Origin of the sequence: Paraburkholderia sp. J7, assembly GCF_905220155.1 — a bacterium.
In the GTDB taxonomy this organism is placed as follows: domain Bacteria; phylum Pseudomonadota; class Gammaproteobacteria; order Burkholderiales; family Burkholderiaceae; genus Paraburkholderia.
The window spans coordinates 228,234-285,290 of the sequence record NZ_CAJMYZ010000002.1 but is presented as its reverse complement, the minus strand read 5'-3'; the positions used below and the strand labels follow the sequence as shown (position 1 = coordinate 285,290).

The 57,057-nt window shown below is 63.5% G+C and carries 49 protein-coding genes and 2 tRNA genes (2 of these 51 running past the window's edge); 24 read left to right on the top strand and 27 right to left on the bottom strand.

What is annotated here, in order from left to right:
• Nucleotides 1–765, top strand: the 3' portion of a protein-coding gene (locus U5A58_RS04385) for an MFS transporter (protein WP_321960443.1). The gene continues 633 nt to the left of window position 1, outside the view; 765 of the gene's 1,398 nt are visible here — the last part of the coding sequence; the start codon falls outside the window, past its left edge; it ends in the stop codon at nt 763–765.
• 6 nt (nt 766–771) lie between these two features.
• Here U5A58_RS04385 and U5A58_RS04380 read toward each other — a convergent pair whose 3' ends face one another.
• Nucleotides 772–1,608: an AraC family transcriptional regulator gene (locus tag U5A58_RS04380; protein WP_321960442.1), complete on the bottom strand. Its 837-nt coding sequence runs from the start codon at nt 1,606–1,608 to the stop codon at nt 772–774.
• A gap of 239 nt (nt 1,609–1,847) precedes the next feature.
• Between U5A58_RS04380 and U5A58_RS04375 the strand changes: the two genes are divergently transcribed.
• Genes U5A58_RS04375 through U5A58_RS04355 form a run of 5 tightly spaced genes read left to right on the top strand, consistent with a single transcriptional unit; the run spans nt 1,848 to nt 8,155 of the window.
• Nucleotides 1,848–3,092 carry a sugar ABC transporter substrate-binding protein gene (locus U5A58_RS04375; RefSeq protein WP_321960441.1) on the top strand — a complete coding sequence of 415 codons (1,245 nt, stop codon included), beginning with the start codon at nt 1,848–1,850 and terminating at the stop codon, nt 3,090–3,092.
• Between the two features lie 55 nt (nt 3,093–3,147).
• Nucleotides 3,148–4,089 carry a sugar ABC transporter permease gene (locus tag U5A58_RS04370; protein WP_321945428.1) on the top strand — a complete coding sequence of 314 codons (942 nt, stop codon included), beginning with the start codon at nt 3,148–3,150 and terminating at the stop codon, nt 4,087–4,089.
• Complete coding sequence (locus U5A58_RS04365; protein WP_321960440.1) at nt 4,082–5,023, top strand: carbohydrate ABC transporter permease; 942 nt, start codon at nt 4,082–4,084, stop codon at nt 5,021–5,023. The genes U5A58_RS04370 and U5A58_RS04365 overlap by 8 nt, the downstream gene beginning before the upstream one ends.
• A gap of 15 nt (nt 5,024–5,038) precedes the next feature.
• The gene (locus tag U5A58_RS04360; RefSeq protein WP_321960439.1) at nt 5,039–7,039 is read left to right on the top strand and encodes a glycoside hydrolase family 127 protein; all 2,001 of its coding nucleotides are present in this window, start codon (nt 5,039–5,041) and stop codon (nt 7,037–7,039) included.
• Nucleotides 7,040–7,045: 6 nt separating this feature from the next.
• Nucleotides 7,046–8,155, top strand: coding sequence for a sn-glycerol-3-phosphate ABC transporter ATP-binding protein UgpC (locus U5A58_RS04355; protein WP_321960438.1), 1,110 nt, complete (start codon nt 7,046–7,048; stop codon nt 8,153–8,155).
• Between the two features lie 98 nt (nt 8,156–8,253).
• On the opposite strand, the gene U5A58_RS04350 is transcribed toward U5A58_RS04355, so the two are convergent.
• Nucleotides 8,254–9,075: a helix-turn-helix transcriptional regulator gene (locus U5A58_RS04350; protein ID WP_321960437.1), complete on the bottom strand. Its 822-nt coding sequence runs from the start codon at nt 9,073–9,075 to the stop codon at nt 8,254–8,256.
• Between the two features lie 184 nt (nt 9,076–9,259).
• Between U5A58_RS04350 and U5A58_RS04345 the strand changes: the two genes are divergently transcribed.
• The 5 genes from U5A58_RS04345 to U5A58_RS04325 are packed head-to-tail and all read left to right on the top strand — an operon-like array spanning nt 9,260 to nt 17,073.
• Nucleotides 9,260–11,485, top strand: coding sequence for a TonB-dependent siderophore receptor (locus tag U5A58_RS04345; protein ID WP_321960436.1), 2,226 nt, complete (start codon nt 9,260–9,262; stop codon nt 11,483–11,485).
• Nucleotides 11,486–11,516: 31 nt separating this feature from the next.
• The gene (locus U5A58_RS04340) at nt 11,517–12,419 is read left to right on the top strand and encodes an iron-siderophore ABC transporter substrate-binding protein (protein ID WP_321960435.1); all 903 of its coding nucleotides are present in this window, start codon (nt 11,517–11,519) and stop codon (nt 12,417–12,419) included.
• Nucleotides 12,420–12,427: 8 nt separating this feature from the next.
• The gene (gene fhuB, locus U5A58_RS04335) at nt 12,428–14,446 is read left to right on the top strand and encodes a Fe(3+)-hydroxamate ABC transporter permease FhuB (protein WP_321960434.1); all 2,019 of its coding nucleotides are present in this window, start codon (nt 12,428–12,430) and stop codon (nt 14,444–14,446) included.
• Nucleotides 14,447–14,467: 21 nt separating this feature from the next.
• A complete protein-coding gene (locus U5A58_RS04330) occupies nt 14,468–16,189 on the top strand; it encodes a cyclic peptide export ABC transporter (RefSeq protein WP_321960433.1) in 1,722 nt (573 codons plus the stop codon).
• Nucleotides 16,190–16,221: 32 nt separating this feature from the next.
• A complete protein-coding gene (locus U5A58_RS04325) occupies nt 16,222–17,073 on the top strand; it encodes an ATP-binding cassette domain-containing protein (protein ID WP_321960432.1) in 852 nt (283 codons plus the stop codon).
• 178 nt (nt 17,074–17,251) lie between these two features.
• Here U5A58_RS04325 and U5A58_RS04320 read toward each other — a convergent pair whose 3' ends face one another.
• Complete coding sequence (locus U5A58_RS04320; RefSeq protein ID WP_321960431.1) at nt 17,252–18,268, bottom strand: 1-aminocyclopropane-1-carboxylate deaminase; 1,017 nt, start codon at nt 18,266–18,268, stop codon at nt 17,252–17,254.
• Between the two features lie 249 nt (nt 18,269–18,517).
• Between U5A58_RS04320 and U5A58_RS04315 the strand changes: the two genes are divergently transcribed.
• Nucleotides 18,518–18,961, top strand: a complete 444-nt coding sequence (locus U5A58_RS04315; RefSeq protein ID WP_321960624.1) for an Lrp/AsnC family transcriptional regulator — start codon at nt 18,518–18,520, stop codon at nt 18,959–18,961.
• Nucleotides 18,962–19,084: 123 nt separating this feature from the next.
• Here the strand turns inward: U5A58_RS04315 and U5A58_RS04310 are convergent.
• The 4 genes from U5A58_RS04310 to U5A58_RS04295 all read right to left on the bottom strand — a co-directional run bounded on the left by U5A58_RS04310 (nt 19,085) and on the right by U5A58_RS04295 (nt 22,957).
• Nucleotides 19,085–19,160 (bottom strand) — tRNA-Ala (locus U5A58_RS04310).
• Nucleotides 19,161–19,437: 277 nt separating this feature from the next.
• Nucleotides 19,438–19,522 (bottom strand) — tRNA-Leu (locus U5A58_RS04305).
• Between the two features lie 132 nt (nt 19,523–19,654).
• Nucleotides 19,655–21,847 carry a TonB-dependent siderophore receptor gene (locus tag U5A58_RS04300; protein WP_321960430.1) on the bottom strand — a complete coding sequence of 731 codons (2,193 nt, stop codon included), beginning with the start codon at nt 21,845–21,847 and terminating at the stop codon, nt 19,655–19,657.
• Nucleotides 21,848–22,015: 168 nt separating this feature from the next.
• Nucleotides 22,016–22,957: a LysR family transcriptional regulator gene (locus tag U5A58_RS04295; protein ID WP_321960429.1), complete on the bottom strand. Its 942-nt coding sequence runs from the start codon at nt 22,955–22,957 to the stop codon at nt 22,016–22,018.
• A gap of 101 nt (nt 22,958–23,058) precedes the next feature.
• Here U5A58_RS04295 and U5A58_RS04290 point away from each other — a divergent pair, with 101 nt between their 5' ends.
• Nucleotides 23,059–24,480, top strand: coding sequence for an aldehyde dehydrogenase family protein (locus U5A58_RS04290; protein WP_321960428.1), 1,422 nt, complete (start codon nt 23,059–23,061; stop codon nt 24,478–24,480).
• Between the two features lie 82 nt (nt 24,481–24,562).
• Here U5A58_RS04290 and U5A58_RS04285 read toward each other — a convergent pair whose 3' ends face one another.
• Together U5A58_RS04285 and bla are read right to left on the bottom strand one after the other, a co-directional pair.
• Nucleotides 24,563–26,296: a methyl-accepting chemotaxis protein gene (locus U5A58_RS04285; protein WP_321960427.1), complete on the bottom strand. Its 1,734-nt coding sequence runs from the start codon at nt 26,294–26,296 to the stop codon at nt 24,563–24,565.
• Between the two features lie 150 nt (nt 26,297–26,446).
• The gene (bla, locus tag U5A58_RS04280; protein ID WP_415774170.1) at nt 26,447–27,322 is read right to left on the bottom strand and encodes a class A beta-lactamase; all 876 of its coding nucleotides are present in this window, start codon (nt 27,320–27,322) and stop codon (nt 26,447–26,449) included.
• Between the two features lie 121 nt (nt 27,323–27,443).
• Between bla and U5A58_RS04275 the strand changes: the two genes are divergently transcribed.
• A complete protein-coding gene (locus tag U5A58_RS04275; RefSeq protein WP_321908338.1) occupies nt 27,444–28,322 on the top strand; it encodes a LysR family transcriptional regulator in 879 nt (292 codons plus the stop codon).
• Nucleotides 28,323–28,330: 8 nt separating this feature from the next.
• On the opposite strand, the gene U5A58_RS04270 is transcribed toward U5A58_RS04275, so the two are convergent.
• Nucleotides 28,331–28,828 carry a DUF523 domain-containing protein gene (locus U5A58_RS04270; protein ID WP_321960425.1) on the bottom strand — a complete coding sequence of 166 codons (498 nt, stop codon included), beginning with the start codon at nt 28,826–28,828 and terminating at the stop codon, nt 28,331–28,333.
• Nucleotides 28,829–28,887: 59 nt separating this feature from the next.
• On the bottom strand, nt 28,888–30,909 hold the full coding sequence (locus U5A58_RS04265; protein ID WP_321960424.1) for an NADPH-dependent 2,4-dienoyl-CoA reductase: 2,022 nt from the start codon (nt 30,907–30,909) through the stop codon (nt 28,888–28,890).
• 199 nt (nt 30,910–31,108) lie between these two features.
• Between U5A58_RS04265 and U5A58_RS04260 the strand changes: the two genes are divergently transcribed.
• The 3 genes from U5A58_RS04260 to U5A58_RS04250 all read left to right on the top strand — a co-directional run bounded on the left by U5A58_RS04260 (nt 31,109) and on the right by U5A58_RS04250 (nt 32,823).
• Nucleotides 31,109–31,603 (top strand): MarR family transcriptional regulator, encoded by a 495-nt coding sequence (locus tag U5A58_RS04260; RefSeq protein WP_321908332.1) that lies wholly within the window; start codon nt 31,109–31,111, stop codon nt 31,601–31,603.
• Nucleotides 31,604–31,845: 242 nt separating this feature from the next.
• Entirely contained in the window at nt 31,846–32,070 is a 225-nt protein-coding gene (locus U5A58_RS04255) for a hypothetical protein (protein WP_321908330.1), read from the top strand.
• Nucleotides 32,071–32,286: 216 nt separating this feature from the next.
• Complete coding sequence (locus tag U5A58_RS04250) at nt 32,287–32,823, top strand: cysteine hydrolase family protein (protein ID WP_321960423.1); 537 nt, start codon at nt 32,287–32,289, stop codon at nt 32,821–32,823.
• 95 nt (nt 32,824–32,918) lie between these two features.
• Here the strand turns inward: U5A58_RS04250 and U5A58_RS04245 are convergent, their stop codons facing one another.
• The 3 genes from U5A58_RS04245 to U5A58_RS04235 form a co-directional block, all read right to left on the bottom strand.
• Nucleotides 32,919–33,932: a zinc-binding alcohol dehydrogenase family protein gene (locus U5A58_RS04245; RefSeq protein WP_321960422.1), complete on the bottom strand. Its 1,014-nt coding sequence runs from the start codon at nt 33,930–33,932 to the stop codon at nt 32,919–32,921.
• Nucleotides 33,933–33,951: 19 nt separating this feature from the next.
• Nucleotides 33,952–34,263: an antibiotic biosynthesis monooxygenase gene (locus U5A58_RS04240; RefSeq protein ID WP_321908324.1), complete on the bottom strand. Its 312-nt coding sequence runs from the start codon at nt 34,261–34,263 to the stop codon at nt 33,952–33,954.
• Nucleotides 34,264–34,456: 193 nt separating this feature from the next.
• Nucleotides 34,457–35,356, bottom strand: coding sequence for a LysR family transcriptional regulator (locus tag U5A58_RS04235; protein ID WP_321960421.1), 900 nt, complete (start codon nt 35,354–35,356; stop codon nt 34,457–34,459).
• 177 nt (nt 35,357–35,533) lie between these two features.
• Between U5A58_RS04235 and U5A58_RS04230 the strand changes: the two genes are divergently transcribed.
• Entirely contained in the window at nt 35,534–36,388 is an 855-nt protein-coding gene (locus U5A58_RS04230; RefSeq protein WP_321960420.1) for an urea carboxylase-associated family protein, read from the top strand.
• Between the two features lie 124 nt (nt 36,389–36,512).
• Here U5A58_RS04230 and U5A58_RS04225 read toward each other — a convergent pair whose 3' ends face one another.
• The 3 genes from U5A58_RS04225 to U5A58_RS04215 form a co-directional block, all read right to left on the bottom strand.
• Nucleotides 36,513–36,950, bottom strand: coding sequence for a PRC-barrel domain-containing protein (locus U5A58_RS04225; protein ID WP_321960419.1), 438 nt, complete (start codon nt 36,948–36,950; stop codon nt 36,513–36,515).
• Nucleotides 36,951–37,079: 129 nt separating this feature from the next.
• Nucleotides 37,080–38,015: a LysR family transcriptional regulator gene (locus tag U5A58_RS04220; RefSeq protein ID WP_321960418.1), complete on the bottom strand. Its 936-nt coding sequence runs from the start codon at nt 38,013–38,015 to the stop codon at nt 37,080–37,082.
• A gap of 97 nt (nt 38,016–38,112) precedes the next feature.
• Entirely contained in the window at nt 38,113–38,685 is a 573-nt protein-coding gene (locus U5A58_RS04215) for an ester cyclase (RefSeq protein WP_321908316.1), read from the bottom strand.
• Between the two features lie 317 nt (nt 38,686–39,002).
• Here U5A58_RS04215 and U5A58_RS04210 point away from each other — a divergent pair, with 317 nt between their 5' ends.
• The 3 genes from U5A58_RS04210 to U5A58_RS04200 all read left to right on the top strand — a co-directional run bounded on the left by U5A58_RS04210 (nt 39,003) and on the right by U5A58_RS04200 (nt 41,624).
• Entirely contained in the window at nt 39,003–39,140 is a 138-nt protein-coding gene (locus tag U5A58_RS04210) for a hypothetical protein (RefSeq protein ID WP_321960417.1), read from the top strand.
• Between the two features lie 21 nt (nt 39,141–39,161).
• On the top strand, nt 39,162–40,514 hold the full coding sequence (locus tag U5A58_RS04205; protein WP_321960416.1) for an alpha/beta fold hydrolase: 1,353 nt from the start codon (nt 39,162–39,164) through the stop codon (nt 40,512–40,514).
• A gap of 330 nt (nt 40,515–40,844) precedes the next feature.
• Nucleotides 40,845–41,624, top strand: a complete 780-nt coding sequence (locus U5A58_RS04200) for a class I SAM-dependent methyltransferase (protein ID WP_321934601.1) — start codon at nt 40,845–40,847, stop codon at nt 41,622–41,624.
• Here U5A58_RS04200 and U5A58_RS04195 read toward each other — a convergent pair.
• On the bottom strand, nt 41,568–41,867 hold the full coding sequence (locus tag U5A58_RS04195; RefSeq protein WP_321960415.1) for a hypothetical protein: 300 nt from the start codon (nt 41,865–41,867) through the stop codon (nt 41,568–41,570). The two genes, U5A58_RS04200 and U5A58_RS04195, sit on opposite strands and share 57 nt — an antisense overlap.
• 26 nt (nt 41,868–41,893) lie before the next feature.
• Between U5A58_RS04195 and U5A58_RS04190 the strand changes: the two genes are divergently transcribed.
• The 3 genes from U5A58_RS04190 to U5A58_RS04180 all read left to right on the top strand — a co-directional run bounded on the left by U5A58_RS04190 (nt 41,894) and on the right by U5A58_RS04180 (nt 45,459).
• Nucleotides 41,894–43,402, top strand: a complete 1,509-nt coding sequence (locus U5A58_RS04190) for an AlkA N-terminal domain-containing protein (RefSeq protein ID WP_321960414.1) — start codon at nt 41,894–41,896, stop codon at nt 43,400–43,402.
• Nucleotides 43,403–43,472: 70 nt separating this feature from the next.
• Nucleotides 43,473–44,129 (top strand): alpha-ketoglutarate-dependent dioxygenase AlkB, encoded by a 657-nt coding sequence (locus U5A58_RS04185; RefSeq protein ID WP_321960413.1) that lies wholly within the window; start codon nt 43,473–43,475, stop codon nt 44,127–44,129.
• 346 nt (nt 44,130–44,475) lie between these two features.
• Nucleotides 44,476–45,459, top strand: coding sequence for a D-alanyl-D-alanine carboxypeptidase family protein (locus tag U5A58_RS04180; RefSeq protein ID WP_321960412.1), 984 nt, complete (start codon nt 44,476–44,478; stop codon nt 45,457–45,459).
• A gap of 267 nt (nt 45,460–45,726) precedes the next feature.
• Here U5A58_RS04180 and U5A58_RS04175 read toward each other — a convergent pair whose 3' ends face one another.
• The 9 genes from U5A58_RS04175 to U5A58_RS04135 all read right to left on the bottom strand — a co-directional run.
• The gene (locus U5A58_RS04175) at nt 45,727–47,220 is read right to left on the bottom strand and encodes an efflux transporter outer membrane subunit (RefSeq protein WP_321960411.1); all 1,494 of its coding nucleotides are present in this window, start codon (nt 47,218–47,220) and stop codon (nt 45,727–45,729) included.
• Between the two features lies 1 nt (nt 47,221).
• Entirely contained in the window at nt 47,222–50,440 is a 3,219-nt protein-coding gene (locus tag U5A58_RS04170) for a multidrug efflux RND transporter permease subunit (RefSeq protein ID WP_321960410.1), read from the bottom strand.
• 11 nt (nt 50,441–50,451) lie between these two features.
• The gene (locus U5A58_RS04165) at nt 50,452–51,738 is read right to left on the bottom strand and encodes an efflux RND transporter periplasmic adaptor subunit (protein WP_321960409.1); all 1,287 of its coding nucleotides are present in this window, start codon (nt 51,736–51,738) and stop codon (nt 50,452–50,454) included.
• 569 nt (nt 51,739–52,307) lie between these two features.
• The gene (locus U5A58_RS04160; protein WP_321908219.1) at nt 52,308–52,544 is read right to left on the bottom strand and encodes a hypothetical protein; all 237 of its coding nucleotides are present in this window, start codon (nt 52,542–52,544) and stop codon (nt 52,308–52,310) included.
• 158 nt (nt 52,545–52,702) lie between these two features.
• The gene (locus U5A58_RS04155; RefSeq protein WP_321960408.1) at nt 52,703–52,987 is read right to left on the bottom strand and encodes a hypothetical protein; all 285 of its coding nucleotides are present in this window, start codon (nt 52,985–52,987) and stop codon (nt 52,703–52,705) included.
• 422 nt (nt 52,988–53,409) lie between these two features.
• A complete protein-coding gene (locus tag U5A58_RS04150) occupies nt 53,410–54,126 on the bottom strand; it encodes a hypothetical protein (protein WP_321960407.1) in 717 nt (238 codons plus the stop codon).
• A gap of 92 nt (nt 54,127–54,218) precedes the next feature.
• Complete coding sequence (locus U5A58_RS04145; RefSeq protein WP_321960406.1) at nt 54,219–54,830, bottom strand: PqiC family protein; 612 nt, start codon at nt 54,828–54,830, stop codon at nt 54,219–54,221.
• Complete coding sequence (locus tag U5A58_RS04140; RefSeq protein WP_321960405.1) at nt 54,827–56,437, bottom strand: intermembrane transport protein PqiB; 1,611 nt, start codon at nt 56,435–56,437, stop codon at nt 54,827–54,829. The genes U5A58_RS04145 and U5A58_RS04140 overlap by 4 nt, the downstream gene beginning before the upstream one ends.
• A 4-nt stretch (nt 56,438–56,441) precedes the next feature.
• A protein-coding gene (locus U5A58_RS04135) for a paraquat-inducible protein A (RefSeq protein WP_321960404.1) crosses the window boundary here: on the bottom strand, nt 56,442–57,057 show its end. Its footprint extends 644 nt past the window's final position; only the last 616 of its 1,260 coding nucleotides appear in the window; the start codon falls outside the window, past its right edge; its stop codon occupies nt 56,442–56,444.

The following is a 57,057-nucleotide window of genomic DNA, read 5'->3' as shown; positions in this document are numbered from 1 at the left end:
GGGCACACCGCGGCCAAGGGGGCGCTCAGGCGCTGTCTGCGGCGGTGGCGCTTCTGGATCTTCGGTGTCCAGTACTTCCTGCTGGTGCTGATCCAGAGTTTCTATACGACGTGGCTGCCGACGTATCTCATGCGAGCGCGCGGGCTTTCGCTCAAGGCGATGGGTCTGTACGCATCGTTGCCTTGGGTGGCGGTGTTCGTGGCCGTGTTCGCCGCGGGGGCGTTCAGCGACTGGCTGCTCAGAAAGACCGGCTCGATCCATCGGGCGCGCACGCCCGTTGCGATGAGCGGATTTGTCGTGAGCGCACTTGCGTTGGCCGCAGCCTCGCGAGCGAGTTCGATTGCCGTGGTGATCGGCTTGCTGTGCCTGTCCTTTGCGGCGGTGGGATTCGTGCAGGTGGTCGTGTGGTCTGCCACGCAGGATCTCGGGCGCGAGTTTGCCGGCGTCATGTCGGGCTGGACGAACGTGTGGGGGGCGCTGTCGAACGTCGCCGGCCCCATGACGCTGGCGCTCATCGTCAAGGTCACGCATAGCTGGGGAAGCGGCATGATCGTGATCGGCGCGGCGGCGGCTTGCGGTGCCCTGCTATGGCTGTTCGTGCACCCCGAGCGCCCCTTGCTCGGCGACGACATGGACGGGCCGCCAGCCTCCGCTGAAACGAGCGCGGCAACAGAGCCAGCCATGGACGCGGCCGCTTCGCGCAACGATGCGCGCGAAACCGATGCCAATGCCAACGCCGGACAGGTGTCCGAGCAGAACGGCTGAAACGTATCAGGCTGTGTTGACATGAACCCGCAAATGCAGCCGCCGGAATGCGTTCGGCGTCATGCCTTTGCTCTTCTTGAAGAGCCTGCGGAAATATCCGCTGTCTTCGAATCCGCATTCGTAGGCGACCTGCGCGATCGTCAAGCGGTCCTCGGCAAGCACAATGGCGGCGTGCAGCATACGGCGTTCGTGGATGGCGTCGGTCAGCGTACGGCCATACACGGCGCGGTACACCCGACCTAGATAGTCCGCATTGCAGCCCAGGTGCGCCGCAATCGACGATGCGCTGATCGCCTCATGAAAGTGCGTGCGAATCCACCGGTCGGCGCTTGCCGCCAACTGCTGCGGCGCCCCGTCGACAGCCGTGGCCGCGACGCGCGAGCGCTTCAGTTCCCAGAGCATCTGCAGGATCGCGAGGCTGTCCGGCACCGGTTGGACGCCATAGATTTGCTGGTCGTTCAAGAGACGCTGGAACATGCCCGATAAATGATCGGGCCGCTCGACGCGCGCGTGCTGGGGAATCTCCAGCCACTCGCGCGACGCCGAGCCGGAAAGCGGCGTTTCAGGCAGCGTGAAATGCACCCAGTAAAACTTGAGGTCGGGGGCAAACGGCGACGTGCCGCCGTGCAACCGGCCAGGCCAGAGCAACAAGGTTTCGCCCGCATTCACTTCGAATTGCCTGCCGTCCTCGTGAAGTTGCAGACAGCCCTGCCGCACATAAATCAGTTCGTGAGACTGGATTCTTCGCGACGGATGCACGCCCACGCCGCGCGAGACGAACAGACCGCCATTACTCGCTTCGAGAGGCGGCAACCAGGCCAGGCGGAGTGCGGAATCGGTCATGGGCAGAAAAGTCGGAATTGTCCTGTTTTACTGCGGATTCTTCATCTTGCGAGTCCAAACGGAGCGTGTCAATCTTTGCGCACCGGGCGTTCGCGGAGAGCCGGAAAAGGCCGCTGCAACGCACAAAGGTAGAAAAAAGCACATTTCCCAAAGTTTGGCGACACGTACCAAGCGGCGATGCCAGCATGACGGTCGGCAAAACGTCGCAAAGCGCGTGTCGATGACAAGAGGAGACATCCATGATTCGATACAAGCGGTGGCTTGGACGGTTGGCATGCGTGGCATGGTTCGCCGCGACCCACGCACAGGCCGATGACGGCATTTCCTTCTGGGTGCGCGCGTCGGATGCGGCGTTCGTCACACCGCTGGTCGCCACCTGGAATCAAGGTCATCCGACCAAGGTCAATCTGACCGTCATTCCGAACGACGACTTCGTCACCAAGTTCGGCACCGCTTCGGCCGGGGGCGCCGCGCCGGATGTGATCGCCATCGACCTGATTTTCGTGCCCGAGTTTGCGCGCGCAGGTCAGCTGACCGATATCGGCGACCAGGCTAAAAAGCTGCCCTTCTACCAGAGCCTCAGTCCCTCTCATCTGCGGCTCGGTAATTACCAGGGCAAACAATACGCACTGCCTTTCAGCGCGGAAAGTTCGATGCTGCTGTACAACAAGAGCCTCTTCAAGCGCGCGGGTTTGAATCCCGATCAGCCGCCGAAGACGTGGGCCGAACTCGAAGCCGACGCCAAAAAGATCACCGCGCTCGGCAACGGCATCAAGGGGTTCTATTTTTCCGGCGCGTGCGGCGGCTGCAACATCTTCACAATGACGCCCTACGTGTGGGCTTCAGGCGGTGACCTGCTCTCGGCAGACGGCAAGACCGCCACGTTGACTAACCCCGCGCTCGAAGGCACGCTCGCCATGTATCGGCGCATGTGGGAAGCGGGCGATATTCCGGCGAGCGCGAAAACCGACAGCGGCGCGAACTTCATCAATGCATTCCTCACCGGCAAGATCGGCATGGTCGGCTCCGGTGCCTTTTCAATCGGTATCCTGAAGAAAACGCATCCTGAGATCGACTTTGGGCTTGCCTATCTGCCTGGACAGAATGGCGGCTGGGCGAGCTTCGCCGGCGGCGATTCGATCGCGATTCCGGTGGGCTCGCAGCACAAGCAGGACGCGCTCGAGTTCATCAAGTGGAGCCTTGGCGAGCAGGTCCAGGTCGATCAGTTCGCGAAGAACGGCAGCATTCCCGTGCGCGTCGACCTCGCCGACAACGCCTATAGCAAGCTCGACAGCCGCTATCTGCTGGCGGCCACGGCGATGAGCCAAGGCCGCACGCCGTACAGCACGAAGTTCAATCAGTTGATCAACGATCCCAACGGCCCCTGGCTCGCGATGATTCAGGAGGCGGTCTTCGGCAAGGGCGTCAACGCAGCCGTCACGACTGCGCAGGCACGCTTCACCGAAATCCTGAACGCCCAATAGCGCGTGATCACGCCTGATCACTGAGCAATCACGCCCAACAGGAGGCGCGAAGACGATGGACGTCCTCAACGATGCACCGCCCGGCGGCAGCCGTTTCGCGCTGCCGGCCAACGCTCGCAAGCAACGTGGAGGCGTCGGCCGGCGCGGCGCGGGGTACTGGTTCGTGCTGCCGTGCCTCGCCTTCACGGTGGTGTTTTTCCTGCTGCCGCTGGCGATGACGATCGGCATGTCGTTTTACCGCTGGCCGCTGATGGGCGTCCCCTCGTTCGCGGGACTGCGCAACTATCTGGAACTGCTGCACGACGCGTCGTTCTGGGGCGCGCTGTGGTTTACGACCGAGTACACGCTGCTCGTGACGCCTGCCATCTTCGTGGTGGCGTTCCTGCTGGCGTTGCTCGTGAATCAGGCAAGCCGCTTCGTCGGCATCTTCAGGACTGCGTTCTTTCTGCCGGTCGTCATCGGCATGACGACGGCGAGCCTGCTTTGGGTCTGGCTGTTCAACGATCAGGTCGGCATCTTCAGCGCGATCCTCATGCAACTGGGTATTGTCAGCGAGCCGGTCCAGTGGCTCGGCGACACCCACTCCGCGCTCGCCTCGCTGATCGTCATGGTGGTGTGGAAAGCGTGCGGCTTCACCATGGTGATCCTGCTGGTCGGCATGCAGGCCATTCCGCGCGATCTGTACGAGGCGGCGCGCATCGACGGCGCGCGCTGGTGGGCGCAACAACGCTATATCACGCTGCCAATGATGCGGCGCACCTTCGCGCTCGCGCTGATCATGGCCGTGATCGGTTCCTACCTCGCGTTCGAGCAGTTCTACGTGATGACGCGAGGCGGGCCAATGAACAGCACGATCACCGTGGTCCACTGGATCTATCGCGCGTCGTTCACGTATTTCAAGCTCGGCTACGGCGCGGCAATGTCGGTGGTGCTGCTGATCGTGTTGCTCGCGCTCAGCGTGATCCAGATGATTCTTCTGCGAGACGACGATGAGTAACAAGCTACGTTCCGCCGAAACCGGCTTCGTTTCCATGCCGCCGACTCCACTGACGTCCAGCGTGCCCGCCGTGGACTATGCGGGCCACGCGAGCCGGCTGAAGGCGCGGCTTTCGGTAGCGCTTTACTACCTGATTTGCGGCGTGCTCACCCTGCTCTTTCTGTTTCCGATCGCCTGGTCCGCGCTGACTTCGTTCTATTCGCCCGCCGATGCGAGCGCATCGCCGCCGCGCTGGATTCCGTCGCGTCTGTCGTTCGAGAACTACCAGAACCTCGCGGGCTACGGTGAAGGGATCTGGCGTTATCTCGGCAACAGCGCGTCTGTGGCGCTGATGACGGTTGCCATGACGCTCGTGCTCTCGACGCTCGGCGGCTATGGGTTTTCGCGATTCCGCTTCCGGGGGCGCAACGTCATCTTCGTCGTGATCCTGGCGACGCTGATGATTCCGTTCCAGTCGATCCTCAACCCGCTCTTCGTGCTGCTGCGCTGGATGCATCTGCAAGGCACGCTGTTCGGGCTCGCGCTCGTCTACACGACGTTCCAGTTGCCGTTCGCCGTGTTCATGATGCGCAACTCGTTCGACTCGGTTCCGCTGGAAATCGAGGACGCTTCGCTAATCGACGGATGCAGCTCGCTCCAGTCGCTGCGCATGATCATGTTGCCGCTGGTGCTGCCGGGGCTCGTGACGGCCGGGCTGTTCGCTTTCTTCGGTTCATGGAACGAACTGCTGGCCGCGCTGATCCTGCTCGGCGACGCCAGACACTACACCCTCCCCGTCATGCTCCTGAACGCGCAAAGCGGACAGCTCGGGGCGATCGACTGGGGGCTCATGCAGGCCGGCATCACGATCTCGATCCTGCCGTGCGCGCTTCTCTTTCTGCTGCTGCAGCGCTTTTACATCAACGGTCTGATTGCTGGCGCGGTCAAGGCATAACCCTCCCCATACATCATGAACGACACCAGAACCTTGCGACAGCCTGTAGTAGTCGATTCCGCTTCCACGCGCTACGCGCGCATCAAACCGGTTGCCGTCACGGCGGTCGAGCTGCTCGGCGACTTCTGGGGGCGACGCTTTGCGACGAACATCGACAAGACGTTGCCAAGCCAGTGGGATCTCCTTGAAAGCACGGGGCGGCTGAACAATTTCCGCCGCGTGTCCGGCGACTACGATGGCCCCTTCGAAGGCATATTCTTCAACGACTCCGACCTGTACAAGTGGCTCGAGGCGGCGTCGTGGGTCGTGGCGCGCGGACCGAACGCGCTGCTTGAAAAACGCATCGACGAGGGCATCGCCCTGATCGAACGCGCGCAGGACGACGACGGCTATATCGACAGCTATTTCAGCGTGGAGCGCAAGGCCGAACGCTGGAGCAACCTGCGCGACCTGCACGAGATGTATTGCGCGGGCCATCTGATTCAGGCCGCGGTGGCGCACCACCGGGCAACCGGAAAGCGCCGCTTGCTGAACGTGGCGATCCGCTTCGCCAACCTGCTGTGCGATCGCTTCGGGCCGGAAACAGAAGGCAAGATCGAGGCGATCGACGGGCACGAAGAGATCGAAATGGCGCTCATCGAACTCGCGCGCGAAACGGGCAATGACCAGTATCTCGCGCTGGCGCGTTTCTTCATCAAGGCGCGCGGTCACGGCCTGCTCGCGGGCGGCCGGTTCGGCGACGCCTATTTCCAGGACGATGTGCCGTTCGACCAAATGGAGACCCTCGCCGGGCATGCGGTGCGCGCCTTGTACATGGCCTGCGGCTTAACCGATCTCTACCTGGAGACCGGCGAAGCCGGCCTGCTGCCAAGGCTCGAAACGCTGTGGGACCGGCTCGTCGCGCATCGCATGTATATCACTGGCGGCGTTGGCGCGCGGCATGACGGCGAGTCGATCGGTGCGGACTTCGAGTTGCCGAACAGCCAGGCCTATACCGAAACCTGCGCGGCGATCGGCAGCATGATGTGGTGCCACCGCATGCTCGCCGCAACGGGCGAAGCGCGCTATGCCGACCTGTTCGAGTGGACGCTGTACAACGGCATGCTGCCGGGCTGGTCGCTCGCTGGAGACGCGTATTACTACGTGAATCCGCTGGAGGACGACGGCGGGCATCGCCGGCAACCCTGGTACTACTGCGCATGCTGTCCGCCAAACGTCGCGCGCACGATTGCTTCGCTGCCAGGTTATGTCTATGGGACCGATGCCGACTCCATTTACGTGCACCTGTATATGGAAAGCGACGCGCGAATCGACTTCAACGGGCGCACGGTGGAACTGCGTCAGCGCACGCGGTATCCGTGGGACGGCGCCGTTGAAATCGCCGTCGATGGTCAAGGCGAGTTCGCGCTGAAGTTGCGTGTTCCGGGTTGGCTCAACGGCGTGTCCGGTTTCGTGACCACTCGCGAAGGCGCTGCAGCCGCCACGCAGCCGAATCCGTCGATCGGGTTGAGCGTGAACGGCGTTGCGATCGAAGCCACTGCGCACGCGCACGGCTACATCGTGATCCAGCACCTGTGGCAACCCGGCGATGTGGTCCGCCTGACGCTGCCCATGGCCCTGCGCGCCTGGCAAAGTCACCCGAAGGTGCCCGACAATCGCGGCCGGATCGCGCTGAGTCGCGGGCCGGTGCTGTATTGCGTCGAACGCGCCGACATGCCGGGCGTCGATCTCGACGAGCTATACGTCGACCCGCACTTACTCGAAGCGCAATGGCGGGAAGCGCAACTCGGGGGCGTGGTCGTGCTCGAGGGCAGCGCGCACAAACGCGAAATCGGTGCGGACTGGACAGGCGCGCTTTACCGGCCGCTGACCGAGGCCGCTGATACCGCTGATACCGCCGATGCCGCCGATACCGCGCAGAACGACCATGCCACCCTGGTCGCGATTCCTTATTTTGCGTGGCACAACCGCGAAAGCGGACCGATGAAGGTCTGGTTGAACTATCGAGGGGAATGAAGCGACATGGGACGGGTACAACTGCACAACGTCAGGAAGCAATACGATCACCACGAAGTCATCGGCAACCTGAGTCTCGACATAGCGGACGGCGAGTTCGTCGTCTTCGTGGGCCCGAGCGGCTGCGGGAAATCGACCTTGATGCGGATGATCGCCGGCCTCGAGGATATCAGCGGCGGCGACCTGACGATCGACGGCGCACTCATGAACGACGTGCCTCCCGCGAAGCGCGGCATCGCGATGGTGTTCCAGTCGTACGCGCTGTATCCGCACATGACGCTATACGACAACATGGCGTTCGGCCTGAAGATTTCCGGTGCGAAGAAGCCGGAAATCGACTCGGCCGTGCGCAATGCGGCGAAGATCCTGCACATCGACCATCTGCTCGACCGTAAGCCGAAGCAGCTGTCCGGCGGGCAGCGCCAGCGCGTCGCGATCGGCCGCGCGATCACGCGCAAGCCGAAGGTGTTCCTGTTCGACGAACCGCTTTCGAATCTCGACGCCGCGCTGCGCGTGAAGATGCGCCTCGAATTCGCGCGTCTGCACGACGAACTGAAGACCACGATGATCTACGTGACGCACGATCAGGTCGAGGCGATGACGCTGGCCGACAAGATCGTCGTGCTGTCGGCGGGCAAGCTCGAGCAGGTCGGCAGCCCGACGACGCTGTATCACGCGCCGGCGAATCGCTTCGTTGCCGGCTTCATCGGCTCGCCGAAGATGAACTTCCTGGAAGGCGCCGTGCAGGCTGTGTCGCGCGACGGCGTGACCGTGCGTTACGAGACGGGCGAAACCCAGCGCGTGTCGGTCGAACCGGGCGCGGCGAAGGAAGGCGACAAGGTGACAGTCGGCATTCGTGCCGAACACCTGCATGCGAGCACCACCGGGGACGGCACCGAGGCGCGCACGATGACCGTCGAGTCGCTCGGCGACGCCGCGTATCTTTATGCCGAGTCGCGCGTTGCACCCGACGGCCTGATCGCACGCATTGCACCGCTCGAGCGGCACGAGAAGGGCCACGCGCAAAAGCTCGGCGCGAAGCCCGAGCATTGCCATCTGTTCGACGGTGAAGGGAAGGCGTTTCAGCGCAGGATTGAAGGCGCACTAGCGGCGTGATGATGGGATGCGACTCGCGGGTTGAAATGGGCCTTGTACCGCGGGCGCTTTGCTTGTGCCGCCGCCGCCCGGTTCAGTAGTATCCGCGGCGAGCGCGGCTATTGTGCCTGCTGCACGATACCCTGCTCCAGCCCGCTACGGTTGCGCAGGAAACGTTGGGGCGTCTCCCCCATCGCGCGCCGGAACATCGTGATGAAGGCGCTGGAGTTGCGGTAACCGAGTTCGGTGGCAATGGTGGAAACCGCCATGCCCTTGGCGAGCCGCGAGATCGACTCCACCAGCCGCAAGCGCTGGCGCCATTGGCCGAACGTGAGGCCAGTCTCGTCCTTGAAGGCGCGCTCCAGCGTGCTTTCGCTCGCGCCCACGCGCATGCCCCAGTCGTTGAGCGGGGTATTGTCGGCGGGCGCGTCCATCAGCTGTCCGCAAATCTGTTGCAGGCGGCGGTCCTTCGGTAGCGGTAGCAGCCCTTCGGAAGCCAGCTGCGCCTCGCGCATCTCCTGCAGCAGAAGCGGATCGATCAACCCGGAGCGGCGCTCGGGATGGCCGTTCTGATGATCGAGCGCGAGCGCGCTCACCAGCGCATGGAGCAGCGTCGAAATCATCAGCACGTGGCAGCTCGGCTCCTCGCGCGGCGCGACGTCAACTTCGAAATAGACCGTGTACATCTCCACCTGGCTGACCGCCTGCAACTCGTGCGCAACGAGCGGCGCGATCCACAAGCCGCGGTACGGGCCAAGCGTCCACGCGCCGTCGGGCGTGATGACGCGCAGTACGCCGCGCGTCGTGTAGACGAACTGCGGTTGCGTGTGCGAGTGCCAGCTTTCGCTGTCGCCAGCCTCGAAATCGCACCGCCTGGCGATGACGGGACGCTTGAGATATCGCCGCTGCGTACCGGTGATGCGTTGCCAGATATCGGTCATTTGTGAGTCTTTTGAGGATATACGGCAAAACCGTCAAATTTCGACGGTTTCGCGTAACGAATTGACAGGACGTCTGCGCAGTTCCGACCGTATTCTATCGTCCGCCTGCTGATTTATAAATGACAATCGAAATGATTCGCATTCGTAATTTGGCGAGTCTTAAATCTTGAACGGGGTACGTGGGATGAATCGGGGATGGATCGGAAAGTCGTCGAACAACAGCAACATCGAAGCATGCGAGGCGAAGCGGATCAAGATGCGCACGATCACGGCGGTCGTGGCGCTCGCGATCGCGAAGATCGCCAGTGCGCAAACAGCGGTGGCGCCCGTGGCGGCGTCGGACGCCGCTGCGCAGCCGGGCCAGCAACTGCCGGCCGTCGTCGTGCAGGGCGCGCGTCAAAGCGAAACGGCCACGGGTCCGGTGGTGGGCTATGTGGCGAAGCGCAGCGAGACCGGCACCAAGACCGACACGCCGATCATCAAGGTGCCGCAGGCCATTTCGGTCGTCACGCGTGACCAGATGGACGTGCAGGGCGCGCAAAGCGTGGCGCAGGCGCTGCGCTACACCTCGGGCATCAACCCCGAACAACGCGGCACCAATACCGATTCGCTCGAATACCTCTACGCACGCGGTTTCCTCGTGGACGAATTCTGGAACGGCCTGCGCACGCCAGGCCCGAACGGCGGCTTCGGCTTCAACGTCACGAGCTTCGATCCGTACATGTTCGAGCGCATCGAACTGCTGCACGGTCCGGCTTCGGTGTTGTACGGCCAGGGCTCGCCCGGCGGCACGGTCAATCTCGTGAGCAAGATGCCGACCGACACGCCGTATCACGAAGTCGGCCTGGAAACCGGCAGCTATGGCCGCATCCAGGGCTTCTTCGATTTCAGCGGTCCGGTCGACAAGGACGGCACCGTGCTCTACCGCCTGACCGCCGACGGCTTCAACACCGGCACGCAAACCGACTACGTGAACCAGCAGCGCTTCTCGATTGCGCCGACCATCCAGTTCCGCCCGTCGAAGGACACGACGTTCACCGTCTTCGCGAACTATCAGGCGGACCCGGAAGCCGGCATCTACAACTCGGTGCCGTACACTTGGCAAAGCCGCAGCCTCAATCCGGGCGAGCCGACGTGGGACAGCTTCCGCAAAACGCAGATGTCGGTCGGCTATCAACTGGAGCACCGTATCGACGACGTGTGGTCGTTCAAGCAGAGCTATCGCTTCCTGCGCAACACGCAGACGATCCAGTACGTAGGCAACGACGGCTTCAAGACCGGCACCGACACGCTCGCGCGCACTGCATATCTGAACTACGGCAGCGTCAATTCGCACACTGTCGATAATCAGCTGAACGCGAAGTTCAATACGGGGCCGGTCAAGCAGAACGTCACGGTCGGCCTCGATTACCAGAACATGCAGTTCGACCATTACTTCTATGGCAACCTGACTTCCACGCCGGGCCTGCAGGAAAGCAACCCGATCTACGGCCAGACGATTCCCTATCCGAACTTCATGTTCTCGACGTCGAACGCCACGTCGATCAAACAGCTCGGCGCGTATGCGCAGGATCAGCTGGACATCGGCAAGTGGTCGTTCCTGCTCGGCATCCGTGAGGACTGGGCCAACGAAGACGTGACCTCGTACAAGACCGGCGCGACGACCACGCAGTTCAACCGCGCCTTCACGTGGCGCGCGGGTGGCGTGTACCAGTTCGACAACGGCGTGGCGCCGTACGTCAGCTATTCGCGCTCGTTCCAGCCGCAGGTCGGCACCACGTACAGCGGCGAGGCGTTCGCACCGCTCACGGCCGAGCAGTACGAAGTGGGCGTGAAGCTGCAGCCGAAGGGCTATAACAGCTTCGTCACGGTGTCGGCGTTCCATATCACCCAGAACAACGTGCAGACCAGCGACCCGCTCCACAGCGGCGCCAGCGTGCTGACGGGCCAGGTGCGTTCGCAGGGCTTCGAAGTGGAAGGCCACGCGAGCCTCTCGAACAACCTGCAGCTGATCGCGAGCTACACCTACACGAACCTGCTCAACACGAAAAGCAACACCGCGCTCGACAAGGTGCCGGTGGGCATTCCGCGCAACACGGCTTCGCTGTGGGCCGATTACAAGGTCTCCGCCGGACCGCTCGCGGGGCTGCTGTTCGGCGGCGGCGTGCGCTATATCGGCGGCTCGTATGGCGATACGGCGAACTCGTTCATGACCTCGTCGGCCACGCTCGTGGATCTCTCGCTGCGCTATGACCTTGGCCGCCGCTTCTCGAGCATGCAAGGCTGGACCACGTGGCTGAACGTGTCGAACCTGCTCGACCGCAAGTACTTCGCCTCCTGCACGGGCGCGAACTATTGCTACTGGGGGCAAGGCCGTCTGCTCACGGCGGGAGCGAAGTACCAGTGGTAACTCAGCCCTTCCTCTTTTCCGGTCTGATGCAATGAAACGCAGGACCTTGCTCGCCGCGCTGTTGGGCGGCGCTTGTCTGAACGTCGTCAGCCTCGGCGCGCGCGCGCGGACCACCGTGCCGCGCCGCGTGATCGTGCTCGACTGGGGCCTGGCGGAGCTGACGCTCGCGCTCGGCGTGGTGCCTGTGGGCATGGCGAACACGCCGGGTTTCCGGCGCAATTTCACGGCATGTCCGCTGCCCGATTCCGTGGTCGATCTGGGCCTGATGTTCCAGCCGAACATGGAACTGATGCTGGCGCTCAAGCCCGATCTCATCGTCATCACGCCCGCGCATGCGTCGCTGCGCGGCGCCCTCGAACGCCTGGCGCCTACCGTCACGCTCGGCCAGTTCCGCGCGAGCCCGACGCCGTATACGGACGCCTGCCGGGAGACGATGCGCCTCGCCCATCTGTTTGGCCGGGAGGCGCAAGGCGAAGCCGCCGTGGCGCAATCGCGGCGAGCGATCGCGCAGGCGCGCGCGCGGCTCGACGCGCTGCCCGCGTATGCGAACACAGGCGGCGCGCCCATCTACATGGCGCGCTTTATCGACGAATCGCGTCTGCGCGTGTTCGGCACGCATAGCCTGTTCGGCGAGTTGCTCGCGCAACTGGGCCTGCGCAACGCGTGGGGCGGCACGGCGGCTGCGGCCATGATCGGCTTCGATGCGCTCGACGCTAATACGCGCGCGACGCTCGTGTACGTGAAGCCGTTGCCCGCCATGACCGCGACGATGATGCAGACGAGCCGCGTCTGGCAGGCCATGCCGTTCGCGCGCACGGGCCGCACGACGGGCATGGCCGAGGTGCCGCCCGAGGGCGGCATTCTGAGCGCGGCGTACTTCGCGCATGCGCTCGTCGATGCGCTGGCTGCCGCGCAAACACCGGAGGCAGCATGAGGGACGCCATGACTACGCCCTTCGTGCCGCTGCGCCGCACGCCGCTATTGCCCGTTTGCGCGCTGTTCGCGCTCGCGGCGCTGTTGTTCGCGCTGCGCCTTGACGCCCGGCTCCCGCCCGCGTTGTGGTGGCAGGCGCTCGTCGCGCCCGAAAACACGAATGTGGCGCAACTGCTCGCGCACTACAGCGATTTTCCACGCGTTGCCGTCACGCTGCTATGCGGCGCGGCGCTCGGCCTCGCGGGCGTCGCGACGCAGCAGGTTCTGCGCAATCCGCTCGCCGAACCGATGACGCTCGGCGTCTTTTCGGGCGCGTGGCTCGCGCTCGCGCTCGCCACGGTCTACGCGCCTTTCCTGCTGGCGGGTGGCCGCGATGCGGTTGCGCTCGTGGGCGGCGCAGCGGCACTCGCCGCGGTGTTCGTGCTGGCGGCGCAGCGCGGCATGTCGCCGCTCGCGCTGATCCTCGCGGGCATGATCGTGAATCTTTGCGGCGGCGCGTTCTGTCTGGCGCTGGCGATCTCTCACTACGATCTGCTGAGCGGCCTGCTGGTGTGGGGCGGCGGCTCGTTCGCGCAGCACGACTGGCGCGTGGCGCTGGCGCTCGCGGCGCGCTTCGCGCCGTGCGCGCTGCTCTTGCTGCTGTTGCTGCGGCCAATGGCCGTGTTCGATCTCGGCGAAACGGTGGCGTCGAGCCTCGGCGTCTCGCTGCAGGCCACACGCGGCATCACGCTCGGGCTCACGCTGCTGATCGCCGCCTTCGTGGTGAGCGCTGTGGGCGTGATCGGCTTCGTCGGGCTCGCGGCACCCGCCGTTGCGCGGCTAGCCGGCGCGCGCCGCCTGCGCGAGCGTGTGATGTGGTCGCCGCTGATCGGCGCGGCGCTGCTATGGCTCGCCGATCAACTCGCGCAACTGTGTGCGGCACGTTTCGGCATGGCGATACCTACCGGCGCGATCACCACGCTGATCGGCGCGCCGCTTCTGCTCGCGATGCTGCGCCGCCTGCGCGGCCGCCCGGATCTCGCGCAAACGACCCCACACCCTGGCGCCCCGCTCTCGCCGCGCGGCCTGCGGCGCGTCGCATGCGCGAGCGCGCTGGCCTTGACGTGCGCGGCCGTGGTCTCGCTCACGCTCGGGCGCGGCCTCGCGGGCTGGCATCTGAGCCATGCCCATGAAGCCGAAGCGCTGCTGTTTCTGCGCCTGCCGCATGTCGCGGCGGCGGCCGGCGTGGGCGTGCTGCTCGCGCTCTCGGGCGGCATCGTGCAGCGCATGACCGGCAATCCGATGGCGAGTCCCGACTTGCTCGGCATCTCGGCGGGCGGGGCGCTCGGCTTGACGGGTGCACTCTTTCTTACCGCGCATCCGGGGCTGCCGACCTTCCTCCTGTGGTGCGCGGCCGGCTCGATGCTCACCCTGTGCGCGCTCGTGCTGATCTCGCGCGCCTCGTCGTTTTCGCCCGACACGCTGATTCTCGCGGGCATGACGCTGAGCGCAGCGTTCCAGGCCGTCTCCGTCATCACCATTTCGAGCGGCGATCCGCGCGTCATCATCCTCTACAACCTGCTGGCGGGCTCGACTTACAACGTCGGGCCGTGGATGGCCGCGCTGGTGGCGGCGTGCGCGCTGCTCGCGCTCGCGGCCGTGCCGCTGTGCCGCCGCTGGCTCGAAATCCTGCCGCTCGGCGATGCGGTTTCGGCGGGGCTTGGCGTGCGCATTGCCGGGGCGCGTTTCGGTCTCTTGATGCTGAGCGCGCTCTTGAGCGCGGTCGCGACGCTCGTGATCGGACCGCTCTCGTTTATCGGCCTGATGGCGCCTCACATGGCGCGCATGCTCGGCATTCGCCGCGCCATGCCCTTGCTGTATCTCAGCGCGGTGTTCGGCGCGACGCTGATGATCGGTTCGGACTGGCTCGGCCGCTGGGTGCTGTTTCCACAAGAAATGCCGGCTGGCGTGATGGCCACGCTGCTCGGCGGACTCTATTTGATCCTCACAATGTTCCGGCACCCGGCGCAAGACCGGTCCGGTTCCTGACGCACTGTCTCAGGGAAATTCATGTCCATGCTCTTGAAGCTCGCGCGCAATTCACGCTCGACCTTGTTCGTTGCGCTCGCTACCAGTCTCATCAGCGGCTTTGGCAATGCGGGCCTCGTCGCGCTCATCAACCAGGCGCTGTCGGCGTCCGTCGCGCAGCTCGCGCACCTCGGCTGGCAATTCGTCGTGCTCGGCGTGATCGTGCTCGCCACGCGCACGCTCTCGCAGACGCTCTTCATGGACCTCGGCCAGCGCGCCAAGGCGAGCCTGCGCATGCAGACGATCCGGCGGCTCGGCGACGCCTCGTTTCGCCATCTGGAGCAGCAAGGCGCGGCGCGCTCGCTCGCCGTACTCACGCAGGACCTCGACGCCATCGTCATGCTGTTCGTGCGCATGCCCGCGCTCGCCATGCAGAGCGCGGTCATCATCGGCTGTCTCGCCTATCTGAGCGTGCTGTCGTGGCAGATTCTGCTGGTGGCGATCGTGACGATCGGCATCGGTGCGGCGGGCTTTCGCGTTGCCAACGGCCGCGCGCTCTTTCACCTGCGCGCGTCGCGCCAGCGCGAGGACGATCTGGTGCGCCACTTTCGCGCGCTGTTCGACGGCGCCAAGGAACTCAAGCTGCATCGTCCGCGTCGCGCCGCTTTCATCAACGACACACTGTTCACCAACGTCGAAGCCGTGCGCGTGCAACGCACGCGCGGCTACGTGCTCTACGCGGCGGCGGCGAGCTGGGGCAGCTTCATCCTGTTTGCGTTCATCGGCATGACGCTATTCGTGGTCGTACGCGTTTTGCCCGTGAATACGCACGTGATGTCGGGTTACGCGATGGTGTTTCTCTACATGATCATGCCGATCGAGTCGCTGCTCTCGGCGATTCCGAACATCAGCACCGCGCGTGTGGCGCTGGAGCGTATCGAGGCTGTGAACGCCGAACTGCCGCTCGAAAACGGACTCGATGCGCCGGTAGAGGGCGCCTTCGAAAGCATCGCGCTCGACAGCGTCACGCATCGTTACTTCCGCGAAAAAGAGAATGAAGTGTTCACGCTCGGACCGGTCAACCTCGCGTTCAAACCGGGCGAACTGGTCTATCTGATCGGCGGCAACGGCAGCGGCAAGACCACGCTCGCGAAGATGATCGTGGGGCTTTACACGCCCGAAAGCGGACGCATCGTGCTCAACGGCGCAAGCGTGAACGACGCCGATCGCGACAGTTATCGACAGCTGTTTTCGGTGGTGTTCAGCGACTTTTTCCTGTTCGACAGCCTGCTTGGCATCCGCTTTGACGGGCTCGATCAAACGGCGCGAGACCTGCTCGTGCATCTGCAACTCGATCACAAGGTTAGCGTCGAGGACGGCGCGTTCTCCACGCTCGAACTTTCGCAAGGCCAGCGCAAGCGCCTCGCGCTGCTGGTGGCGTATCTGGAAGACCGGCCGTTCTACCTGTTCGACGAATGGGCCGCCGATCAGGACCCGCTCTTCAAGGACGTGTTCTATCGCAAGCTGTTGCCCGAGTTGAGGGCGAAGGGCAAGACCGTATTGGTCATCACGCACGACGACCGATATTTCCATCTCGCCGATCGTTATATCAAGCTCGACTATGGCCAGATCGTGGAAACTGGTGCGGGTGCGGATTTGAGCACGCGCTACACGGGAGCAGGAAAAGACACGGATGTACCGCTCGTTGATCAGTCATGCCAATCAATACCGATGAACAATCGCTGTCGAGTATCTTGCCAATGAACTCTCCAACGCCTTTGCCGACGAATTCGCCCATGAAGCTTTCGCACGAGAAGACGCTGCACGAAGCGCTACCCGTTCACCGTGCCGCGCGTGCGCACGATTGCGAGGCGCAGGCGCTTTTCACCCTGGAAGACGTCTCGTTCGACGTGGGTGGCCGCACGCTGCTCAAGCCCTTGTCGCTCACGCTCGCGAAGCGCCGGATGTATGGCCTGATCGGCCATAACGGCTCGGGCAAATCGACGCTCGTGAAGCTGCTCGCGCGTCAGCAGCAGCCCGGCGCGGGCACGCTCACGTTCGCGGGCCGGCCGCTCGCGCAGTGGGAAAGCCGTGCGTTCGCGCGCAAGGTCGCTTATCTGCCGCAACAACTGCCCGCCGCGGACGGCATGAGCGTTCGCGAACTCGTCGCTCTCGGACGATATCCGTGGCACGGCGCGCTCGGCCGCTTTTCGCGCACCGATGCGCAGAAAGTGCTGGAAGCCATGGAGCAGACCGACATGGTGCGATTCGCCGATCGCGCCGTGGACAGCCTTTCCGGCGGCGAACGCCAGCGCGCGTGGCTTGCGATGCTGGTCGCGCAGGACAGCGATTGGCTGCTGCTCGACGAACCGATTTCCGCGCTCGACATCGCGCACCAGATCGAGGTGCTGGCGCTCGTGCGGCGGCTGAGCGAGGAGCGCGGCATCGGCGTGATCGTGGTGCTGCACGACATCAACATGGCGGGCCGCTTCTGTGACGAACTCATCGCACTCAAGGGCGGCAGCCTGCTCACCCATGGGCCGTCCGCCGAGCTGATGCGAGCCGACACGCTGAGCGCGATCTACGGCATTCCGATGGGCACCGTTGCGCATCCGGACGGCGGCACGCCGATCAGCTTCGCGCGTTGATGCGGCAATGCGCGAAGGCCCTCTCCTGAAAAAAACGCCGGGCTAAAAGCCCGGCGCGAAGTTCGCAGGAGAGGCAAGAGGGCCCGGCGCTCCCACGACGTGTAGGGCGCCCATTGTCGTTGCGATTGGCCCGGCGCGCCGTGACCAAAGTCAAAGACCGTGGCACCGCCACGCCGCGTTAGCCGTCGCGGAAGATAAAGCTGTACGCGCTCAAAGCCGGCACGCCGCCCAGATGCGCATACAGCACCTTCGACCCCGGCTCGAATTCGCCGCGGCGCACCTTGTCGATCATGCCGTGCATCGACTTGCCCTCGTACACGGGATCGGTGAGCATGCCCTCCAGCCGCGCGCACAAACGAATCGCCTCCAGCGTCCCTTCGTTCGGCAAGCCGTATTCCGGGCCCGCATAACGCGTGTCGAGAATCACGTCTTTTTCGCCGATGTCGCGGTTGAGATCGACGAGCCCAGCCGTATGACGCGCAATGCGCGTGATTTGCGCGTGAGTCTTCTCCGGCGTAGCCGAAGCGTCGATGCCAATCACACGATCTGCACGGCCATTTGCCGCGAAGCCGACCACCATGCCGGCCTGCGTGCTGCCTGTCACCGAACACACGACGATGTAGTCGAACTTGAAGCCCAGTTCAGCCTCCTGCGCCCGCACTTCCTCGGCAAAGCCCACGAAGCCGAGTCCGCCGAGCGGGTGCTCCGAGCAGCCCGCCGGTATCGCATACGGCTTGCCGCCAGCCGCGCGCACGCTCTCGAGCGCTTCCTCCCAACTCGGTCGAATGCCGATGTCGAAGCCGTCCGGCACGAGCCGCACGTCTGCGCCCATCATGCGCGACATCTGGATGTTGCCAACCCGGTCGTAGACAGCGTCGGAGTAGTTGACCCAGTTCTCCTGAACCAGCACGCACTTCATGCCGAGATGCGCGGCGACGGCCGCAACCTGACGCGTCTGGTTCGACTGGATGCCGCCAATCGAAACCAGCGTGTCGCAGCCTTGCGCAAGCGCGTCGGGAATCAGGTATTCGAGCTTGCGCGTCTTGTTGCCGCCGAAGGCGAGTCCGCTATTGCAGTCCTCGCGCTTCGCGTATAGCTCCACCTTGCCGCCGAGATGCTGGCTCAGGCGCTTGAGCGGCTGGATGGGTGTGGGTCCGAACGTCAGTGGATAACGGGGGAAGCGCTGGAGGTTCATCGACTCTCTCCGGAAGGTCGGCTCATGCGAAACGGGATCAACGGTCGGAACAGGCCATCGCGTGGGCCATCCGATGGAGAAATGTTAGGCGTCTTGCCACGAAATGAGCTTGCTAAAAAAATATCGTCGACCTACGTTTAAAGCGATCTTCCCCGCTTTCAGACACTTTTAGTTTGCAAAACGATCGAATGACGCAATGAAATTAACCCGGCAATCTCCCGCTACGCCCGATAGCCCGCCCTCGATCGCATCGATCGCGCGATCCTCAGGCATTTGCAGCAGGACGCTTCCATTTCGAACGTCAGCCTCGCAGCCAAGGTGAAGCTCAGTGCGCCCGCGTGCCTGTGGCGTGTGGAACGACTCAAGGAGTTGGGACTGATACGCGGGATCGTCGCCTTGCTCGATCCGAAGGCGCTCGGCGCGGGCATGCTGGTCGTGATCGGCTTTGTGCTCGACCGCTCGACGCCCGAAGCGTTCGCCGCATTCGAGAAAGCGGCGCAGAAGGTCTCAGGCTGCGTGGAATGCCACGTCGTGACCGGCGAATTCGACTACTTCATGCTGGTGCGCACGCGTGATAACGAAAGCTTCAACCAGTTGCATGCGGAGCAGTTGCTGTACTTGCCGGGCGTGCGGCAGGTCCGCAGCTTCATGGTGCTCAAGGAGATTCTTTCGACGCATGCATTGCCGCTATGACGGCAGACGCGCGAATGCGATCCTGTGCAAAGGATGCGTGAGTCTCGGCGCAACGTGGGGATGTGAATCAGGATGATGCAGCAACCTGCCTGCTGCAATGTGACCGAAGGCCACGCGTTCTGTTGGTGGAGGTAAGCGGGATCGAACCGCTGACCTCTTGCATGCCATGCAAGCGCTCTCCCAGCTGAGCTATACCCCCATTCAGAACGGCTTCTGCGCCAGTGGGATGACGCAGAATCGAACACAGTCAGCTAATGGACCTGCCCGAAGAGCGGCGATTATATACGCCGCCCGTGCAACCTCGCAAGCACTCCGAGGAACACCGTGCGAGACGTGACGTGTTCTCCATCGCCGCCCCTCGTCCGCTGACGGCTTGCTATGTTGGAGTCCTGATCATTTCCGCGCCAAAGCAAAAAGCCGGCTTAAAAGCCGGCTTTTTCGCCTTATTCGCAGCGCAAGCGCGCGAACCTGATTTCTGGTGCCGACGGCGAGACTCGAACTCGCACAGCTTTCGCCACTACCCCCTCAAGATAGCGTGTCTACCAATTTCACCACGTCGGCATTCCAATACAACCCGGGACTTTCGATCCCGTTTCCTCTTGCCTCTTGGGCTCGAAGGGTCGCCATTGTATCGACTCGTCGCGCATTTTTGAAGACCCTGCGCGAAGTTTTTTTAAAGCGCTGCACCCACGCTTAAAACTCGAGCGTTGAAGTCAGTTCGAGTGTGCGTCCGAGTCCCACGCCCAACTGATTCGACCCCGCTGCACTCCAGTAGCGCCGGTTGGCGGCATTCTCCAGATTCGCTTGCACCGAAACGCGTTTGCCGTACACGCGCGTCGCGTAGCGCACGCCCGCGGTCAACAGCGTATAGCCGCCGATCTGCGCCTGATTCGCGTTGTTCACCTGGCGCGGCCCCACATAGTAGATGCCGCCGTTCACCGAAAGACCCGCCAGCACCGGCACACGATATTCAGCGAACAGACTCGCCGTGACGTGCGGCGTATTCTCGGGCGTCTTGCCAACGAGCGTCGGGTCGGAGGAATCGATCTGCGTCGCGTCGAGATAGACGGCCGATGCCGTGACCGAGACGTCCTTCGTCACATCGCCCTGCACTGAAAACTCTACGCCGCGGTAACGCGCGTTGCCGTCCATCACATAGACGTTGTCGGCATTCGTTTCTGCGCTGGCCTGCTTGAGGTTGAAAAGCGCAAGCGATACGAGCGTGTTGCCGGCAAGGCGCGTGCGCACGCCCACTTCCTGCTGCCGGCTCACCGCCGCGGGCAGGATCTGGTTCGCGTTGACCGCCGTGGCCGGCGCGCTGCCCGCCGATTCGAGCGCTTCGACATAGCTCGCGTAGACGCTTGTCTGCGGCGTAATGCGGTAGGTAATGCTCCCCGAAGGCGAGGTGTGGTTGATGTCGGAGCTTGGCGTACCGGCTTGCGAAGTCATGTACTCGGAGCGGCGCACGCCGGCCACGACCTGCAAACGCGGCGTGATGTCGATCTGGTCGAATACATAGATGCCGCTGTTGCGCACATGCTGCGCGTAGAACTGCCGCGCGCTGCCGCTTTGCTTGAGCGTCGTGATGTCGATGGGATCGTAGAGGTTCTGCGCCGCCGTGTACGTGTACGTCGTGAAGTCCGGCTGAAACAGCCAGTTCTGCACGACACCTGTGGTGACCGTATGCGTGAAAGGCCCGGTTTTGAAGTCCCCGTTCACTTCGAGGCGCACGTTCTTGTTCTCGTACATCTGCCCGAACTGCTGGCTGCCTTGCAGCGTGCCCGCGCCGGTCGCGACGTCGTACTTCTGGAACACCCAGGCCCAGCGGTCGCGCCGCGTGATCGACTGGCCGAGCGAGAGCATCGCGCTCCAGTGGTCGTTGAACGCATAGTCGGCACGCACGAGCTGCGATGTCGCGCTCGCCCTGGTCGGCCGGTCGTTCGGCACGAGCAGCTTCGAGGGGTCGGGCATGGCCGGCAGCGTGATCTTGCCGTTCACGGCGGTAAGCGGCGCAATGCCGGCCTGCTCGACAATGCTCGTTTCGATGTGCTCGAGATCGTATTGCAGCTTGAGCTTGTCGTTCACGCGCCAGTCGAGCGCCGCGCTCACGAACTTGCGGTAGCCGCGGTCGCCGTCAATGGGTGTTTCGACGTGCTCATCCATCGCGTTCACGCGGATGCCGAACTGGTCGCTCGGGCCGAAGCGGCGCGCGATGTCGGCGGCGGCGCCGATCGAACCGTTCGAGTCGCCGAGCACCGAAATGCTCGTGACAGGCTCGCTGCCCGCGCGCTTGAGCACCATGTTGATGATGCCCGCCGGCGCGCCAAAGCCGTAGTACAGCGCAGACGCCCCCTTGAGCACTTCCACGCGCTCCTTGTTCTGCATCGGCATCCAGATGTTGTTGTCGATGGGCAGCAGGCCGTCGAGATAGAAGCTCGAGCGGTTGTCGAGCGGAATGCCGCGCACCGAGAGGTTGTCGTACGCGAGTCCGTTGAGCTGCTGGCGCGTTACGCCTGCGACGTTGCGCAGCGCGTCGTAGAGGCCGGTGTCGCCCTGGGCGTCCATGACCGAGCGCGTGACGACGTTCACCGTGGCCGGCACATCGAGCGCGTCCATGCCACGGTATTGCCCGGTCTCGACGGTTTGCGGCGCGTAGCCCTGAGTCTTGCTGCTCGTGATCTTGACGGGCGCGAGCTGGGTGGCGGCGTCGGCAGCCGCGGCCGATTGTGCTGTTGCGCTTGCCGTGTCGGTGTCGGCGTCGGCTGCGCGCGCCGCGTGTGCGATGCCAGCCACGCCCGCCGCCAGCGTGGAGTTGATGAGCGCGTGCGCGCAGATCCTGCGCCATTGTTGCGTGCGCGTGCGCGATGTGCGCTTCCCCGAAGCCATGCTTTCCCTTCTTCTTTGCGTTCAACCGGCGCTGTCCGGGGCGAGCAGCCATCCGGCCCCGATCAGCGAAAGAGCCGAGATGATAATGGGAATTATTCTTATTTCAATAGATGAGCTTACATCCTGTCGGGGAAATGCAACAGCGATGTATGGACGGCGTAAGCGTGCTCAGCGGCCGGCAACAGGCCCGCGCCGGCTCTTTTTTGCGGGCGCGCGCATGGCGTCGGCGTGTTCGCGGATCGTTTCGATCAGCGCCCGCAGTCCCGCTGGCGCGTGCCGCCGGCCGGGGTAGTAGAGGCAGAGGCCGTCAAGCGGCGGCGTCCAGTCTTCGAGCACGCGCACGAGCGTGCCTGCCGCCAGGTCGGCGCTTACGTTCCATTCAGTCAGATACGCGAGGCCGAGTCCGTCGCGCGCGGCCGCGAGCATGAGACCCGGCTCGTCGAGCGTCAACGCGCCCTCCACGTCCACGCGCACGGCCTGAGCGCGCCGCTCGAACTCCCATTGGTAGATTTGTCCGCTAGGCATGCGGCTGCGTATGCAACGATGCGACTTCAGATCGGCGGGCGTGCGTGGCGCCTTATGTTTCGCAAAATAGTCCGGACTGCCAACCACAGCGAATCGCTGACGGTCGCCGAACGGCACGGCGATCATGTCCTGCGGCACGATTTCGGCCAGACGTATGCCGGCGTCGTAGCCTTCGACCACGATGTCGATGAGCCGCCCTTGCGTGACGAGATCGAGCTTCATCTCCGGATAACGCTGCAGGTAGGCGATGAGAACGGGCATGACCTGCTTCGCCGCGCCAACCGAAGCATTGATGCGCAACGTGCCCGAGGGCGTATCGCGAAAGCTGCCCGCCTGGTCGAGCGCCTCGCGGATCGTGGACAACGCGGGCGCGACGCTGCCCACGAACTGCGTGCCCGCTTCGGTCAACGCCACGCTGCGCGTGGTGCGATTGAAGAGCCGCACGCCAATGCGCGCTTCGAGCGCCGCCACCGCGTGACTGAGCGCCGAGGTCGACACGCTCAGTTCGTCCGCCGCCGCACGAAAGCTGCGATGGCGCGCCACGGCCAGCACGGCTTCGAGTTCCACCAGGCCCGATGTTTTCATTATCCCAAATCGCTCAACAGGTCATGCGCCATTGTACGGCTAGTCAACGCAATGCCGAGCGTCTATCTTGCTCTCATCGACTCACGTTTTCTGGAGCAGCCATGCAGATCATCGACAAGATCTATATCGACGGCGCGTTCGTCACGCCACACGGCGAGGCGTATTTCGACCTCTTCAACCCCGCGACCGAGGCCGTGATCGGCCGCGTGCGACTGGCCGATGCGGCCGACGCGGACGCGGCCGTCGCCGCCGCGAAACGCGCGTTCCCGGCGTTTTCGCGCACCACGAAGGCGCAGCGCATCGAGATGCTCATGGCGCTGCACGAGGCCGTCGTCGCGCGCGAAGACGCGCTCTTCGAAGCGATCGTGCAAGAGTACGGCGCGCCGGTCTCGCGCGGCCGGTGGATGGCCCAGCACGCCTCCAATGTGCTCAGCGACGCCGCGAAGACGCTGGAAAACTATGCGTTCACGCGGCGCGCGGGCACGGCCGAGGTCACCATGCAGCCGCTGGGCGTAGCCGGGCTGATTACGCCCTGGAACAGCGACGCGGGCTTCATCTGCGGCAAGCTCGCCGCCGCGCTCGCCGCGGGCTGCACGGCCGTCATCAAGCCAAGCGAGATGAGCGCGATCCAGACGCGCATCGTGACCGAGGCGCTGCATTCGGCGGGCCTGCCTGCGGGCCTTTTCAACATCGTCACGGGCCGCGGCGACACCGTGGGCGCGCGCATCGCGGAGCATCCCGACGTCGCCAAGATTTCGTTCACGGGCTCGACTGTGGTCGGCAAGACGATCTTGCGCACGGCGGCTGAAACGCTCAAGCGCGTGACGCTCGAACTGGGCGGCAAGTCGCCCGTCATCGTGCTGGACGACGCGAATTTCGACGAAGCCGTGCCGCTTGCGCTGCAGGCCGGTTTCATGAACAGCGGACAGGCGTGCATTGCGGGCACGCGCATTCTGGTGCCGCAGTCGCGGCTCGTCGAGTTCGAAGCCAGCGTTGCGAAGGCCGTGGCGCAGATTCAATCGGGCGATCCGCGCGACACGCGCACGAGCGTCGGCCCGATGGTGAGCCAGAAGCAATGGGAGCGCGTGCAGCGGTATATCCGCATCGGCATCGACGAAGGCGCACGCCTTATTGCGGGCGGCCCGCAGCGGCCCGACGGCGTGGAGTCGGGCTGGTTCGTGCGTCCCACGGTGTTCAGCGGCGTGACGAACGACATGACGATTGCGCGCGAGGAGATTTTCGGGCCGGTGCTTTCGATCATCGCGTATCGCGACACCGATCAGGCCATCGAAATCGCGAACGATACGCCGTATGGCCTGCAAGCCTACGTGCTCTCGCCCGATATCGAGCGTGCGCGCGGCGTGGCCGCGCAGATCGAAGCCGGCCGCGTGCTCGTCAACACGCTCGCGCATGAACCGGCCGCGCCGTTCGGCGGCTTCAAGCAGTCGGGAATCGGGCGCGAGTACGGCACTTTCGGGATCGAAGCGTTTCTCGAACCGAAGTCCACGCTCGGCGTGCTTTGATGCGCCGCTAGCCGCGCAAAAATGCAAACGCCCCGGTTGTGCTGCTAACCGGGGCGTTCGAACTGCGCTTTAGCGCGCTACATCAGAAGGTCTGCCAGTCGTCGTCGGACGTGGCCGTTGCCGGCTCGCGGCGGTCCGCATTCGGAGCGGGCGCAGCGGGGGCACGCGCGGGCGCGGGCCTCGAAGGTGCGGGTCGCTTGACCGCTGCACTCGCAACGACATTCGCCGCCGGCGCGAGGCTCGCCGTTGCAGTGCGCCCCGCCGAGCCGATATTGAACACGGAAACCATCTCGCGCAACGCCGTGGCCTGCGAGGACATCGACTGCGCCGCCGCCGACGCCTCCTCGACGAGCGCCGCATTCTGCTGCGTGACTTCGTCCATCTGCGTGACGGCCTGGTTGACCTGCTCGATGCCGGTGCGCTGCTCGCCCGATGCGGCCGAAATCTCGTTCATGAGGTCGGCCACACGCTTGACCGATTGCACGATCTCGCCCATCGTGCGGCCCGCGTCGTCCACGAGCGCCGTGCCGTTGTTCACGCGCTCGACCGACACGCTAATGAGTTCCTTGATTTCGCGCGCCGCCGTCGCGCTGCGCTGCGCGAGCGTGCGCACCTCGCCCGCCACGACCGCGAAGCCGCGGCCCTGTTCACCGGCTCGCGCCGCTTCCACGGCGGCGTTGAGCGCCAGGATGTTGGTCTGGAACGCAATGCCTTCGATCACCGAGATGATCTGCGCGACCTGTTCGGAGCTGTTCGCGATATCGCGCATCGTATCGACCACGCGACCTACCACTTCGCCGCCGCGCGTGGCCGTTTGCGAGGCCTGACCCGCCAGCGTGTTGCCCTGCGTCGCGTTGTCGGCGTTCTGCTTGACCGTTGCCGTGAGCTCTTCCATGCTCGCCGCCGTTTCTTCGAGCGATGCGGCCTGTTCTTCGGTGCGCTGGCTCAGGTCGGTGTTGCCCGCCGCAATCTGGGCGGAAGCCGTCGCGATGCCCTCGCTGCCGGTGCGCACACGGCCCACCAGGTCGACCAGGCGCTCGTTCATGTGACGCAGCGCGCCGAGCAACTGAGCGGCCTCGTCGCTGCCGTCCACCTGGATGCGCGCGGTCAGGTCGCCACGCGCCACCGTCTCTGCCACTTCCACGGCCCGAGCAATCGGGCCCGTGATCGAACGTGTGATGAAGAGCGCAATCGTGGCGCCAAAGCCAATGGCGATCACGATCAGCACGATGGTCCAGGCGAACGCACTGTGGTACGCGTCCTTCGCCATGGCGACTTCGGCGGTCGAGCCATTGTGATTGAGGGTCACGTCCTGGTTGATGAGGTCCATCAGCGCCTGGAACGACTTCGCCGATGTGGTCGAAACCGCGGCGCGCGCGTCGGCCGCTCCGCCGTCTGCGGACATGGCGAGGGCATCGATCTTCTTGTCGTCGTCGAGATACTGCGACCACGCGGTGCCGATCGAATCGGCCACGCGGCGCTCTTCGGCCGAGGAGACCAGCTTCGAATAGCCGTCGAACGTCGAGCCGAACTGGCTGACCATCTGGGCGTGCTGATCGTGCAGCGCGGCCTTCTCGCTAGCGTCGCCGGAGATCAGCATGCGCAGCGACGTGCGGCGCACGTCCTGCGCCTGATTACGCAGATTGCCTAGCGTCTCGATGCTAGGCAGCCAGTTCATGCCGATTTGCTGCGTGCCGTCGAATATGCGCGATGCTTGAAGGAGCCCGGTCCCGCCCACTGCGCCGAGCAGGAGCAACACAATGGCAAAGCCCGCGCCGAGACGCGGGCCGATTTTGATTCTGGTAAGGAATGACATGGGGACGCCGTAGTGAGAGGTCATGTGTATTGACGACCACGACGCCAAAAAATTAAGTCACTGTTGCAAATATAACAGCGCGTAAGGAAAGCACGAGGCAAGCGAACGATCGATCTCTTTTCATACGATTAGGATACCGTATCAATTGAATCAGCTATGCGCCACGCAAACTCCGACCTGTGCGATCGCCGCATCGCGCTGTGCCGAACTCGCACGCGTCGCGCCGGTGAGATAGGTCGTGACAAGGATGGGCGCGCGCCCGGCGGGCCAGACAATCGCCACATCGTTCGCCGTGCCGCGCTCGCCCGTGCCGGTCTTGTCGCCCACGCGCCAGTCCTTCGGCAAGCCCGCGCGCAAACGCGCGTCGCCCGTCTTGTTGGCAATCATCCATGCGATGAGCTGCTCGCGCGAAGCCGCAGAAAGACGCTCGCCGAGCAGCAGTTCGCGCAGGTTCGCGACCATGGCGGCAGGCGTGGTCGTATCGCGCGGGTCGCCGGGTATTGCTTCGTTGAGCGTGGTCTCATTGCGGTCGAGGCGCGTGACCGGGTCGCCAAGGCTGCGCGCAAAGGCCGTAATCGCGGGCGGCCCGCCAATGCTCTCCAGCAACAGGTTCGCCGCCGTGTTGTCGCTGCGCGTGAGCGCCGCTTCGCACAGCTCGGCGACCGTCATGCCCTCGCCGCCCGCGCGCGGGCCGCTCACCGGCGAATACGACACGACTTGCGCATGCGAATACGCGACCTTGCGCGCGAGATCTTCCTTGCCATGATCCTTGCGCGTCAACACGGCCGACGCGAGCAAAACCTTGAACGTGCTGCACATCGGAAAGCGCTCGTGCAGCCGCCAGCCGCGCACGTGGCCACTCGCCGTGTCGAGCATCGCGACGCCGAGCCGCCCGCCCACCTGCGCCTCGATGGCGGCGAGCTGCTTTTCCAGCGCGCCCGCTTGGGCGGGCTTCGCCGCGCTCGCACCTGTCGCGCCGAACGCCTGAGATGCAACACCAGCTATCGCTCCGCCTACTACCGTCATCGTGAATCTACGTCGTGTGATCATGGCTTCTCCCTAAAGAGCCGCCACTATCGCGTGTTCTCCGTGAGGTGACAAACGATGATAAATTGCGCCACGCCCCAGAAAAACTTATGGCTCGATCATGCGACCGAATCTGCCCCTCAATGCCTTGCGCGCCTTCGAATCGTCGGCGCGGCACCTGAGCTTCACGCGCGCGGCGAGCGAGCTGAACGTCACCCAGGCGGCCGTGAGTCAGCAAGTCCGCATGCTCGAGGAGCGGCTGGGCGCGACGCTCTTCAAGCGCCTGCCGCGCGGTCTTGCGATCACCGACGAAGGTCTCGCGCTGCGCCCCGTGCTCACGGATGCGTTCGATCGCATCGAAGCCGTGTTGCGGCAGTTCGAGGGCGGCCACTTTCACGAGGTGCTGACCGTGGGCGCCGTGGGGACGTTCGCGGTGGGATGGCTGATGCCGCGCCTGAAGTCGTTTCACGACGCGCATCCGTTCGTCGAGCTGCGCATCATGACGAACAACAATCTCGTCGATCTCGCGGGCGAAGGGCTCGACTTCGCCATTCGGTTCGGCGACGGCACGTGGCCGGGTTCGCGCGCCGTGAAGCTGTTCGACGCGCCGCTCGCCGCGCTCTGCACGCCCGATATCGCGCAACGCCTGCAGCGGCCCGCCGATCTCGCCAACGAAAAACTGCTGCGCTCGTATCGCGCCGACGACTGGACACTCTGGTTCGAAGCCGCCGGACTCGCGCCGCGCCCGGTGCGCGGACCCGTGTTCGATTCGTCGCGGCTCATGGTGGAAGCGGCCATGCAGGGCGCGGGCATCGCGCTCGCGCCTGTTTCGATGTTCGAGCGCGATCTCGCGGCAGGCAGGCTCGTGCGGCCCTTCGATATCGAGGTGCACGCGGGCAGCTACTGGCTCACGTCGCAGAAGGGGAAAACGGCGACGCCCGCCATGCGCGCGTTCAATCAATGGATCGCGAAGGAAGCGGGTAGCGGCGAGAACGCGTGAGCGTTGTGCTACACGCTGGCTTGCAGGAGCCGCGCGTGAAGCGCGTCGATTTCCGACTCCGCGAAAACCTCGATGCCGTGCTGGCGCAGCAACGCGGTCGTCACGCCTGCGCCCGCAAGTTTGCGGCCCGTGAAGCTGCCGTCGTAGATAACGCGGCTGCCGCAGGAGGGACTGCCGTCCACGAGCAATGCGAAGCGGCAGTCGTGCGCGAGCGCGAGTTCTAGCGTCACGTGTGCGCCATCTACGAACTGCGCAGTAACGTCCTCGCCGCGCACGTCGATCACTTGCGCGTGTCCAGCCAGCACCGCAGTTCCCAACGCGCCATGCGCGATCTCCGCAGGCGGCCTTGGCACGCCGAACCCGCCTGCCACTTCAGGGCAAACGGGAACGAGGCACCCCTCGCGCTGCCACTGTTCGATCAGTGCGTGCGCAACGGTTTTTGCCGAGCCGTTGTAGCGAACGGGGCTGCCGAGCAGACAAGCGCTAACGAGTATTCGGTGGAGCATGCGAGATACGTTCGGATTGCACGAATCCTTCGCATTCTACGCGCCGAAATCGTGAAGCATCACATTGCCATCGCGAGGCGCGTGGCCTGATCGATGGCGCGCAGCGCGTCGAGTTCGGCGGCAACATCGGCGCCGCCTATCACCTTCGGTGTTGCGCCGCGCGCGACGAGTTCATCGTAGAGCGTGCGATTCGAATGCTGGCCCGCACATAGCACGACATGATCGACGGCCAGCACCTGCGGCTTGCCGTCGACGCGGTAGTGCAGGCCTTCGTCGTCGATCGCGTCGTACATCACGCCCGAGGTCATCATCACGTTCGCCTTGCGCAGGCGTGCCTTCAAGATCCATCCCGTCGATTTGCCGAGCCCCTTGCCAAGCGGCTCCGCCTTACGCTGGAACATATGGACGCTGCGGCGCGGCGCGCCATGCGCGTCGACGCGCGTGACGCCGCCTCCGCGCGTATTGGCGAGATCGACGCCCCATGCACGGAAAAATGCGCCACGGTCCAGCGATTCCTGCGCGTCGCCCAACAGATACTCGGCCACGTCGAAGCCTATGCCGCCCGCGCCGATGATCGCGACGCGCGCGCCCACTTCGACCTTGCCCGTGAGCACGTCGATATACGACACCGCCTTCGGATGATCGACGCCGACGAGATCGGGCACGCGCGGCGTGACGCCCGTGGCGATGACGATCTCGTCGAAGGCCTCGCTCGCGAGCTGGTCGGCCGTCGCCGCCAGCCCGAGCCGGACCGTCACGCCAAGCCGCTTTAAGCGCACGTCGAAATAGCGCAGCATCTCGTGAAACTCGGCTTTGCCGGGCACGACCTTTGCCAGATTCAACTGACCGCCCAGCCGCGCATGGGCCTCGAACAACGTCACCCGATGGCCGCGTTCAGCCGCGTTGGTCGCGAACGCCATGCCGGCGGGTCCGCCGCCCACCACCGCAATGCGTTTGGGCTGCGTGGCCTTGGCCGCCGCGAATTCGATCTCGCGCCCGGCCCGCGGATTGACGAGGCATGTCGCCGTACGGTCCGTGAAGATGCGGTCGAGGCACGCCTGATTGCAGCCGATGCAGGTGTTGATTTCGTCGGCCATGCCAAGCCGCGTTTTCTTCGCAAAGTCCGGGTCGGCAAGCAGCGGGCGCGCCATCGAAACGAGATCGGCCACGCCGGAGGCAATCAGTTCTTCAGCAACCTCGGGCATGTTGATGCGGTTCGACGCCATCACGGGAATCGATACCGCCTCTTTGACGTTGCGAATCGCGTCGCGCCAGGCCGCGCGCGGTACGCACGCCGCAATGGTCGGCACTGCCGATTCGTGCCAGCCCACGCCCGTGTTGATGAGATCCGCACCGGCCGCTTCGATCTCCTGCGCGAACGCCGCGATTTCGGCGCCGCTCATGCCGCCTTCCACGAGGTCGATGGAAGAGATGCGGTAGATCAGCATGGACTCGCGGCCCATTTCCGCGCGCACGGCACGCACGATATCGAGCGCAAAGCGGATGCGGCCTGCGAAGCTGCCGCCGAATTCGTCGTCGCGCCCGTTGGTGACGGCCGCCGTGAACTCGTTGATCAGATAGCCTTCCGAGCCCATGATCTCCACGCCGTCGTAGCCGGCCTGAACCGCCAGCGCCGCCGTGCGGGCAAAATCGGCGATCGTGGCGCGCACCTCCTGCGTACTGAGCGCGCGCGGTGCGTACGGGTTGATCCTTGCCTTGGCCGCCGTGGGCCCCACGCATTCGGGCACTTTCGCATAGCGGCCCGCGTGCAGGATCTGCAGCACAATCTTTCCCCCGGCCTCATGAACCGCGCGAGTCACGACACGATGCTCTCCTAGCTGTTCGGCGCGATTGAAGAGCGGGCCGCCCGCCTCCATCACGCCCTCGGGGTTCGGCGCGAACCCGCCGCTCAGGATCAGGCCGACCTCCCCGGCTGCGCGCGCCGCATAGAACGCGGCGAGGCGCTCGTGCGGGCGGTCGAGTGTTTCGAGCCGCGTGTGCATCGCGCCCATCACCATGCGGTTGGGGAGCAGCGTTGCGCCAACGCGAAGCGGGGTCAAAAGCCGGTCGTAGTTCGCCATGGGGGTTGTCTCTTGATATTCTCGTGCGTCGTTCCCACACTCTAGGCGAGCCCCTTAATTACGTCAACATCATGATATATATTGAGGGTACGAGGAGGGGTATTGCCCAAATGGACGGCGTGTCCCCTTCCCTTCACTATTTTCGTATCAGGTATTTGTCTCATTGCCTGCGCACCCGCGCGGGTACCGAAAGGCGCCCATGACCCAGAACGACCCTTCGTACGACCAGTCCGTCTCGTCCATTCACAACCGTTTGTTCTTTCGGCTGTTCCAGGCGGGCAACACGCTAGACCGGCAAACGACCAAGGCGCTCGGCATCACGACCGTGCAGTGGTCGGTGCTGGGCGCGCTGTCGCGCCCACAAGTAGCGCAGGGCATGTCGTTTTCCGAGCTGGCCGACTACCTCGTGGTGAGCCGCCAGAGTCTCGACGGCGTGCTCAAGCGTCTGGAGCGCGACGAGCACGTGCTGCGCGTAGCCGACACCGTGGACCGGCGCGCGAAAAAAGTCGTGCTCACCGAACAAGGCAAAGTGTTCTGGGAGAGCCTGCAGCCGAAGATCTACGAGTTCTATCGGCAGGCGCTTGCGAGCTTTCGCTTCGACGACAAGGTTTCGCTCGTGCATTTCCTGAATCAGCTGAACAAAGGCATGGACGAGATCGATCTGGGCGCACAGGCGCAGCGCGAGCCGGAGTGAATGCCCCCTCTCGCTTTCATATCGTGCAATGCGCGCCCGGTGTGTGCAAATGACGCAGTCCCGGATGCGGGCCGGCAATTGCACATGGAAGGACACCTTCTCTTATCGTGAAAGACGTCACGTAAGCCATTGAACGGCAAGGCAATTGCAGCGCAACAATGCGGCAGGGAAGTCGTCTTTCACTGCGATAGACTGAAACGAACGACGCTTCTTATTCGCTTGTTATTCAATGGAGACTCATCATGGACGTGTATATCGAACCGTTGCCGAGGGGCCAATGGGGGCCAATCGATGGCTACGCCCTGGAATTCGCGGACGGCAGCAAGTTCGCCGACAACATCTTCCGCTCGGAGCATCTCGCGATCAGCGAGATCGTCCTGCGGGGCTACAAGCCGCTGCTGGCCAAGGTCCGCATTACGGACAAGCAAGCCAACGCACATTGGCAGCGCCCCGAGAGTTCGCGCTGACGCGCGCAACACGATTGACGCCTCATGCCGCCTCCTGCATGATCGTCCTCATGAACGCGCACCTGCTCACCACGACGACTACCACGACCGCTTCCGGCGGGTCGTGAGTTCGGTGCGCGCACATTAGATTTCGTATCGATCACAAGGCCCCGCCAGCAATGGACGGGGCCTTGTCGTTTCTCCGTGCGTTGCGGGCACAACCACCGGAGAGCCACCATGCCCAGCCTCGCTCGCGCCCTTCTCGTCATCGATATGCAAGAAGGCCTGTTCAACGGCCCCAATGCACCGTTCGAGGGGCAGCGCGTACTCGCCAATATCGAGCAGTTGATCGCGAAAGCCCGCAAGGCTCGCGCGCCGGTCTTCGCCGCACGCCACGTCGGGCCGCCGGGTTCGCCCATCGAGCCGGGCAGTCCGCTCACGCGCTTGCTGCCGGCGCTCGCCATCGACCCGGATATCGACAGCGTGTTCGAGAAGCGCCGCCCCAATTGCTTCACCGGCACCGATCTCGCGCAGCGGCTCGCGCACGCCAACGTGGGCGAGCTCGTCATCGCGGGAATGCAGACCGAGTATTGCGTGGATTCGACCTGCCGCGCCGCGGGCGACCTGGGCTTCAAGGCGCTGCTCGTCGCGGACGCTCACACGACCATGGATACGCCCGTGCTCGGCGCCGCGTCGATTATCGAGCACCATAACCGCACCTTGAGCGGGCCGTTCGTCAAGCTCGTTCGCACCGTAGATTGTGCGTTTGAGTGAGCTACGGCGCTCGCGCCGGTGTTCGATCGCATCCGCAGCCCAAGATGCGAGTGCGATCGAATGCCTTGTCGTGGCTTCGATTAGCAGTCCGTTGTTTAGAATCCCTCGAGCACGAGCTTGCCGCGCGAACGGTTCGTCTCCACGAGTTCGTGCGCCCGGCGCAGGTTCGCCGCGTTGATGGTCCCAAAGCTCTCGTTGAGCGTCGTGCGCAACACGCCTTCGTCGATGAGCGAGGCCATACGGTTCAGCAGTTGGTGCTGGCGAATCTGGTCTTTCGTGCCGAACATCGAGCGCGTGAACATGAACTCCCAGTGCAGCGCCACGCACTTCCTCTTGAGCTTGCGGAAGTCGACCAGCTCGGGGTCGTCGATCAGCGCGAGATGCCCCTGCGGATTGATCGAGGCGACGATCTCGTCGAAGTGATGATCGGTCTGGTTCAGGCTCGCGATATAGTCCACGCCTTCCATGCCGATGCGCTTGAGCTCCTGCGAAAGCGGCTTCGTATGGTCGATGACATGATGCGCGCCCAGCTCGCTCACCCACTTCGACGTTTCGGGCCGCGAAGCCGTGCCGATGACGGTAAGGCCCGTGAGCTTGCGCGCCAGCTGCACGAGCACCGAGCCCACGCCGCCCGCCGCGCCGATCACGAGCAGCGATTCACCGGACGGCGCCGTGCCCTCGGGCACTTTGAGGCGATCGAACAGCAGTTCCCACGCCGTAATGGAGGTGAGCGGCAACGCGGCCGCCTCGGCGAAATTCAGGCTTTGCGGCATGCTGCCCACAATGCGCTCGTCCACCACGTGCAGTTCGCTGTTGGTGCCGGGGCGCAGCAGCGAGCCCGCGTACCACACGCGATCGCCCGGCTTGAAGAGCGTCACGTCGCGGCCCACGGCGCGCACAATGCCGCTCGCGTCCCAGCCGATCACTTTCGCCTCGCCGTTTTCGGGCGCCATATTCGCGCGCACCTTCACATCGACCGGGTTGACCGACACCGCGTGCACTTCGACGAGCAGATCGCGCGGGCCCGGCTGCGGATCGGGCAGTTCGAGATCGACCAACGATTCGGGGTCGCTGATGGGGAGATTGCGGTAGTAACCAATCGCTTTCATCGTGAATACCTCCAGACAGTCAAATTGCAGGAAACCGGCTCGGTTGCGCGAGCGGCTCGAAGTGATACAGATCCGGGTCCGCCGAGAAGTATGGCCACAGCGCGTGCAGGAAGGTCCGGAAATCGCCGTGCATCATGAACGCGCTCTGTGCGTCGAGGCTGTCCCATTCCACTTCCAGCACGTAGCAGCCTTCGTCTTCGCACTGCGGACCCAGGCGATGACCGCGATAACCCGGCTTGCTCGTAAGCAACGGGCAGACGCGCAGCCAGGCCGCCTCGAAATGCGAAATCTTGTCGGCTCTCAGGTAAAAGCGGCCTATCGCGACGATCATCGAGGCCTCCGTGCCGTTCGTGTTGGTACGAATAATCGGCCAGCGCGACCCGCGCGCCTAGCGGCAAACGGCGAATTCAGCTTCAAAGCTGTTTTGAAAATCGCGAGCGGGATCGAGCGGCGCGAGCGGCGGAAAGGCCGGAGCCAGCGGGCCAGGTATCAGGCCCGTAGCGGGCTGACTGCGCAATGACACGTCAGGCAAGAAACGCGGCAATACGATCGCGCAGCACGTCTCGCAATGCGTTGACGGTTGGTGAGAGCATCGTGCGGTGGGCGCACACGAGATGCAGCGGCGCGCCTTCGCCTTGATACGCGTCGAGCGCGGTTTCGAGGCGGCCCGCCTTGATATCGGCGAGCACGTCCAGACGCGATTTGTACGCAAGGCCATGCCCCGCCACGGCCCAGCGGCGCACGAGTTCGCCGTCGTCGCTGCTGCGGTTGCCGTGCACGGCCACGACGCTGGCGTCGTCGCCGCGATAGAAGGTCCAGCGGTCGTGCAGCGTGTCGCTCAGCGCGAAGCGCAGACAGTTGTGGCGCGAGAGATCGGCTGGCGTGGCGGGTTTGCCGTGACGCACGAAATAGCCGGGCGCGGCGCACAGCACGCGCCGGTTTTCGGGCGCGAGCGGCAGCGCGACGAGTGAGGAATCTTCGGGCACGCCGTAGCGAACCGCCACGGCCACTGGCGAACGGAACATGTCGGTCACGCTGTCGCCAATGTGCACCTGGAACGACACCGCCGGATGCTGCGTCTGGAAGTCGTCGAGCCAGGGCGCGAGCACGTTGCGCCCGAGATCGGAAGGAATCGACAGCGAAACGCTGCCGCCGATCATCTTGCGCCCATGCGCTACGGCGTTCTGGCCGGCCTCCACCTGCTCCATGACACCGCGCGCGTAGTCCAGGTAGCGCTCGCCGTCCGGCGTGAGGCGCAGGCTGCGCGTGGAGCGTGCGAGCAGGCGCGTGCCGAGTTCGGTTTCGAGGCGCTTGAGGCCCGCGCTCGCCACGGCGGGCGTGAGATCGAGCTGACGCGCGGCGGCCGAGAGGCTGCCGTTGTCCGCCGCACTGATAAAAATGACGAGGTCTTCCAGTCTGATCATGTTCCGTCGCGTCTCGTTGGGCTGCGCTCGCCCCGCAAGCCAGCGCGGCAGTCATGGAGTATGCGAACTGTACAGGAAGCCGCCGCGCGCGGGCCTCGTGCGCGGATCAGCGAAATGGGCAGCAGTTCTATACTTCCCAGTTGGAAACGCAGGTCGTTCATACAGGAGTACGAGGCAATGCTGAACTATCCCGCCGCCTACCAGTCGACCAAGGGCTCCGCGCTCGACGTGAACAAGCCCTTTTACCGCCGCATCGCTGAAGAACAAGGTCAGCGCGAGCTGATCGAATCCATTGTCGTGCCGATACGCTCGGGCGAGGCCTGGAGCGTCCACGCCGGGCACGTGTTTCGCATCGTGACGATCGAAGGCCCGCAAGTGGCCGACCTCAATCTATGGAACCGGCACGATCCGCGCGAACGCATGTGGGCTTCGCGCACGCGCCAACTCCAGCAGGCGCACGTGAGCACCTTCGACCGCCTGTGGTCCACGCTGCCCTTCCTGCGCCCGCTCGTCACCATCACGGACGACAGCCTCGCAGGCTGCGGTGTGGACGAGCACGGCGGGCGCGTTCACGACCTGCTCGGCACGCGCTGCGACCCCTACGTGAACCGCATGCTGACTGGCGAAGACTTCCATTTCCATTGCCACTCGAATCTCACGCGCGCCATCGCGCCGTATGGCCTCACGGAATACGACGTGCACGATGTGCTCAACGTGTTCCAGTGCACGGGCCTGAATCTGGAGGACAAATACTTCATGAAGGCCTGCCCGGCGAAGAAGGGCGACTACCTCGAGTTTTTCGCCGAGATCGACCTGTTGTGCGCGCTTTCGACCTGCCCCGGCGGCGACCTTTCGCTGCCGATGTGGGGACCGGACGCACGCGACCCGCTGGAAGTCTGCCGGCCGCTCGGCATCGAGATCTATCGGCTCGCGCCCGCGCTACTGGAAGGCTGGTCTTCGCCGCCTGTTGCCGAATATCGCGGCCTGCACGGCATGGCTTTGCAGCAGCCCGACTGGAAGTGCGGTTGCTGAGTCGCCCGAGCGAGCGCAGCCGGTGCGGCTCCTCGCGCCAGACAAAAAACCATCGCGCAAAAGCCGTCGGGCCATGCGCCCACCCAAGTGTTCGCATGGCCCGACGGTGTACAGCGGTTGCGCCTTACTGCTGCTTCTCGACCTTCTTCGGCTTCGGCGGCGTTTCGACCTTCGCGTACTGGAACGCGGGCGTGGCCTTCAGCGCATCCTTGGTTGCGCCGGGCAGATAGAGATTGCCCTGGCGCACGTCGAGCGACGCGATGGGCACGGCCACGTCGTGCGAACCGACGCCGAGGAAGCCGCCCGCCGCAACGATGGCCGCGGAAACCGAGCCGTCCGGTGCGACGATCAGGTCGCGCACGGTGCCGATCTTCACGTTGTCGTCGTTATAAACGGGCTTGCCGAGCACGCTCTTCTTCACGCTCCAGCCTTCGAGCAGTGCCTGCGACTGCTCGACCGACACGCTCAAGGGCTGCGCGCCCGCGATCTGGGCATTCGCGCTGGCACTGGCCACCACGGCGCCGAATACGGCTACGGCCAACATCGTCTTGCGGAAAAGCATCTTGTTTCGCTCCTGTATTCCGGTTATTTCGCCGCGCAGGTCGTTGCGAGTCACTGCGAGACTGCGGGCGGAGTGTCATGGTAGCCGGTATGGCGAGGCGCTGCGCTCAAGCTGTTTGCGCGAGAGCAACTAAAGGGGCGCCTGACGCAAAAACGCCGCCAGCGCTTCGGAAGCCTCGGCGAAGCGCTGCTCGAGAAAGTCGAGCAGCGTGCGTACGCGCGGCGCCATATAGGGCGTGCGCTGAAAGAGCGCGTTCACAGGCACGTCCGGGCTGCGCCACTCCGGCAAGAGCAGTTTGAGCCGCCCGGCCTGCAAATCGGCGCCTATGTCCCAGATCGACTTCATCACCACACCGCGCCCTTCGATCGCCCACTCGCGCGCCAGCGCGCCGTCGTTGGTCTGGCGCGAGCGCTCGAGCGGCGCCGAAAAAAGCGCGGTTTCTTCGCCGCGCGTGAAGCGCCAGTGGTTCGCCACACCCGCCGTCGAGGCAAGCAGGATGAAGTCGTGCTCGTGCAACTCGTCGGGGTGGCTCGGCGCACCATGGGCGGCAAGATAGTCGGGCGACGCGCACAGCGCGCGGCGATTGTCGGCCATGCGCCTCGCGACCATCCCACTATCGGCGGGCACGCCAAAGCGAATCGCGAGATCGATATCGTCTTGAAGCAGGTGCGAGAGCGAATCGGAGAGCACGAGCGTGAGCGTGACCTGTGGATGCCGCTCGTTGAATTCGTCGAGCCAATGGCGCAGCACGGCGCGCCCGAAGTCGGACGTGGCCGACACGCGCAGCGCGCCGCTCACCGACGTGCGCCCGGCTTGCAGCGCGGCGCGCGCGTCGTCGAGCGTTTGCAGCGCGTGCTGGCAATGCGCGAGATACATGCGGCCTTCGTCGGTCAGGCGCAGCTTGCGTGTGGAGCGCTCGAACAACTGCGTGTGGAGCACGCCTTCCAGCTTCACGAGCCTCGCACTCGCTGCGGCGGGCGAGAGCCCAAGCTTTCTGCCGGCAGCCGACAGGCTGCCAAGACTGGCCGCTTCGACGAAAAGGCGAATGTCTCCGAGATTGTCCATGGCCGCGCATTGCGATGAAGGTGACAGCGATGGTAGCGCGATACGCCTGCGCGGCCCGCGAAGCGTGCGGACCGCCACTGGCATGCACAGTGCGCGCTTATTTGGCGACTACGCCCAGTTGCTGCAGGAACGTGAGGTTGTCTTCGAGGTGCCAGTTGTCGGTGATCTTGCCGTCGCGGATGCGGTAGATGTCCGTGGCAATGAAATCCACCGGCTGGCCCTTGCCCTGCACGCCGTTGAAGGTACCCGTGAAATGGCCCGTGAAGTGCAGATGGGTTACCACGCGGTCGCCCGTCACGATCATCTGCTCGACGTCGGCATGCACGTCGGGCACCGCGCCGTGGAACACCTTCGATGCCGCGAGCGGCCCGGCCACGCCTTGCGGGCGGCCGGCGGGCAGCGTGCGGTCCGTGAAGTCGGCGGCCAGCGCTTCGCGGGCCTGGGCTTCGTCGCCCGTGCTCCAGAACGTGTCGTAGAGGCGCGCGGCGCGAATCTGCTGTTGTGCCTGATGCTTCGGCAGGCTCTTGTCGACGATGAGTTGTTGCGGCTGCACCAGGCTGTCGTTCGTCGCCGCTGCGGCCGGCAACGCGATACCGAGCAAAGCGGTGGCGGCGGACAGCGTGGCGACAGAGGCGCGGAAGACAGCAGAGAAAGCGGTTTGCGTGTTCATGTGAGACTCCTTGAATGCGTGATGGTCAAATTCACTGAATCGGTTTGAAACAATGTAATTCGTACTGCGTATCATGCGCGGGAGCACAACCAGAATGGGAAACCGCATGGTTGTCTCCAGAAAGCGGTGGAACCGCTGTGGAAGTGCAACCATTTTGCTTAATATCGTGCCGTTTGATAATGTGTCCCGTTCTTGAATGATTTTCAAGCTGGACAGAAAAATCGACTGAAAGGCGACGCTTGTTTGCTAACGATTGTTTTCAGTGAGTCGAGGCCGGCGCGCTGCTATCGGCAGACGTCTAAGTTAATCTGGCCGTGATGGCCGACCCCCACGCTCAGGGGCGGTACGACCGCACGACGAACGATCTGTTCGAACTCACGGGCCGCAAGCCCATGAGCATGTATGACTTCGTCAAGCTGCACATTGCTGATTTCACGCGCAGCGCGACAAGCTGATCGAGGCCGGAGGACGATTCCATGTCAAATACCGCTCCCCAATCCCCAACGCGCCGGCACTTTGTCGGCGTGTCCGCGGCGGCGCTTGCGGCGGGCTCGCTGAGCCGGCTCGCCTTCGCGGACACAAGCCCCGGAATCGGCACGACCGCCGAACCCGCGAACGGCGACAAGGCGGCGATCCGGCCCTTCCGCGTTCACGTGCCCGAGTCGCATCTCGTCGACATGCGGCGGCGCATCAAGGCCACGCGCTGGCCCGATCGCGAGACGGTGCCCGACGAATCACAGGGCATTCAACTCGCCACCATTCAGGGTCTCGCGCAGTACTGGGCGACCGTCTACGACTGGCGCAAATGCGAAGCGCGGCTCAATTCGTATCCGCAGTTCATCACCGAAATCGACGGACTCGATATCCATTTCATCCACGTGCGCTCGAAGCACGACAACGCGATGCCGTTGATCGTGACCCACGGCTGGCCCGGCTCGATCATCGAGCAGTTCAAGATCATCGACCCGCTCGTCAATCCGACTGCGTACGGCGCACCGGCGTCGGACGCCTTTCATCTCGTGATTCCCTCGTTGCCCGGTTACGGCTTTTCTGCGAGACCGACCACAACCGGCTGGGGACCGGAGCGCACCGCGCGCGCGTGGGTCACATTGATGAAGCGCCTCGGCTACGAGCGTTTTGCATCACAGGGCGGCGATCTCGGCGGGATTGTCACGAACATCATGGCCAAACAGGCGCCGCCCGAATTGATGGGTATTCACGTGAACTTCCCGGCCACCGTTCCTGCGGACATTCTGAAGTCGCTGGCGGCCGGCGAGCCGATGCCTGCCGGTTTATCGGCAGAGGAGCAGCACGCGTATGACCAGTTGAGCGCCAACTTCAAGAAGAAGCGCGGCTACGCTTTCGAAATGGCCACGCGCCCACAGACGCTGTACGGACTCGCCGACTCGCCCGTCGCGCTCGCTTCCTGGCTGCTCGACCACGGCGACGGCTACGGCCAGCCCGCGGCGGCGTTGAGCGCGGCCGTACTCGGTCATCCCGTCAACGGTCATTCAGCAGGCGCGTTGACGCGAGACGACATACTCGACGACTTCACGCTTTACTGGCTGACGAACACCGGCATCTCGGCCGCGCGCTTCTATTGGGAGTCGCACGCGAACTTCTTCCTCGCGGCGGACGTCGATGTGCCGGCTGCTGTGAGCGCGTTTCCGGGCGAGAACTACCAGGCGCCGAAGAGCTGGACTGAAAAGGCCTATCACAACCTGATTTATTTCAACAAACCCGAAACTGGCGGTCACTTCGCGGCGTGGGAAGAACCGATGATCTTCGCGAACGAAGTGCGCACGGGGCTAAGGCCTTTGCGCGCCTGAAGCTGACGCTGAAAATCGCGGACGCTTTCCGAAGTAAGTGTTGGCAGAATCTGTCACAGCGCTTACGAATTTTTTCGATACTCATCCACAGGCAATCTATACTCAATAGCGCTTCCTCCTCGGCTAGCAGCCAACTCATCCGGTTCGAACAGTCCACAGCGACGTCGCCGATCCTCCTTATTGAGGATTCCGGATGAATGCGATCGCACGGGCCAATACGGCAGCGTTGGTTGAGTTTCATATCACCTCACTACAAGTCCGTCCGGAGCACCGGGGCGTTACCGTTGCGCGCCCAATGTGAAAACGCTTCAATCGACGTGCGAGGCACTCATGTCTGGCTATGCGTTGGATAACTCCTGGGAGCATGCGAATCGTCGTCTGGCGCTGCTCGAGCATATGCTCGACCCGATGACCCAGCGTCGTATCAAGATGCTCGGCGTCGGTCAGGGGGCGCGTTGCCTTGAGGTGGCGGCCGGAAGCGGCTCGATCGCGAAGTGGCTGTGCGAGCAGGTCGGGCAAACCGGCAGCGTCATGGCAACCGATATCAACACAACCTTGCTCGACGAGATCCGTCTTCCGAATCTTGAAGTTCAGCACCATGACATTGTCAAGTCTGAGCTTCCAGACTCCGCATTCGATTTTGTCCACGCGCGATGGATACTCCACCACCTGCGCGAACCCGAGCGCGCGATTCGCCGCATGGTCGATGCACTTCGCCCGTCCGGGTGGCTGTTACTGGAGGAGGTCGACTTTTTCCCGGTACATGCGTCATCGTCCGCCGTGTTCCGTGAATTCATGGTGGCACTCGTCAACACAGTTGTGAAAGCGTCGGGTCGAGACTGCTTCTGGGCTCGCATTCTTCCGGAGACCGTGGCGGGCATGGGACTGGAGCAGGTGGGTGGCGAGGGAGAGTTTCCCGTGATCCGGGGCGGTTCGCCCGCCGCGGAATTCTTCGAGCTGACTGCCGTGCAGATGCGTGAACAACTGCTCGCGACATCTGCACTGCCTCTGCCTCGGCTCGAGCAGGCGCTGCAGCTCCTGAAATCACCTGATTTATGGGCCTTCGGCGGCGGCAATATTGCCGTATGGGGACAGCGAAGCGCTGCATGAGCCCTTCGAGTTGCAAACGCTAGCGGTGGCCTTCGACACGTTCTTGCTGCAGATTGATACGAGCACCTCCGGCGGCACATTCTGGTAGACCGCCAGCGGACGCTGCGCGATACCGCCGAGCGCGTCCTCCGACATGGCAATTGCGTCGCCTCGCAGCGCCCCGGGCTGTTTTTTCAGCTCGCGCGGCCCGCAGTAGTGGACACCGAAGCGGCTGACCACATGTCCGAAAATGGCGAGCTTCACGGGCAATCGAAATGTACGATGTCCTCATGGCTACCATCATCGACATCCCCGAAAGCGACGCCTGTTATCTGGCACTGAAGGCGCACGACGCGCGCTTCGATGGCTCCTTTTTCGCGGCCGTCACCAGCACCGGCATTTATTGCCGTCCGGTGTGTCGCGTAAAAATGCCTCGTCGCGAGAACCTCCGCTTTTACCACCACGCGGCAGAGGCCGAGGCTGCGGGTTTCAGGCCGTGTTTGCGCTGTCGCCCCGAGTTGGCGCCGCGCGCCGCATCGTGGAGCACGGAAGATGCCTCACGCATTCTGGCCCTGCAAGCTGCGCGATTGATGGACGAGCCCGATGCTTGGAGACACATCGCCGCCAGGGAGTCAGCTGTGGAGCAATCCGGCGGCTTGATGACCCAGATTGCGCAGAGGCTGGGCGTTAGCGATCGCCATTTGCGCCGCATTTTTGAGTCACATTTCGGTGTCTCGCCTCTCCAGTATCTGCAAACGCGGCGGCTACTGGCGGCCAAGCAACTGATCGCCGACACGCAGCTACCGATGGCCCAGGTGGCGTTGTCCAGCGGCTTTGCCAGCGTACGGCGCTTCAACGACGCCTTCTCGCGTCACTATGGCCTGAACCCCAGCGCCCTGCGTCGCGCCAGGTCAGCGCCGGATAGTCAGGGCGTGAGTGTCCGATTGGGCTGGCGCCCGCCCTATGACGTGCAGGCGATGCTCGGTTTTTTGCGCCTGCGTGCGTTGCCCGGCGTGGAGCAGGTGAGGGATCGGGAATTCACGCGCACGCTGCGCCTCATGCAAGGCGCGCAGGGCCGCACCGGCTGGTTGCGGGTACGCTTCGACGAGGATCGCGCCCAAGCCGTGCTGACGGCCAGCGATTCGCTGGCTGCCGCGCTGCCGACGCTGATCAACCGCGTGCGCGCCGCGCTCGATCTGGATGCCGATCCAATCGCCATCCACGCCGCCCTGCACACCGCGTTCCCATCGAGCGATGGCGTGCGCGTGCCGGGCACACTGGATGGCTTCGAACTGGCTGTGCGTGCCGTGCTCGGTCAGCAGATCACAGTGGCCGCCGCTCGTACGCTGGGCGCACGCCTGGTTGCGGCCTTTGGCGAGCCCATCGGGACGCCCGTCGCGGGCCTGGATCGTCTTTTTCCCACCCCTGCCGCTCTGGCCGCCGCCAGCGGTGACGCGCTGGGCCAACTGGGCGTCACGCGCCAGCGTCAGGCCGCGCTGCATGCTCTGGCTCACGCCGTGCTGGAAGGCCGCATCGCCCTGCATCCCGGCGTGGACGTCGCGACAACCTGTGCTGATTTGCGCGCCCTGCCTGGCATCGGCGACTGGACGGCGCAGTACATCGCTCTGCGCGCTCTGCGCTGGCCCGACGCCTTTCCTGCCGGTGACGTAGCGCTGCAAAAAGCCCTGGGCGTGAGCAACGCCCGCGCCGCCGCACAAGCTGCGGAAAGATGGCGGCCCTGGCGCGGCTACTCGGTGCTGCGGGTGTGGCATGCCATGGAGCACAGCACATCAACATGAAGACTACCCTTATCGACACGCCTCTCGGTCGTGTGTACCTGCCCACCGCCGCAAGCGGTCGATTCGCGTGATGAATACACTCACACCCACCCCGAACCCAATACATGCCCAGAGCGATCTATTCGGAGGCGGCGACACCCACTTCTCAATAGACACATCCTTCGGAACGGCAAGGCGTTTCGCTCTCGACGCTCATTCCTGGGTTGAAATCGTGCCCGGCTGGATTTCGGGAGCTTCCCTGCTCTACGAGCAGATGCGCAACGGCGTTCCCTGGCTCGAACACGATCGGCGAATGTTCAACAAGGTATTTCGCGAGCCGCGCATGACGGCGGTTTATCAAAATCTTGGCGACGTGCCGCAGCAAGGCCTGCTGCAGGCCGTTCGTGCGCTCTCAAGTCACTACGGCGTGGCTTACGACGGCTTGTGGATGAACCTCTATCGCAATGGACAGGACAGCACCGGTTGGCACCGCGACCATCGCTCATGCAGAAAATTGGAGTGCATCGTCCCCGTCCTGACGCTCGGAACGACCCGACGGTTCCTGGTCAAGCCGATAAAAGGCGGTAGCTCCATGACCTTTAAACCCGCCTCCGGCGACCTGGTAGTGATGGGGGGACGATCCCAACAGGACTGGGTGCATTGTGTGCCCAAGGAACCGGGCATCGTGGAGGCACGTATCAGCGTGAACTTCATGAGTTCGGCGCAAGGCGTGCGGGATCGCCAATGAGCGTTGTGTGATTCGCGCGCGCTTTCATTGCGCTCAATATGCTCGGCTGCGCGACCGGACCTGTTGCCACCTGTTGCCTATGCGCGGATCATCCCGTCGCGGTTCAGAAGACCCATCGCTTCGAGATGATGGAAACCTGGAAGCAGCCGTTGACCGCTTCCGTGTAGCACAGACCGCTTCGGGTCGATCAGTCTCTGTCACTTCGCTCAGGAACGCGTCCAAAGACACATATTCCACCTTCTTTCACACGCTGATTCCTGCCATGAGCACTACAGTTTAGTTGTTGTGGGCAATTCAGCACGTCGGACCCGCCATCGCCTGATCGCCGTCCCAAGGTGTGAACGCCATGAAGAACTTCCTCAGCGCGCTACTACTCGCCACTGCGCCGTTCGTCGCGTGTGCCGAAACGCCATTCCTCTATTCACGTAGCGCAATCGTGTACGACGTCGGACGCGGCGAAGTCCTGCTGGAAAAGAACGCCGACGACGCCCAGCCGATCGCGTCACTCACCAAGCTGATGACGGCGATGGTCGTGCTGGACGGCGCGCAGCCGCTGGGGGACGCGGTGTCCGTTGACGATGGCGACATCGATCGGCTCAAGCGCTCGGGGTCCCGCATCCCGATTGGTGCGTCGCTCGAACGCGGAGAGATGCTGCGCCTTGCACTCATGTCATCCGAGAACCGTGCGGCGTCCGCGCTGTCGCGAGCGTTCCCGGGCGGCCAGCCTGCGTTCATACGGAGGATGAACGAAAAGGCGCGCGCGCTCCATATGGCCGATACGCACTTCAATGATCCAACCGGGCTCTCGCCGGACAATCTCTCGACGGCACGCGACGTCGTGAAGCTGGCGCAAGCCGCCGCGCACTATCCATTGATCGGCGAGTACACCACGCTTCCCCGCTATGAAGAGAAGATCGGTACGAGAACGAGGTTCTATCACAACACCGACCCGATAGTCAGCGCAGCCGATTGGGACATTCTGGTTGCCAAAACCGGCTATATCCGCGAGGCCGGACGCTGCATCGTCGTCGATGCGAACATGCCGAATGGCCAGGTGGTGATTGCGCTGCTCGGCTCGCCAACGTCGTGGGGGCGCTACACCGATCTCACGACGATACGCCGATGGCTGGACGGAGACGAAACGCCGGTCGTCAAGCCGCCCTATTACGCTAGCACCCGGCTGCGTCATCACCATTCGGTGCTGGCGCATTCTCATCGCGTCAGGGTGCAGTTCGCATCGTACCGGACAGGTTCGACCGCCAACGCGCACCGCCAGACCGTCACGCACGACGCCAGCAAGCGAAAGCACCATACTCCTGCTGCCGCCTGATCTACGTCTCGTTGAGGCCTCGCGCCGATCGTCCCGGTCGTGCGGCGTGGCACTTGACGCGATGGCCGCAGCGCCTCCGAGACCCGGATGATCAGCCTCCTGCTTCCGGCCTCGGCCACCAAGAGACATTCAACGAGCTTCTCACGCCGACATTAGAACGGCCGGTCCGCCCCAGACACCGGACTTGTGGTCAAGATCATGTCGATTTGCGCCCGCCTTGCTCGACGGCCACGAGCCTGGACACGGCACGCATGACGTCCCCGCGGGTCATTGCGGCACCTGCGCAACGGGTTCCGGCGTAGCAGGCTGCGCCGGAGGTGGTCCGCTCGCCGGTACCGGCACGCTCATCTGTTCCGCCTGAACAACCCAACCGCCGCCCATTGCCATGTAGAGATTGACGAGGTTCGTCAGTGTCGCGGCCCGAGTCTGCGTTTGCTGCAGTTCCGCGCTGAACAGATTGCGCTCGGCGTCCAGCACCTCCAGATAGCTCGTATAGCCGCCCTCGTAACGCAGCCGCGCTAGCCGCAGATACTTGCGCAGCGATGCGACCTGCCGGCTCTGAATCACAAACTGTTCGCGTGACTTTTGCACCCCGATCAGCGCGTCGTTGACCTGCTGGAACGCAACCCGAATCGCGTTTTCGTAGGCGAACAGCGCCTCTTGCTGACGCGCCTCGGCCTGCTTGTTCTGCCCGTAGATGTTGCCACCCGTGAAGATCGGCATCACTGCCGATCCGGCAAACGTCCATACCCGCGCAGGTCCGGTGAAGAGGTTGGAGAACTGCGTGCTCACCGAGCCGAACAGCCCCGTGAGCGAGATTTGCGGGAAATACAGCGCGCGCGCCGCACCGATCAGCGCATTCTGCGCGACCAGATTCTGCTCGGCCTGCAGCAGGTCGGGCCGGCGTTCGAGCAGGTCCGACGGCAAGCCCTCAGGCACGGCGGGCGTCGAGAGATCCACGAGCGTGCGGCCGCGCAGGATCGGCTCCGGATTGCTGCCAAGCAGTACCGAGAGCGCGTCTTCCTGCTGCCCGATCTGCTGCTCGAGTTGCGGAATGGTCGCCGCCGTCGCCTCGTAGTCGGACTGGCTCTGGGCAAGCTCCATATCCGAGGTCTGCCCGAACTGCTGACGCAACGTGAATACGTGCACGGAATCGGCCCGGCTCGCAGTTGTGCTCTGTGCGATCTCGAGCTGCATGTCGAGGCTGCGCAGCGTGATATAGGACGTCGCGACCGATGCGACGAGCGTCAGGATCGTCGCGCGGCGGCTCTGTTCGGCCGCGTTCACGTTGGCGCGCGCCGCCTCGGTTTCGCGCCGCACCTGGCCGAACAGGTCGATGGTCCAGAAGGCCGACACGCTCGGCTGGAACTCGTTGAATACTGGCGAAACGCCCGCCGGTATCGGCGTCGGCCCGTCCTGCGAAGCGCGCTCTCGCGCCGCGCTGAAACCGACGCTCGCCTGCGGGAAGAGTGCCGAGCGCGTGCTCACGAACTGGCCCATGAACTCGTCGACTCGCGCGGCCGCCTGCTTCACGTTGAGGTTGTTTTCCAGCGCGGTCTTCACGAGGTCGTTCAGCACCGGATCTTCGAACTGTTCCCACCACGTGGTGTTGACGACGTCGGCCACGTCCGGGTACGCAAACCGGTACGTTGCCGGCACGTCCACTTTCGGCCGTTCGTAGTTGGGGCCGAGCAGACAGCCGTTCAGCAAGCCGATGAGCAGGACTGGCGCGGCAAAGCGCACGAAGGCTGCGGCGCGCATGTCAGTCGTCCTCATGCCGCGCGGACGGCGTGACGGTCGGTGAGCCGGAGCCACCGGACGCGGGCGGTGGCGTTCCGCCGCCAGGCACGGGTGTGTCCTTGCCGCCGCCCTTGCGCGAGCCGAGCGACTCGATGCCCCAGTAGAACATCGGAATGAAGAACACGGCGATCGCGGTCGCACCCAACATCCCGCCGATCACGCCAGTGCCGATCGAATGGCGGCTGTTTTGCGAGGCGCCCAGCGCAATGGCGAGCGGCACACACCCGAGGATGAACGCCAGCGAAGTCATCACGATCGGCCGCAGGCGCTCTTCCGCGGCGGTCAGCGCAGCGTCGTACGGCGACTTGCCTTGCTCGCGGTTCAAGACCGCAAACTCGAAGATCAGGATCGCGTTCTTCGCGGCGAGCGCAATCAGCATGGTCAGCCCGATCTGGAAGTACACGTCGTTGTTCAGGCCGCGCAGCAGGATCGCGAGCAGCGCGCCAAAAAGGGCAAACGGCACCGCCATGAGCACGCCGACCGGCAGCGACCACTTCTCGTATTGCGCGGCGAGAATCAGGAACACCATGATGATCCCGAACACGAACACGAGCCCGCCTGTCGAGCCCGACTTGATCTCCTCGAACGCCTCGCCGCTCCACCCAACGGCGTAACCCGGCGGCATCTGCGCGGCGAGTTCCTTCAAGGTCTCGATCACCTGGCCAGAGCTGTAACCGGGCGCCGCGTTCGCCGTGATCTTCACCGCCGGGAAGTTGTTGAAGCGCGTGATCAGGTCGGGACCCGTGACGTACTTGTAGGTCATCACCGCCTTGATCGGCACCATATTGTTCGAGCGGCTGCGTACGTAGATCTGGTCGAGGTCGGCGGGCGTGAGACGGTAGCGCGGATCGGCCTGGACGATCACCTGCCAGAGCCGCGCGTCCTTGTTGAACTGCGACACGTAAAGCGAGCCGAACATCGTCTGCATCGCGCTGTACACCTCTTCGACCGGCACGCCGAGCGTCTCCGCCTGGTCGCGATCGACGTTCACGAGCAACTGCTGCGAACTCGCGTTGAACGTCGTGGTCACGCCGGTCAGTTCGGGGCGCGCCTTCGCCTTCGCAATGAAGTCCTGCACGACACCCGCGAGCTGCTGAATAGAGCCCTCTCCGTGGCTTTCGATCCACATCTCGCTGCCGCCCGTCGTACCGAGGCCTGGAATCGACGGTGGATTCACCGGCACGACGATGCCCTCCTGAATCTTCGAGAGCGTCTCGTAAGCCTTGATCAGCACGGCGCGCGCGTTTTGCTCCCTGATGTTCGAAAACTTGTATCGCTCGTCGAAACCCCTCAGGCCGACGAAGAACGTGCCCGCGTTATTCTTGTTCTGACTATCGAGCAAGCTGTAGCCGTTCACGATCGTGATGCTGCTGACCGCGGCCTGCTTCATGAAATAGTCGGTGACCTTGTCGCCCACGTCCGCGGTACGGTCGAGGCTCGCCGCGTCGGGCATGATGATCGCGCCGAGCAGATAGCCCTGGTCCTCGGGCGGCAGAAAGGCGCCCGGGATCGACTTGCCCATCAGGACCGCGAGCGCGATCACGACGCCGAAAACGATGAGCCCCAACACGTAACGCCGGATGATGAACTGCACGGCGCGCCCGTAGCCGGCCGTCATCCGCTCGAACTGATGGTCGAACCACTTGAAGAAGCCTTTTTTCTCATGATGCGTGGGCTTGAGCAGAATGGCGGCAAGCGCCGGGGACAGCGTGAGCGCAACGATACCCGAGAACACCACCGAAATCGCGATCGTAATAGCGAACTGTTTGTACAACTGCCCCGTGATCCCGCCGAGGAACGCAACCGGCACGAACACGGCGCACATGACGAGCACGATCGCGATGACCGGGCCCGACACCTCGTCCATCGCTCGCTTGGCCGCGTCTTTCGGACTGAGCTTGAAAACGGTCATGTTGCGTTCGACGTTTTCGATCACGACGATCGCATCGTCCACGACGATGCCGATGGCGAGCACCATGCCGAACAACGTCAGCATGTTGATCGAAAAGCCCAGTGCCGCCATGCCCATTGCGGTGCCGACGATCGACACCGGTACGGCCAGCACCGGAATGAGCGTCGCGCGCAGGCTCTGCAGGAACACGAACACGACGATCACCACCAGAACAAGCGCCTCGAAGAACGTGTGGATCACGTCGGCGATCGACGCACGCGTGAATTCCGTCGTGTCCATCGCGACCTGATAGTCGAGCCCCTCCGGAAATGCCGTCTTGAGGTCCGCGAGCGTCTCGCGTACCTGCTTCGAGACGTCGAGTGCGTTCGCACCCGGCTGCTGGTAAACCGCGATGATCGTCGCAGGCTTGCCCTGGTACGTGGTGCGGTTCGAATAGCTCTTCTGGCCCAGCTCGGCCCGGCCGATGTCTTTCAGGCGGACGATCGCCGCGCCGGTGCTCGCTGCGCGGATGATGACGTTGTCGAACTCGGCGGGCGTGGCGAGCCGCCCGGTGGTCGTCACCGCGAATGACTGCTCGACCGGGTTGCCGGTTGGCGCCTGGCCGACGGTGCCGACCGCGAATTGCTGGTTCTGGGCGCGCACGGCATTCTGCACGTCCCCGGCGGTGATCCCGAGTTGCGCCATGCGATCGGGCTTCAGCCAGATCCGCATCGCGTAATCTGGAGTGCCAAATATTGACGACTGGTTTGCACCGGGAATGCGCTTGATCGTGTCGAGCACGTAGACGTTCGCGTAGTTCGCAATATAGGTCGGATCGAAACGCTCGTCCGGCGAATAGATTGCGATCACCATCATGAAGGCGTTCGACTTCTTCTGGACCTGCACGCCCTGCGACTGCACCTGCTGCGGCAACTGAGGGAGCGCGAGGTTCACGCGGTTCTGCACGTCGACCTGGGCCAACTCCGGATTGGTGCCGATCCCGAAGAAGACATTGAGCGTGTAGTTGCCGGTCGACGACCCGGACGAATACATGTAGATCATGTTGTCCGCGCCGTTGACCTGTTGCTCGACCGGCGCTGCGACGTTGTTCGCCACGACGTCCGCGCTGGCGCCCGGGTAGGTCGCGGAGACGGTGATCTGCGGCGGTGTGACGTCCGGATACTGCGCGATGGGCAGCGAGAACAACGTCAATGCACCACCGAGCGTGATCACGATCGAGATGACGGACGCGAAGATGGGCCGCTCAATGCAGAAGTGCGAGATGTTCATCGAGTCGCCCCTTACTGCGACGCGCCGCTGGTTGCCGCAGGCGCTATCGCGCGCGCGCCTGCGCTCACCTGCGGCGCCGACGCACCGCCCTTCTCGACGATCGTTTTTCCGCCGCTCTGCGTCGAGGGGAGCGTTCCGGCAATCTTGAGCGGCACCTCGGGCACGACGCGAATTGCACCATCCACCACAATGCGCTCACCAGCCTTCAGCCCATCGTTGATGAACCAGTTGTCGCCGTTCCAGTCACCGACTTCGACCACGCGCTGACGGGCCTTCGACTGATTGTCGACGACCCACACGAAGTGGCTCTTCGCGCCCTGCAGCACTGCCCGTTGCGGCACGAGAATTGCGTTCGGCCGCACGGCGCCCGACACGCGCGCACGCACGAACTGACCCGGCCGCAATGTACCCTTCGGGTTCGCTAGCGAGGCGCGCACGAGGAAAGTGCCCGTGTCGGTGCTGAACGCCGGATTCGCAAAGCTGATAGTGCCGTGCTGCGGAAATTCCGTGCCATCGGCGAGTTCCACTGCCACGACGAACTCACTGTGGGGCGGAAAAAGCAGCTTGCCTGCCGAAATCTGGTCCTGAAATTTGAGCATTTCGTTTTCGGAAATGCTGAAGTTCACCCAGATCGGATCGAGCTGATAGACGAAGGTGAGGAGACCCGATGAATTCGCGATCAGATAGCTGCCATCTTGCTGCCTTGCATAGCTCGCGAGGCCATCCAGAGGCGACTTGATCGTCGTGTAGCCGAGATTGAGTTCCGCCGTCTCCACCTGCCCTTGCGCTGAGATCACCGCGGCTCGCGCCTGCTTCTCGTTGCCGATTGCGTCGTCGAGATCCTTCTGGCTCAATGCCTGCTGCGCCGCAAGCGGCTTGACCCGCGCGAGATTCTGCTGCGCGACCGTGAGCCGCGCCTCCTGCTGCGCAAGTTCGCCCCGCGCCGTCTGCAGCGAGGCCTGAAACGGCTTCGGGTCCATCAGAAACAAAACCTGACCGGCCCTCACCTTATCGCCTTCGGTGTACATCCGCCGGTCGAGAAAGCCGTCCACACGCGCACGAATCTCGACTTCACGCGAACTCTGTGTTTGCGCGGTGAACTCGAGGTCGACAGGGGTGTCTTGAGCCACGACCGTCATCACCGTGACTTCAGGCGCACCGAGCGCCGGAGGCCCGGATGCCTTCTTGCAACCAGCGAGGAGAATCAGCGCAACAGCGACGAGGACCAGTGGGAAGCGGTTTCGGCGTGCCGAAACCTGAGGTAACGGTCGATGCCCGAGAAAGAACGGTCCACTCATGAATGGCCTCCCGCAATGCGCCGGACCCGCGCATCGCCTCGGTGCGCGCGCGCCATGGTCACTTCTTCGTTGCCCGCATACTGTTCGCGATCCGAATCAATAAGGATTCTTCCGGACCACTCGAAGAGGCGCCGGCCGGGATAATACGGGCCCGGCAGACCCGCCGTTCCGGCACACAATGCCCACACCGGGTGTCACACCCGCGATGAATCCCGCCCCAATCATTTACGCAAAGACCAGAATGCCTTTTATGCGCTGGCGGAATTCTTGCTCATGTGGCGTGCTCGAAAGAGCCGCCGGCGTCGCCCATGGTTCGTCGCCGCATGGTCTGGGCGCCCGTCCTCGACAAGTCTGCTAGCCGTCCAGGGCAAAAACAATGAGACTTTGGTCTGATAGCCCGCTTCGCACACCTCGGCCATTCGCGGCGAGGACGCTGTGCCGAACGCGCACACAATCGAAAGCTTCGGACGCAAGCGCGTCCAGTAGCGCATCGCCGCGCAGGTGGTACGTGGGTGGATATCTGTTGTCGGCAAATTCAGCGAGAGTGAGCGCACCGGGCGTCACGCACTTCAATGCCGGATCTGCTGGACGCCATCGCCGGTATGTGCTGCACATTGACAGCGCTGGTCGAGTTCGCCTCGGAGTGAGGCATCGTTGAGCAGGCGGTCAGCCTGCTCAACGCCGTACCTGTGCCGCAGTGGCTCTTCAATCGCTCGCCAGTCGGCGTATCGACCAGAGTCGGCCAACTCGCGCGCATAGCGCAGCATGTAGTCTTTCACACCCATAGCGGAATTTTTGTTCCTCATCGGCCGCTCCAGGTTTGTTGAGGACAAAGGCAGAAATACGCGCGATGCGTGAGGTGTGAAGTTGAAGTGATTCGCCGCTGCCGATGGGTTGGCGCCTTGGCGCCGTGCGAGTCAAGGTAGAAGTACCCCCTGTGCACTCATTGATGAGACAAGTGCTGTCAGTTACAACCGTGGCTGTTCGCTGTCCGATAACAGGTCTTGCCACCGGGCCCGCGCACCACGCCTTTTCCGTTTTCCGTCTTCGACTCGCCACCACGATTGGTTTGGGTCGTCCGGACACCGTTCTGGTTGGTTTGGGATGTCCAGGCGGTGCCTGTGCTCCGGTTATAGCCGCCCGCTGTTGCCCCGTTGCCACAGGCGGTTTCGCCACGCGAATTCGTCGCGCACTCCGCAAATGCGCTTGAACTGATCATTAAGCAAACCACTAGCAAAACCATCTTCATGGCGGTCTCCAAAGACTCTGCCAAAACGCACGCCGGCCCCTAAAGGAGTGTAGGTCGTATGGTCAACGAAGGCCAATGAAGCGACCGATGCAGGAGGTTAGCGAACAGAAGACTGGCAATTTCCAGTGGCATAGAGTGGTCATCGAACTGATTCATACGATCGTAAGAGGACAGATTACGTTCGCTCGGCGAGCCGATCGGGCCGCCGCCGATCAACGCTACAACCTTTCTTTATAAGCAGTACTGCTCATATCGATCTCGCGCACCCTGCCAACCTGCTAGAGGAAGCGCAGAGCCGGAGGCGCAGAGTGTGACCCTTCCCAGGCTCCCGTCACCACGCTGCCTTCGGCTACAGTTCGGCCATTCAATGCGCCCGGGTCAGTTGCCAAAGTCCACCGCCAGTGTTCCGGCGGATCAACAAATCAATCGTCGACCTTCGTGTCAGGACCACTTGCGCCGACCTTCTGTGATACGCCGAAATTGTCGACCAGGATGTGGAGACTGAGAAGGAGAATCCAGATCGGGAAAACAAGCACGATCCAATCGATATAGTGGCCGGCAACGAGCAGCGCGCACGCGGTGGCATATCCAGCAAACGCAATCCAGCGCGAAACAAAGCCTGTGCGAAGGGCAAGTGTACTGGTGCTCGCTGTGAATACTGCGGCCATTCGGACCGCGTAAATATTCATGGTTTCGTTGGCAAACTCGCGCGCGACAGTGAACGTGGCCGAGCCGGGAAGCCGATCGAACCCGATGCGATACGTGGCCACAATTCCACCGACGAACGCGGCAGCGGCGAACAGCATCGCCAGGAACAGGAGGCCACTCCCCATGAACACCGTAGCAAAGAAGCGATCCTCGCGATCGCCGAGGCGATCCCGCAGCACGCCAATGAACCAGAGAAAGGCAATGCCAGCAAACGGCACCATGTTGAGCGCAACAGCCACCTGACCTGAACTTTCTCGAAGCCACTGGCCCGCTTCCATTGGACCAACCGGAACAGAACGCCGCAACAGCAGAAGGCCGGTAATCAGTAAGACAGAAAACAGGATGCCGGCGACGGCAGCAGCGCGGGGGGCTCTCAGACTCCTGCGCGGGTCAATCCCCTGAAGTCGCCATGCCTTCTTTGAGGGTTTCATGTTCAGCGTCCTTCATACGCTGCCGCAATCTGAGTTGGCACAGCGTTCATGCCAGGGCAAACAGCGGCCTCGATCCAATGCGGCGCCGTGTATCAATTGTGAGCACTGCTGCCTGACGCCGGCAGGTTCTTCAGGATTGCCGCTGCAACGTCCCGGCTGACTATGCCCAACGCACGATCATGGGCGGCGACAAGCGCGTCGTAAGCCTGCCCTTGCACAGGCTCGCGCGCGACCGTGTGCCCGACGATGGGCGCCGCATTACCAGGAGACCAGATTGTCCACTGAGCATCGACAGTTGCCATGCCCGACAGCACCGAATCGAACTGCATGATGTCGACGCGCACGCGCCACGCAGGCAAGCCACCTGAATCCGATGCATACACGCTCACATGCTCGGAGCCAAGCAGCACCGCGAGGTCTCCGGCGATCGTCCGCTGGATGTTGCCTTTGAGCGGCTCCGCCCAGCGTTGAAACTCGTCAGGCCACACCTGGTTGTCGGCGAGACTGATGACGATCTGCGGTCGGTCAACCAGCGCCGGAATCGTGACCGGGTTGACCACAACAAAGAGCGGCACCGCAGTGCTCAAGACGGTGAGATTCGCGTCCGGCTTCAACCGGTAGAAACTGGACACCGGCGAACTGCTGCAGCCGCCCAGCAAGATGGCCAACAAGGCGACAATGAGGGATGCTGGTGCGCGGGTCACGGGCGGTGCTCCTGCTGCTTGCCGCGAATCAAAGCCTCCGGATGCCGCTCCAGATAATCGGCCAGCGTGCGGAAGGCCGTAGCTGTGCGCGACAGCTCCTGAATCATGTCCGTCGCGTTCTGCTGAAGGGCGGAATCCGGCTGCAATGCGTTGTTGGCGGAGTCGAGCGCGGTGTGCGCCGCGGCGAGCGTGCCCTGAGCCTGCGGGACGATCATGGTGTCGAGATCGTCGAGCAGCGTCTTCGCGCTCGCCAGTGTCGCTCGCGTGTTGTTGCCAATCGCTTGCATCGGGATCGTGTTTAGCTTCGCCACGAGTTGCGTGATGTTCTCCTGCAACCTCTGCAGGTTGCCGGGGATCGTTGGAAGTGTCGGTGGCGATGACGTCCAGTCGACGGTGGCTTTTGGCGCGTCCGGGAAGAAGTCGGCGGCCATGTATAGCTGCCCGGTCAGCAAATTGCCCGTTCTAAGCTGAAGACGCAGTCCCTTCGCAACGAGGCGATCCGCCAGTGCGTGCGGATCGTTGCTCACGCGGCCCCCGCCGTTCGTCTCATAGCGGGACGTGAACAGTTCCGGATAGAGATCTATTTCCACCGGAATGCTGAACTTCTCGGTCTTGGGATCAAAACGTGTATAGATCGCTGTCACTTCGCCCACGACAATGCCGCGGAAGTCTACCGGCGCCCCCACGATCAATCCCCTGACCGACTCAGTGAAGTCGGCAACGTACTTCACGACGATATGATAGTGCGCCTTCATCGCATCAGCCCGATCCGGAAACAGCGTGAAGGTCGATTCGTTCGCAGCGGCCGGCCCATCGAGCGCGCTCGGCGGCGACTCGAATGCCACGCCGCCAATCATGATCGACACGAGCGACTGCGTATTGACCTGGATGCCGCTCGAGCTGACTGCCACGTCGACACCGCTCGCATGCCAGAAGCGCGTGTCCGAAAGAACAAACTTGTCGTACGGCGCGTTGATGAAAACCCGCAGCGTCACACCGTGTCCATCAGGGTCGAGCTTGAAGCCGGATATCTGCCCGACCTGCAGCCGCCGGAAATAAACCGGTGTACCGACGTCGAGCGATCCCATATTCGTGCTTTTGAGGATGAATTCGCTCCCCGGCGCATTACTCGCGATCGCGGGCGGCACCTCCAGGCCGACGAAGTCGCGACGCTCTTTTTTCGATTTCCCAACGTCCATTTCAACGTAAGAGCCGGACAGGAGCGTCCCGATTCCGGACACCGTTCCGCCCGATATGCGCGGGCGCACCACCCAGAAACGCGTGCTGTCGACCAGCATGTCAGTCGCGTTTTTATTGATGTCGGCGGTCGCAACAATGCGCTCGTGGTCGGGCGTGAGCGTGACGGTCTTAACGAGTCCAATGTCGACGTTCTTGAACTTGATCTTCGTTTTTCCCGCTTCGAGACCATCTGCCGTAATGAAGCTGATCGTAATCGCGGGGCCCTTTTCGATCACTGCCTTGACGGCAAGCCACCCGCCAATCAGGACCGCGAGTATGGGGACGAGCCATACGACCTGCAGACGCCAGCGCGACCGCGGCGCCGCATCCGCGTTGGGAAAATCAGGCTTTTTCTCCGGCCCGGGCATGATCTCACTCCACTTCGTCCCAGATCAGACGTGGATCGAACGCCATCGCCGCAAACATCGTGAGCACCACAACAGCACCGAATGCGATTGCCGCATTACCGGCCTGAATCGTCGCAAGCGCCTGGAACTGCACGAGCGCGACAAGCATCGTGATCACGTAGATGTCGAGCATCGACCAGCGCCCCACGAACTCGACCATCCTGTAGATCCGTGTGCGCTCGGCGGCGTACCAGCGCGAGTGCATCTGTGTGGAGATCGTCAGGTAGCCAAGCGCCAGGATCTTGAGCATTGGCACAGCGATACTCGCGATGAACACAACGATAGCAAGCGGCCACGACCCCGATGTCCACAGGTAGACAACACCGGACAGGATCGTGTCGTTCTCGGTCCCGAAGAGCGAGTTCGTGTACATCACGGGCAGTACGTTCGCCGGGATGTACATCACCATCGCAGCGATCAGGTAGGCCCATGTGCGCGACAGGCTTGCAGGCTTGCGCAGGTGCATCGCAGCGCCACAGCGCGGACAATGGAGCGTGTGGGCGTCGACCTGTGCGCGTGCGAGCAGTCCGCAGTCGTGACAGAGGGCGAGACCACACCGAGCCGCAGTCACCGCCCCTTGC

Excerpts from the sequence above, each read along its gene's own strand:
- U5A58_RS04380 (WP_321960442.1), bottom strand. The coding sequence starts at position 1,608 with ATGACCGATTCCGCACTCCGCCTGGCCTGGTTGCCGCCTCTCGAAGCG.
- U5A58_RS04375 (WP_321960441.1), top strand. The coding sequence starts at position 1,848 with ATGATTCGATACAAGCGGTGGCTTGGACGGTTGGCATGCGTGGCATGG.
- U5A58_RS04370 (WP_321945428.1), top strand. The coding sequence starts at position 3,148 with ATGGACGTCCTCAACGATGCACCGCCCGGCGGCAGCCGTTTCGCGCTG.
- U5A58_RS04365 (WP_321960440.1), top strand. The coding sequence starts at position 4,082 with ATGAGTAACAAGCTACGTTCCGCCGAAACCGGCTTCGTTTCCATGCCG.
- U5A58_RS04360 (WP_321960439.1), top strand. The coding sequence starts at position 5,039 with ATGAACGACACCAGAACCTTGCGACAGCCTGTAGTAGTCGATTCCGCT.
- U5A58_RS04355 (WP_321960438.1), top strand. The coding sequence starts at position 7,046 with ATGGGACGGGTACAACTGCACAACGTCAGGAAGCAATACGATCACCAC.
- U5A58_RS04350 (WP_321960437.1), bottom strand. The coding sequence starts at position 9,075 with ATGACCGATATCTGGCAACGCATCACCGGTACGCAGCGGCGATATCTC.
- U5A58_RS04345 (WP_321960436.1), top strand. The coding sequence starts at position 9,260 with ATGAATCGGGGATGGATCGGAAAGTCGTCGAACAACAGCAACATCGAA.
- U5A58_RS04340 (WP_321960435.1), top strand. The coding sequence starts at position 11,517 with ATGAAACGCAGGACCTTGCTCGCCGCGCTGTTGGGCGGCGCTTGTCTG.
- fhuB (WP_321960434.1), top strand. The coding sequence starts at position 12,428 with ATGACTACGCCCTTCGTGCCGCTGCGCCGCACGCCGCTATTGCCCGTT.
- U5A58_RS04330 (WP_321960433.1), top strand. The coding sequence starts at position 14,468 with ATGTCCATGCTCTTGAAGCTCGCGCGCAATTCACGCTCGACCTTGTTC.
- U5A58_RS04325 (WP_321960432.1), top strand. The coding sequence starts at position 16,222 with ATGAAGCTTTCGCACGAGAAGACGCTGCACGAAGCGCTACCCGTTCAC.
- U5A58_RS04320 (WP_321960431.1), bottom strand. The coding sequence starts at position 18,268 with ATGAACCTCCAGCGCTTCCCCCGTTATCCACTGACGTTCGGACCCACA.
- U5A58_RS04300 (WP_321960430.1), bottom strand. The coding sequence starts at position 21,847 with ATGGCTTCGGGGAAGCGCACATCGCGCACGCGCACGCAACAATGGCGC.
- U5A58_RS04295 (WP_321960429.1), bottom strand. The coding sequence starts at position 22,957 with ATGAAAACATCGGGCCTGGTGGAACTCGAAGCCGTGCTGGCCGTGGCG.
- U5A58_RS04290 (WP_321960428.1), top strand. The coding sequence starts at position 23,059 with ATGCAGATCATCGACAAGATCTATATCGACGGCGCGTTCGTCACGCCA.
- U5A58_RS04285 (WP_321960427.1), bottom strand. The coding sequence starts at position 26,296 with ATGTCATTCCTTACCAGAATCAAAATCGGCCCGCGTCTCGGCGCGGGC.
- bla (WP_415774170.1), bottom strand. The coding sequence starts at position 27,322 with ATGACGGTAGTAGGCGGAGCGATAGCTGGTGTTGCATCTCAGGCGTTC.
- U5A58_RS04275 (WP_321908338.1), top strand. The coding sequence starts at position 27,444 with ATGCGACCGAATCTGCCCCTCAATGCCTTGCGCGCCTTCGAATCGTCG.
- U5A58_RS04270 (WP_321960425.1), bottom strand. The coding sequence starts at position 28,828 with ATGCTCCACCGAATACTCGTTAGCGCTTGTCTGCTCGGCAGCCCCGTT.
- U5A58_RS04265 (WP_321960424.1), bottom strand. The coding sequence starts at position 30,909 with ATGGCGAACTACGACCGGCTTTTGACCCCGCTTCGCGTTGGCGCAACG.
- U5A58_RS04260 (WP_321908332.1), top strand. The coding sequence starts at position 31,109 with ATGACCCAGAACGACCCTTCGTACGACCAGTCCGTCTCGTCCATTCAC.
- U5A58_RS04255 (WP_321908330.1), top strand. The coding sequence starts at position 31,846 with ATGGACGTGTATATCGAACCGTTGCCGAGGGGCCAATGGGGGCCAATC.
- U5A58_RS04250 (WP_321960423.1), top strand. The coding sequence starts at position 32,287 with ATGCCCAGCCTCGCTCGCGCCCTTCTCGTCATCGATATGCAAGAAGGC.
- U5A58_RS04245 (WP_321960422.1), bottom strand. The coding sequence starts at position 33,932 with ATGAAAGCGATTGGTTACTACCGCAATCTCCCCATCAGCGACCCCGAA.
- U5A58_RS04240 (WP_321908324.1), bottom strand. The coding sequence starts at position 34,263 with ATGATCGTCGCGATAGGCCGCTTTTACCTGAGAGCCGACAAGATTTCG.
- U5A58_RS04235 (WP_321960421.1), bottom strand. The coding sequence starts at position 35,356 with ATGATCAGACTGGAAGACCTCGTCATTTTTATCAGTGCGGCGGACAAC.
- U5A58_RS04230 (WP_321960420.1), top strand. The coding sequence starts at position 35,534 with ATGCTGAACTATCCCGCCGCCTACCAGTCGACCAAGGGCTCCGCGCTC.
- U5A58_RS04225 (WP_321960419.1), bottom strand. The coding sequence starts at position 36,950 with ATGCTTTTCCGCAAGACGATGTTGGCCGTAGCCGTATTCGGCGCCGTG.
- U5A58_RS04220 (WP_321960418.1), bottom strand. The coding sequence starts at position 38,015 with ATGGACAATCTCGGAGACATTCGCCTTTTCGTCGAAGCGGCCAGTCTT.
- U5A58_RS04215 (WP_321908316.1), bottom strand. The coding sequence starts at position 38,685 with ATGAACACGCAAACCGCTTTCTCTGCTGTCTTCCGCGCCTCTGTCGCC.
- U5A58_RS04210 (WP_321960417.1), top strand. The coding sequence starts at position 39,003 with ATGGCCGACCCCCACGCTCAGGGGCGGTACGACCGCACGACGAACGAT.
- U5A58_RS04205 (WP_321960416.1), top strand. The coding sequence starts at position 39,162 with ATGTCAAATACCGCTCCCCAATCCCCAACGCGCCGGCACTTTGTCGGC.
- U5A58_RS04200 (WP_321934601.1), top strand. The coding sequence starts at position 40,845 with ATGTCTGGCTATGCGTTGGATAACTCCTGGGAGCATGCGAATCGTCGT.
- U5A58_RS04190 (WP_321960414.1), top strand. The coding sequence starts at position 41,894 with ATGGCTACCATCATCGACATCCCCGAAAGCGACGCCTGTTATCTGGCA.
- U5A58_RS04185 (WP_321960413.1), top strand. The coding sequence starts at position 43,473 with ATGAATACACTCACACCCACCCCGAACCCAATACATGCCCAGAGCGAT.
- U5A58_RS04180 (WP_321960412.1), top strand. The coding sequence starts at position 44,476 with ATGAAGAACTTCCTCAGCGCGCTACTACTCGCCACTGCGCCGTTCGTC.
- U5A58_RS04175 (WP_321960411.1), bottom strand. The coding sequence starts at position 47,220 with ATGCGCGCCGCAGCCTTCGTGCGCTTTGCCGCGCCAGTCCTGCTCATC.
- U5A58_RS04170 (WP_321960410.1), bottom strand. The coding sequence starts at position 50,440 with ATGAACATCTCGCACTTCTGCATTGAGCGGCCCATCTTCGCGTCCGTC.
- U5A58_RS04165 (WP_321960409.1), bottom strand. The coding sequence starts at position 51,738 with ATGAGTGGACCGTTCTTTCTCGGGCATCGACCGTTACCTCAGGTTTCG.
- U5A58_RS04160 (WP_321908219.1), bottom strand. The coding sequence starts at position 52,544 with ATGAGGAACAAAAATTCCGCTATGGGTGTGAAAGACTACATGCTGCGC.
- U5A58_RS04155 (WP_321960408.1), bottom strand. The coding sequence starts at position 52,987 with ATGAAGATGGTTTTGCTAGTGGTTTGCTTAATGATCAGTTCAAGCGCA.
- U5A58_RS04150 (WP_321960407.1), bottom strand. The coding sequence starts at position 54,126 with ATGAAACCCTCAAAGAAGGCATGGCGACTTCAGGGGATTGACCCGCGC.
- U5A58_RS04140 (WP_321960405.1), bottom strand. The coding sequence starts at position 56,437 with ATGCCCGGGCCGGAGAAAAAGCCTGATTTTCCCAACGCGGATGCGGCG.